49 protein-coding genes (1 of these 49 running past the window's edge) are annotated in these 57,671 nt (G+C 62.5%); 20 read left to right on the top strand and 29 right to left on the bottom strand.

The annotated features are described in order from the left end of the window. Together purE and EII26_RS05420 are read right to left on the bottom strand one after the other, a co-directional pair. Window positions 1–3, bottom strand: partial view of a 5-(carboxyamino)imidazole ribonucleotide mutase gene (gene purE / locus EII26_RS05425; RefSeq protein WP_124888132.1) — the 5' end (the start) only. It extends 498 nt beyond the left edge of the window; the window shows 3 of its 501 coding nt (coding positions 1–3); the start codon lies at window positions 1–3; the stop codon falls past the left edge of the window. A 16-nt stretch (window positions 4–19) separates the two neighbouring features. Further along, entirely contained in the window at window positions 20–742 is a 723-nt protein-coding gene (locus EII26_RS05420; protein WP_124888131.1) for a GntR family transcriptional regulator, read from the bottom strand. A 343-nt stretch (window positions 743–1,085) separates the two neighbouring features. Here EII26_RS05420 and EII26_RS05415 point away from each other — a divergent pair, with 343 nt between their 5' ends. The 6 genes from EII26_RS05415 (at window position 1,086) to EII26_RS05390 (ending at window position 7,010) form a co-directional block, all read left to right on the top strand. Continuing rightward, complete coding sequence (locus EII26_RS05415) at window positions 1,086–2,360, top strand: TMEM43 family protein (protein WP_124888130.1); 1,275 nt, start codon at window positions 1,086–1,088, stop codon at window positions 2,358–2,360. 87 nt (window positions 2,361–2,447) lie between these two features. Next, the gene (locus EII26_RS05410) at window positions 2,448–4,004 is read left to right on the top strand and encodes a hypothetical protein (RefSeq protein WP_124888129.1); all 1,557 of its coding nucleotides are present in this window, start codon (window positions 2,448–2,450) and stop codon (window positions 4,002–4,004) included. A 10-nt stretch (window positions 4,005–4,014) separates the two neighbouring features. Continuing rightward, complete coding sequence (locus EII26_RS05405) at window positions 4,015–5,022, top strand: hypothetical protein (protein ID WP_124888128.1); 1,008 nt, start codon at window positions 4,015–4,017, stop codon at window positions 5,020–5,022. A gap of 89 nt (window positions 5,023–5,111) precedes the next feature. Further along, complete coding sequence (locus EII26_RS05400; protein ID WP_124888127.1) at window positions 5,112–5,723, top strand: DUF6935 domain-containing protein; 612 nt, start codon at window positions 5,112–5,114, stop codon at window positions 5,721–5,723. A gap of 58 nt (window positions 5,724–5,781) precedes the next feature. After that, the gene (locus EII26_RS05395; RefSeq protein ID WP_124888126.1) at window positions 5,782–6,438 is read left to right on the top strand and encodes a hypothetical protein; all 657 of its coding nucleotides are present in this window, start codon (window positions 5,782–5,784) and stop codon (window positions 6,436–6,438) included. A gap of 125 nt (window positions 6,439–6,563) precedes the next feature. Further along, window positions 6,564–7,010, top strand: a complete 447-nt coding sequence (locus tag EII26_RS05390) for a hypothetical protein (RefSeq protein WP_124888125.1) — start codon at window positions 6,564–6,566, stop codon at window positions 7,008–7,010. 155 nt (window positions 7,011–7,165) lie between these two features. Here EII26_RS05390 and EII26_RS05385 read toward each other — a convergent pair whose 3' ends face one another. From EII26_RS05385 to EII26_RS05300, 18 genes are all read right to left on the bottom strand, one after another. Next, the gene (locus tag EII26_RS05385; protein ID WP_124888124.1) at window positions 7,166–7,672 is read right to left on the bottom strand and encodes a hypothetical protein; all 507 of its coding nucleotides are present in this window, start codon (window positions 7,670–7,672) and stop codon (window positions 7,166–7,168) included. A gap of 186 nt (window positions 7,673–7,858) precedes the next feature. Then, window positions 7,859–9,055: a pyridoxal phosphate-dependent aminotransferase gene (locus EII26_RS05380; protein WP_124888123.1), complete on the bottom strand. Its 1,197-nt coding sequence runs from the start codon at window positions 9,053–9,055 to the stop codon at window positions 7,859–7,861. After that, a complete protein-coding gene (locus EII26_RS05375) occupies window positions 9,052–10,527 on the bottom strand; it encodes a hypothetical protein (protein WP_124888122.1) in 1,476 nt (491 codons plus the stop codon). The genes EII26_RS05380 and EII26_RS05375 overlap by 4 nt, the downstream gene beginning before the upstream one ends. A gap of 166 nt (window positions 10,528–10,693) precedes the next feature. Then, on the bottom strand, window positions 10,694–11,995 hold the full coding sequence (locus EII26_RS05370; RefSeq protein WP_124888121.1) for an NCS2 family permease: 1,302 nt from the start codon (window positions 11,993–11,995) through the stop codon (window positions 10,694–10,696). A 145-nt stretch (window positions 11,996–12,140) separates the two neighbouring features. Then, complete coding sequence (locus EII26_RS05365) at window positions 12,141–13,787, bottom strand: nucleoside kinase (RefSeq protein WP_124888120.1); 1,647 nt, start codon at window positions 13,785–13,787, stop codon at window positions 12,141–12,143. 185 nt (window positions 13,788–13,972) lie between these two features. After that, window positions 13,973–16,060: an ATP-binding cassette domain-containing protein gene (locus tag EII26_RS05360; protein WP_158612176.1), complete on the bottom strand. Its 2,088-nt coding sequence runs from the start codon at window positions 16,058–16,060 to the stop codon at window positions 13,973–13,975. Between the two features lie 109 nt (window positions 16,061–16,169). Continuing rightward, window positions 16,170–16,733, bottom strand: a complete 564-nt coding sequence (locus EII26_RS05355) for an ECF transporter S component (RefSeq protein WP_124888118.1) — start codon at window positions 16,731–16,733, stop codon at window positions 16,170–16,172. Window positions 16,734–16,861: 128 nt separating this feature from the next. Continuing rightward, window positions 16,862–17,308, bottom strand: coding sequence for a PPC domain-containing DNA-binding protein (locus EII26_RS05350; RefSeq protein WP_124888117.1), 447 nt, complete (start codon window positions 17,306–17,308; stop codon window positions 16,862–16,864). After that, a complete protein-coding gene (locus EII26_RS05345) occupies window positions 17,309–18,169 on the bottom strand; it encodes a substrate-binding domain-containing protein (RefSeq protein ID WP_124888116.1) in 861 nt (286 codons plus the stop codon). Window positions 18,170–18,172: 3 nt separating this feature from the next. Continuing rightward, window positions 18,173–19,201, bottom strand: coding sequence for a substrate-binding domain-containing protein (locus EII26_RS05340; RefSeq protein ID WP_124888115.1), 1,029 nt, complete (start codon window positions 19,199–19,201; stop codon window positions 18,173–18,175). A 120-nt stretch (window positions 19,202–19,321) separates the two neighbouring features. Further along, window positions 19,322–20,251: an ABC transporter permease gene (locus tag EII26_RS05335; protein WP_124888114.1), complete on the bottom strand. Its 930-nt coding sequence runs from the start codon at window positions 20,249–20,251 to the stop codon at window positions 19,322–19,324. Continuing rightward, window positions 20,244–21,023, bottom strand: coding sequence for an ATP-binding cassette domain-containing protein (locus tag EII26_RS05330; RefSeq protein ID WP_233572619.1), 780 nt, complete (start codon window positions 21,021–21,023; stop codon window positions 20,244–20,246). The genes EII26_RS05335 and EII26_RS05330 overlap by 8 nt, the downstream gene beginning before the upstream one ends. Before the next feature lie 290 nt (window positions 21,024–21,313). Continuing rightward, on the bottom strand, window positions 21,314–22,333 hold the full coding sequence (locus EII26_RS05325; protein ID WP_124888112.1) for an ABC transporter substrate-binding protein: 1,020 nt from the start codon (window positions 22,331–22,333) through the stop codon (window positions 21,314–21,316). A gap of 74 nt (window positions 22,334–22,407) precedes the next feature. After that, window positions 22,408–23,166 carry an ABC transporter ATP-binding protein gene (locus tag EII26_RS05320; RefSeq protein WP_233572618.1) on the bottom strand — a complete coding sequence of 253 codons (759 nt, stop codon included), beginning with the start codon at window positions 23,164–23,166 and terminating at the stop codon, window positions 22,408–22,410. 35 nt (window positions 23,167–23,201) lie between these two features. Continuing rightward, window positions 23,202–24,257: an ABC transporter permease gene (locus EII26_RS05315; RefSeq protein ID WP_233572617.1), complete on the bottom strand. Its 1,056-nt coding sequence runs from the start codon at window positions 24,255–24,257 to the stop codon at window positions 23,202–23,204. 170 nt (window positions 24,258–24,427) lie between these two features. After that, on the bottom strand, window positions 24,428–25,090 hold the full coding sequence (locus EII26_RS05310) for an amino acid ABC transporter permease (protein ID WP_124888110.1): 663 nt from the start codon (window positions 25,088–25,090) through the stop codon (window positions 24,428–24,430). 25 nt (window positions 25,091–25,115) lie between these two features. Further along, window positions 25,116–25,889, bottom strand: coding sequence for a transporter substrate-binding domain-containing protein (locus tag EII26_RS05305; protein WP_124888109.1), 774 nt, complete (start codon window positions 25,887–25,889; stop codon window positions 25,116–25,118). 7 nt (window positions 25,890–25,896) lie between these two features. Continuing rightward, window positions 25,897–26,637 (bottom strand): amino acid ABC transporter ATP-binding protein, encoded by a 741-nt coding sequence (locus EII26_RS05300; protein WP_124888108.1) that lies wholly within the window; start codon window positions 26,635–26,637, stop codon window positions 25,897–25,899. 596 nt (window positions 26,638–27,233) lie between these two features. Here EII26_RS05300 and EII26_RS05295 point away from each other — a divergent pair. Beyond that, entirely contained in the window at window positions 27,234–28,322 is a 1,089-nt protein-coding gene (locus EII26_RS05295) for a PAS domain-containing sensor histidine kinase (RefSeq protein WP_124888143.1), read from the top strand. Then, window positions 28,319–28,969, top strand: a complete 651-nt coding sequence (locus EII26_RS05290) for a response regulator (RefSeq protein ID WP_124888107.1) — start codon at window positions 28,319–28,321, stop codon at window positions 28,967–28,969. The genes EII26_RS05295 and EII26_RS05290 overlap by 4 nt, the downstream gene beginning before the upstream one ends. A gap of 65 nt (window positions 28,970–29,034) precedes the next feature. Here EII26_RS05290 and EII26_RS05285 read toward each other — a convergent pair whose 3' ends face one another. From EII26_RS05285 to EII26_RS05250, 8 genes are all read right to left on the bottom strand, one after another. Further along, complete coding sequence (locus tag EII26_RS05285; RefSeq protein ID WP_124888106.1) at window positions 29,035–29,490, bottom strand: acetolactate synthase; 456 nt, start codon at window positions 29,488–29,490, stop codon at window positions 29,035–29,037. A gap of 20 nt (window positions 29,491–29,510) precedes the next feature. Then, entirely contained in the window at window positions 29,511–30,824 is a 1,314-nt protein-coding gene (locus EII26_RS05280; protein ID WP_233572616.1) for a phenylacetate--CoA ligase family protein, read from the bottom strand. 371 nt (window positions 30,825–31,195) lie between these two features. Further along, window positions 31,196–35,296 (bottom strand): Ig-like domain-containing protein, encoded by a 4,101-nt coding sequence (locus EII26_RS05270; protein ID WP_124888105.1) that lies wholly within the window; start codon window positions 35,294–35,296, stop codon window positions 31,196–31,198. Window positions 35,297–35,337: 41 nt separating this feature from the next. Further along, entirely contained in the window at window positions 35,338–36,540 is a 1,203-nt protein-coding gene (locus EII26_RS05265; RefSeq protein ID WP_124888104.1) for a hypothetical protein, read from the bottom strand. A gap of 58 nt (window positions 36,541–36,598) precedes the next feature. After that, window positions 36,599–37,180, bottom strand: coding sequence for a Spi family protease inhibitor (locus EII26_RS05260; protein ID WP_158612174.1), 582 nt, complete (start codon window positions 37,178–37,180; stop codon window positions 36,599–36,601). Between the two features lie 13 nt (window positions 37,181–37,193). Further along, window positions 37,194–38,951, bottom strand: coding sequence for a hypothetical protein (locus EII26_RS13105; RefSeq protein ID WP_158612173.1), 1,758 nt, complete (start codon window positions 38,949–38,951; stop codon window positions 37,194–37,196). A gap of 161 nt (window positions 38,952–39,112) precedes the next feature. Further along, on the bottom strand, window positions 39,113–39,316 hold the full coding sequence (locus EII26_RS13100) for a hypothetical protein (RefSeq protein ID WP_124888102.1): 204 nt from the start codon (window positions 39,314–39,316) through the stop codon (window positions 39,113–39,115). Between the two features lie 68 nt (window positions 39,317–39,384). Then, window positions 39,385–40,545 (bottom strand): hypothetical protein, encoded by a 1,161-nt coding sequence (locus EII26_RS05250; protein ID WP_158612172.1) that lies wholly within the window; start codon window positions 40,543–40,545, stop codon window positions 39,385–39,387. A gap of 380 nt (window positions 40,546–40,925) precedes the next feature. On the opposite strand from EII26_RS05250, the gene EII26_RS05245 reads away from it, so the two are divergent. The 8 genes from EII26_RS05245 to EII26_RS05210 all read left to right on the top strand — a co-directional run bounded on the left by EII26_RS05245 (window position 40,926) and on the right by EII26_RS05210 (window position 51,222). Beyond that, window positions 40,926–42,233 carry a glycine/sarcosine/betaine reductase component B subunit gene (locus tag EII26_RS05245; protein WP_124888100.1) on the top strand — a complete coding sequence of 436 codons (1,308 nt, stop codon included), beginning with the start codon at window positions 40,926–40,928 and terminating at the stop codon, window positions 42,231–42,233. A 17-nt stretch (window positions 42,234–42,250) separates the two neighbouring features. Beyond that, window positions 42,251–43,561, top strand: coding sequence for a glycine/betaine/sarcosine/D-proline family reductase selenoprotein B (locus EII26_RS05240; protein WP_124888099.1), 1,311 nt, complete (start codon window positions 42,251–42,253; stop codon window positions 43,559–43,561). A 116-nt stretch (window positions 43,562–43,677) separates the two neighbouring features. Next, window positions 43,678–45,261: a BCCT family transporter gene (locus EII26_RS05235; RefSeq protein WP_124888098.1), complete on the top strand. Its 1,584-nt coding sequence runs from the start codon at window positions 43,678–43,680 to the stop codon at window positions 45,259–45,261. A 90-nt stretch (window positions 45,262–45,351) separates the two neighbouring features. Beyond that, entirely contained in the window at window positions 45,352–46,353 is a 1,002-nt protein-coding gene (locus EII26_RS05230) for a hypothetical protein (RefSeq protein WP_124888097.1), read from the top strand. Between the two features lie 478 nt (window positions 46,354–46,831). Continuing rightward, window positions 46,832–47,479 carry a PHP domain-containing protein gene (locus tag EII26_RS05225; protein ID WP_124888096.1) on the top strand — a complete coding sequence of 216 codons (648 nt, stop codon included), beginning with the start codon at window positions 46,832–46,834 and terminating at the stop codon, window positions 47,477–47,479. An 84-nt stretch (window positions 47,480–47,563) separates the two neighbouring features. Next, window positions 47,564–48,559, top strand: a complete 996-nt coding sequence (locus EII26_RS05220) for an ABC transporter substrate-binding protein (RefSeq protein WP_124888095.1) — start codon at window positions 47,564–47,566, stop codon at window positions 48,557–48,559. Between the two features lie 85 nt (window positions 48,560–48,644). Further along, the gene (locus tag EII26_RS05215) at window positions 48,645–50,282 is read left to right on the top strand and encodes an ABC transporter permease (protein WP_124888094.1); all 1,638 of its coding nucleotides are present in this window, start codon (window positions 48,645–48,647) and stop codon (window positions 50,280–50,282) included. 10 nt (window positions 50,283–50,292) lie between these two features. Then, window positions 50,293–51,222 (top strand): ABC transporter ATP-binding protein, encoded by a 930-nt coding sequence (locus tag EII26_RS05210; RefSeq protein WP_124888093.1) that lies wholly within the window; start codon window positions 50,293–50,295, stop codon window positions 51,220–51,222. A 19-nt stretch (window positions 51,223–51,241) separates the two neighbouring features. On the opposite strand, the gene EII26_RS05205 is transcribed toward EII26_RS05210, so the two are convergent. Then, window positions 51,242–51,616 carry a hypothetical protein gene (locus EII26_RS05205; protein ID WP_124888092.1) on the bottom strand — a complete coding sequence of 125 codons (375 nt, stop codon included), beginning with the start codon at window positions 51,614–51,616 and terminating at the stop codon, window positions 51,242–51,244. Between the two features lie 378 nt (window positions 51,617–51,994). Here EII26_RS05205 and EII26_RS05200 point away from each other — a divergent pair, with 378 nt between their 5' ends. From EII26_RS05200 to EII26_RS13265, 4 genes are read left to right on the top strand one after another with little or no spacing between them, the layout of a single operon-like run. Further along, a complete protein-coding gene (locus tag EII26_RS05200) occupies window positions 51,995–53,089 on the top strand; it encodes a restriction endonuclease subunit S (protein WP_124888091.1) in 1,095 nt (364 codons plus the stop codon). Beyond that, window positions 53,086–53,880: a hypothetical protein gene (locus tag EII26_RS05195; protein WP_124888090.1), complete on the top strand. Its 795-nt coding sequence runs from the start codon at window positions 53,086–53,088 to the stop codon at window positions 53,878–53,880. The genes EII26_RS05200 and EII26_RS05195 overlap by 4 nt, the downstream gene beginning before the upstream one ends. Continuing rightward, window positions 53,877–57,149: a DEAD/DEAH box helicase gene (locus EII26_RS05190; protein ID WP_124888089.1), complete on the top strand. Its 3,273-nt coding sequence runs from the start codon at window positions 53,877–53,879 to the stop codon at window positions 57,147–57,149. The genes EII26_RS05195 and EII26_RS05190 overlap by 4 nt, the downstream gene beginning before the upstream one ends. Window position 57,150: 1 nt before the next feature. Continuing rightward, window positions 57,151–57,471 (top strand): hypothetical protein, encoded by a 321-nt coding sequence (locus EII26_RS13265; protein ID WP_199735080.1) that lies wholly within the window; start codon window positions 57,151–57,153, stop codon window positions 57,469–57,471. Window positions 57,472–57,671 lie beyond the last annotated feature (200 nt).

Genomic DNA, 57,671 nt, shown 5'->3' with positions numbered 1-57,671 from the left:
CATGATCGGCTCCTTACGTTCATATCTTCTTGCGCATCAGCGTGTGGCGGACGATCCCGTCGGCATGGTGCTGGCGGGCGTACAGGATCGGACGGCCCGCGACGTCGTAGTCCACCTCGTCCATGTAGAGCAGCGGCGCCCCCCGCTCCACCTTCAGCAGCTCCGCAACGCGGCCCTCCGCGACCGTCGCCCGGATCTCCGTCAGGTCCATGCAGGGCTCGACCCCGCAATACATCTTCAGAAAATGAAAGATGGGCCGTTCCAGCTCCTCCGGCCCCGGGAGCCCGCCCCGGAGCAGGTCGGCGGGGATATAGTCCTCACAATAGATCGCCGGACGCCCGTCCGCCGTCACCAGCCGCGCGTTCAGCAGGACCTCGGCGCCGGCGTCCAGCCTCAGGCGCTCCGCCACGCCGGCATCGGCCGCGCGGCGCTCCGTCGCAAGAAGCGAAACGCCCGGCCGATAGCCCGAGCGCTCGATCATCTCCAGGAACTCGACCTCCAGGTCCATGCGCACCGCCAGAGCCAAAACGTGACGGTTGATGACCGTCCCCACGCCGTGACGGCGGCTGACGAACCCCTCCCGCTCGAGCTGCGCCAGGACGTCCCGAAGCTGGGTTCGGCTGATGCCCAGCCGCTCGGCCAAAGCGTTCTCGCTGGGCAGGCGCTCCGCATGGCGAAACATCCCCTCGCGCATCTCGTGCAGCAGCTTCGATTGCAGCGTAACCTCGATCTTGCCGAACATCCTTTTCCCTCCGAACAAATAGGTAATACCTTTAAGGTAATACCTCCTGAACTATAAACGATTTCCGGAGAATTGTAAAGCGCGCGCCAAGGCCACCGTAAAGCGGATGCCGTGAAGGAAACGACGGGAAAAACCACCCTCCAAAGAGGGGCCAAGGTAGTTGCGTTGGACGGAGGCTTCTGGGATGATTGACTCAACATATTTTCTCCACAATATATAGGAGAGGGCCGGCAAAAAATTTCGCAGGTCTGCGGACGGCACGGCGGCCCTCACGGCCTGGCACTCGCGCGAAACGGCGATCACCGTTATTCTGCATTCCAACACAAGAAGGAGGATTCATTCCATGGCTTACACGGAGACGACGTACAGAAGCTGGGGGAGCCGCATGGGCGGCGCGTTCAAGGGGATACTGACGGGCCTCGTCATGATCGCGCTGGGCACGATCCTGCTCTATTGGAACGAGGGGCGCACAGTCAAGACCGGCGGGGCCATCAACGAGGCCCGCAGCGTCGCGGTCGGGGCAGGCGACATCTCGAAACCGGACCCCGCCCTGGAGGGCAAGGTGGTCTACGCGACCGGCCGGGCGGACACCCAGGACGTACTGGAGGACCCCATCTTCGGCGCGCAGGCGAAGGCCATCAACATTGCCCGCAAGGTGGAGTACTATCAGTGGACGGAGCACTCCAAACAGGAGAAGCGCAAAAAACTGGGCGGAGGCGAGGAGACCGTCACGACCTACACCTACACCAGGGAGTGGGTCAACAGCCCGGTCGACTCCAACAGCTTCAGGGATGCGGAATACCAGATGCGCAACAAGGTTCTGGCACAGTACACGAACGAGACGCTCTACGCTCCCCGAGTCACCTTCGGGGCCTACAAACTGCCGGATTTCCTGAAACGCGCCATCGGCGGGGCCGTCCCCCTGGACATCCAGCCGGACGACGAAAAGAAAAAGGAGCTCTTCGAGGGGCTCGCGACAGGCTACAAGCCGGTGGAAAGCATACCGGTTCCGGCCGAAACGCTCTCTCCGGACATGGTCTCCGCCGACACTGCGGCCAGCGTGGTTCAGGAGCGGCCTCAGGACCGGTACGTCCACGCTCAGGGCAACGTTCTCTATCTCGGGAAAAACCCCGGCTCGCCGGAGGTCGGCGATGTCCGCGTCACCTTCACTCAGGTTCCTCCCGCCGACGTCTCCATCATCGCCCAGGTGGCCGGGGACACGTTCGAGGAGTTCACGGCCTCCAACGGATACACCTTCAGCCGCCTGAACATGGGCACGGCGAGCATGGAGAAGATGTTCGCCGGGGCGGAGAGCGAGAACACCACCATGGGCTGGATCCTGCGCGTCGTGGGGACCCTGGTCGTCGTCGCCGGCCTTGGCGCCGTGCTGCGTCCTCTGTCCGTCATCGCGGACGTGATTCCCATCGTCGGGACCATCGTCGGAGCGGGTACGGGGATCGTGGCCTTTCTGCTGGGAGTGGCGTGGTCGCTGCTGGTCATCGCCGTCGCCTGGATTCGGTTCCGCCCCCTTCTGGCGGGCTCGCTGCTTGGCGCGGCCGTGGTCCTCATGGGGCTTCTGTACATGAAGGGGCGCAAGAACAGGGCGGCAAGGACGTAAAAGCACCTGGATCGGGCAAGCCTCCGTCGCTCTGCAGCGGGCCATTCCGGCCACTGCCCCAGGAACATGATGAAAGGCTGTGGGAATATGAAACGAGCTCTGTCAAGTTTTTGCATCTGTATCATCCTGCTGTTCCCGACCCAGGCATCGTCTGCGGCGGCCGTGGACCCAGGGGCGCTGAGCCGGGAGATCGCCCGCGCCGCCTATTTTGTGGATTTGTTCGAGCAGGAGGTGGCGAACCTCAGGGGCAGCACGTCGGCCCGCTACATCAACAAGACCGAGGCGGCCAACCGAGTGAGGACCCTCCACGAGCGCCATCCCGACGACCCGCGGGTGCAGGAGCTCTTCGCCCGGATGCGGGAGGCCATGATGAAGACCCAGGGGGACCACGTCACGATCACGCCCGAGATGCTGGCCTACCGGGAGCAGGAGAAGACCCTGCAGGCCAAGCTGGGCGCGCTGGCCGACAAAAGGTGGGCCGAGCTCCTCGCGGAGGCGGAGGTGAAGGCCAAGGAGGCCGTCCGTATCCGCAAGGAGGAGGACGAGCGGCTGAGGGAGCGGGTCGCCACGCTGAAGGAGGCGGGAGACAAGCAGCCCGAGTCCAGAGAAAAGGGCCCCTCCGTCTCGGAGCAGGAGGTAAAGAAATTTTTCGACGAGCTCGAGGAGCAACACTCCCGGGAAGTGGCCCGACGGCGCGACGGCGTGGCCGAGAGGCTCTACGACTCCGTCATCACAAACCCCTTCCCGATTCCCGACTGGAGCTACGTGGGCCTGCAGGAGCTGGAGGGCGCCTTCGTGGTGCTCCAGGACGTGCGCTTCCCCGAGAACCAGTTTCTGGGGGGCGCGGGCGAGTTTATCTTTGTGGGCAAGCCCTCCACGGGCTACTGGTTCGTCAGGATCGACGGACGGGAGTGGCTGGGCCCCTGGGAGGCCATGAAGCGGTGCCGCCGCGAGGCGGTCGGGGCGCTCGAGGACGTGAAGAGCTGGACGGTTCTGGGCCGGATCACCGCCATTCTGCACGAGGTTCCCCAGGCCGAGGAGAAGAAGACGATGGCCAGCCAGGTGGGCTGGGAGGTCACCCCTGTTGCCCTTCATGTCCCGGGTCTGCTCACGGCATGGTACGACCCGAACAACGAGAAGAACGGTCTTTTCGCCGGCGAGAACGACCTGAAGAGCATCCGGGAGAGCACATACAGCATCAAGGCTCTGCCCGCGAACGCCACCCCGCTCCAGGTGATGGAGACCTTCGTCGCGGCCATCAAGGAGAAGAACAGGGAGCTCTACATGGCCTGCGTCAATCCGGAGCTGTACAAGACGAACGTCGGGTACGATCTGGTGGCCAACTACCACTGGGATCTGCATCAGGGGCGTTTCCGAAGGGAGTATGTGGCCGTCACCTTCGGCGAGCCCCGGTTCGCGACCGCCAAGGGCTTCGACGCGGGAGACAAGGACATGGACTACTTCCTGAGCGACGAGCAGAAGAACACGGCCCGCCAGATAGGCGGCACGCAGGTGGAGTACGCCTACATCGAATGCAAGGCCTGGGACGAGAACGGACGTCAATACGGCTCCCCCAAGGAGTATCAGCTCATACGGGTGGGCGGAGGCCCGTGGCTGGTAGAGAGCTACAATATTCCTTTCTGAGGAGGTCCCCATGAAGATTCGCCTGATTCGTCCGATCGCGGTTCTTATCGTTTTGTTCTGCCTTGCGCAGGCCGAGGGCGCCCCGGGGAATCCGGAGCCGCAGGCCGGTTTCGATTTCTCGAAGGATGCGGAGGTCGTGTTTCAGAACAAGATAAGAACCCTATGCAACCAGCTCGACGCGTTTTCCTCGAAAGTGGCCCCCCTGTCCTCCTACGGGCTTCTGAAGTCCGATCAGATGGCGTCCCTGGCGAGCGAGCTGAACAGCCTCATGTTCGTTCCCCAGGACGACCCGAGCCTGTCCTTCCTGAACACCTCGGATTTCCGCAATCTGAGGACGAGAAGCGTGTCCTTCCTTCAGACGACACGATTCCTGTTCATGCACGCCGGGATCCTGGGCAACCTGCGCCTCATTCGCGATACGTGGCGCTCCAGCCTTCTGGGGCTCCAGAACATGTCCCAGGATCTGGAGCTGATCGACCACATCGTGAAGAAGGCCGAGGATATGATAAAAAACAACTCCCGGCTGACCACCAGGCACTGGCTGACGGACAGGACTCCGGGCAGAAGCGACGCGCGCAAGGATTTCCTGGCCGATCTGTTGAATTGCTACCCCTATGCGAAATACATGCGATACGGAGGCCGCCTCGACTATAAAGTCCTCAATCAGGCCTGCGCGATAGAGGTTTACGCGACGCGGGCGCACGAACGGAGAAAACAGATCGCCGACGTGCTTCTGCCGCAATACGCGGCATGGGTCGAGCAATACAACGCACTCCGCAGTGTGTGGACGGGTTATAAGGGCAACGACGAGGTGCTGAAGAACATCATGGGCATGATCTCCGACACCATGACGCGGCTTGAAAAAGCCGTAGAGACGGCCTTCACCGAAGAGGAGCGCCTCGTCAATCGCTTTATTCAAGACGAACTGCCCCCCGAATCGGCCGTATCGGGCCTGGGGAAAAGAGTCCACGACATCTCCGAGAAGGTCGCCGCATTCTACAAGATCACGAAAGAATGAAACTCGCGTCAAGAGATTTGAAACGAGAGGAATGCCGCCGCTTTCTTCTGCGCCGAACGGTATTTCGAGGCCTTTTTGGAGGTGACGCAATGCGAAAGGGAAATCTGCGATGGCTGTCCGCCTTCGTTCTCCATCTTCTGTTTCTGTCCTTGGCGTTTTGTCAGGAGGCCCTTGCCGCGCTTCCCCGGGACTACCGGGAATTCAAGGCGCGCTACCAGAAGGAGGGCCGGACGCCGGAGGGCGCTGTGAAACTCTATTTCGAGGCCGTGTTCTGCTACATCGACGAGGCGACGCGGGACGAGGGCTCGAAGATGCTGCGCTACGCCCTGCACTCGAGCCTGCCGATCGAACGGTCGCACACCCTGGGCACCTTCGTCGAGCGCCTGAGGGACCCGGACAAGCAGCACATCTTTCGCAGTTTCGCGGCGGGAGCTACGCCCGAGAACGACTACCGGATGTCCCCGGAGGATTTTTCGATCACGGAGACCCGGAGGACGCAGGAAAGCGGCTATCTCAAGCTTTTCCTTAAAAGCGGCGGAGCCGACAGACCGAGGCCCGTCTGGGTGAAGGAGTACGACGGCCTGTGGTACGTCATCAACAACTCGAGCACCTATTCGGGGGTGCGTCCGCCCCAGTCCGCGCTCGACCGCATGAAAAACGCGCACGACGCGGACTACGACGCACAGGGAACGCCCAAATGAACGAGCGGGAGGAAAATCCGTCGAAATCGGTCCCTAAATTACGATCGGAGGTGCTGTGATGAAAAAGCTTTCAACCCTTTGTCTGGTTGTTCTCGTGCTGGCGGCGGCGTCTTGCCTTCCGTCCACGTCGTGGGGAAAGGACGGGGGCGACGAGAGGTTCATACCGATCATCGAATGGCAGTGCTACACGTGCGACAAGCAATTTTTCACCTTCGACCCCGACGATATTTCAGGCGGCGGCAACAACGGCAACAATAAAGACATGGCTTATCAGCAGCAGAACTGGAGGCTGCTCTCCAACGTCGGGACCCCCATTCCCAAGTGCTCCAAAGTAAAGGACGGAGGCCATTTCTTCGACAAGAAGCGGACGATGAACACCTCTCCCTACGTCATCTACCAACGCAAAAACGACTACATCGTTCTGAAAAACGGCGGTCCGATAAAGGCGAAGCTGGGACAGTGGAAATGCGTACTGTGCGGTCTCGAGGGGTTCAATTTCGTGGGCGACGACCTGGATCTGATGGGGGCGAACGACTTGACGAAACCGATGAAGCTGCTCAACATGGCCGGCGGAGGCCAGATCCGCGACTGCGGATTCAAGGCGGGAAACGGCGCCCTGTACCGCTTCCACGCCGGGATCAAACAGCTGTCCACGGAAAATCCCCGATCGATCAAGGTGGCGGAGAATCTCTCCCGCCTGTGGTTTTCGGATTGACCGGCGGCAAGGACGGTTCGTGGACGAAACGTCGCCGGGCGGCCCAGCCCGATCGAGCCGCCCCGGCGCGCCTCCCGCGGAATGGTTTTCCGCATTTATTTCCTTAATCGAAAGGAGAGCGCATCGTGAAATACAGGCACAACACCCTTTTTACCGCGCTTGCCGTTCTTGCCGTTCTGGCGGTGCTGTCCGTTCCCGCGGCCGCCTCGGACCTCTCCGGGCACTGGGCCTCGGCCGGCATCACGGAACCCGGGCAGCCGGAAACGACGGAGCATCTCGACGGATTCCCGGTCAAGTTCTGCGCCCATTATCAGCTCGAGGCGGACGGGACGTTCGAGGCCGTCGTCTTCGGGGCCTGGTTCAGCGGAACCTGGATGCCGGACGGCGCGGGGGCCTCGCTGAAGGTGACCCGGAAGGCCGAGACCGACGAATATCTCCCGGAGACACTGACCCTTCGCGACGGACGCCTGCACTACAAGGACAGGGACGGACTCGCCTTCAGGCTCGAACGCGTGGAGGGAAAGCTGGACGTGGATCGTCTGCTGGAGGAGATCCAGGCCGAATTGGAGTAGGGGCGAAAGCTCGCCCTTGCCGTGAAAAACACCGGCCGCTTCGAAATGCGCAGCCCGGGGACGGCACGAAAAAAGAGGGGGGCCGATTGCGACGGCCCCCCTCTTTTCTCGTGATTTTTCAGCGCGAGTCGGTCGAACGCGTCTCCCGGCAAAGGCTAAAAGACCTTGAAGGTCTTGCCCATGTGCTTCAGGATGTCCTGGAAGACCTCATACTCGTCGTGAGGATAACGGAAGACAAAGATCGCGGCTCGCTTTCCCTTGACAACCCCGTACTGGGCGATCAGCACATCGGGATCGTTCGGATCGGTGTAGCCGATCGAGAACGAGTTCTTTCCGGAGACGGCCGAATGCTTGATGGGCGTGCTCCCGGCCTTCTCCAAGTCCGCCTTCACGGCCTTGAACAAGGACTTGGCGTTCTCCTTCTTCTTGAGATCGCGTCCCCAGACCTTCAGATGGTACTTTTTGTGGATCGACTCCATGACGACTTCCTTGCCGTTCTCCTCAAAAGTCCCATCGAAGAAGATATCCGGGTACTCCAGACTGTAGCCGAATGTTTTGTTGATGTACCCCTTGTATTCCATCGCATCGGCGGCGCCCGCCATGCCCGCCAGGCACAGCACGAACACCACGAGAACCTGCACCAATCCCGTTGTCCTCTTCATAGCCCAAACTCCCTTTCGCATCCGTATTCTATCGTCCATATGCCAACACATGAATCAAGTCAAAAACTGGAAAACATGATAAAGTTCCCCATCAAATAGCCGTAGGGATATTTCACGGAAAGCACGATAGGCAAAACTACCTGCGCCCCCCTCGGGTCCCTTGCCGGAGGCGGCCTTAAGGGCGAGTCAAAGCCCGCCCCTCGATCGGACGGCCCGCTCGATCCGTCGGGCGGCCTCGCGCAGCTCGTCCGCCGGCCGGCAGAACGCCATACGGAGGAAGTCGCCGGGGGCACGGAAGGGCTCGCCCGGGACGGAGGCCACCCCCGCCTCCTCCAGCAGCCACCCCGCCAGCTCTGCGGCCGTCAGGCCCCACGCCTTCGTGAGACGCCCCACGTGGAGGAGGACGTAAAACGCCCCCTGGGGAACATGAAGATCCACGCCCTCCACACGCCCAAGCCCATCCGCAAAGACGTCGCGCCGCTCGCGATAGCCCTCGATCATACGGCGCACGTCCCCCTCGGCGGACCTCAGGGCCTCGGCCACGCCGAACTGGGCGAAGGACGCGGCACAGGAGGTGAGGTGCTGGTGGCATTTGTTCATGTAGGGACGCACCTCGGGCGGCAGCACCAGCCACCCGACGCGCCAGCCCGTCATGGAGAAGGTCTTGGAGGCCGCGCTCACCACAACCGTTCGCCTCGCCATATCGGGCAGGGCGGAGACGGTCAGGGGCTCCCCTTCATAAAGAAACCGTTCGTAGCACTCGTCGCTGAGCACCCATAGGTCGTGGCGGCGCGCCACGTCGGCGACGGCCTCCAGCTCGGACCGGTTCAGGACCGTTCCGGAAGGGTTGTTCGGACTGTTGAGCAGCAACAATCTGGTGCGCGGCGTGACCGCCGCCTCCAACGCCGCCGCCGACGGGCGAAACCCCTCCTCGAAACGGCACGGCAATTCGCGCACCACGCCGCCCGCAAGGGCTGCCTGGAGCGAGTAGGCGGGGAAAAACGGGGTCGGGACGATCACCTCGTCGCCCGGATCCAGCAGGGTCAGGAACGCCGTTGCCAGGGCCTCGGTCGCCCCGGCGGTCACGACAATGTCGTCCCCCGTCACACCGGTCCCGTACCGGCGGTTGCGGTCCTCCGCGATGGCACGGCGCAGCTCGGGGATGCCCGCATTCTCGGTGTAATGCACCCGCCCTTCCTCCAGAGCCCGCGCCGCAGCGCGCTTGGCGCAGGGGGGGGAGTCGTAGTCGGGACGGCCGATCTCCAGATGAATGACGTGCCTGCCCGACCGCTCCAGGGCCTCTGCCCGAGCCATGATCTCCCGTATCCCCCCGACCGACAGCGCCCCGGCCATACGGGAGCCGATCGGCATCCCCTCGGTCATGGCGCCCCCCCTCCCTCGGTCCCGGGCTCCGCGGAGCCGGAGGAAAACGCCTCCATCCACTGCCGTCGGATCTCGGCGACGGCCAACTCCAGTTCCTGGGCCGCGCTTCCGAAGACAAAGGCCCTGCCGGCCGAGGGTTCCAGATTCGGAGGGAGGCCATCTTCCGGAGGCGGAGCATCGGGCGTCGTCCCACCGGGGTTGCCGTCCCCGTCCGGAGCTTCCTCCGCCGGGGCCGCCGAAACGACCAGAAAATCGGACGCGGACGCGACGGGCGGGACCGCCGCGCTCTCACGCGCCACAGCCTCCTCCACGGAGGGAGCGCCGCACGACACAAGGGAGACCACCGGCAACGGGGTTCTTGCCGGGTCGGGAACGGGAAGACGCTCGAGCCGGAGCTCCGCGGCCGTCGCGAGCTCCAGCGGGTCCTGGTGCAGCTCGAAACCGGGCTGATAGGCGCGAACGGCAGCAAGGCCTTTCCCCTCTCCGGCGGCCGCACCCGCCAGCCGGAACATGCGCATCAGTCGGACGTTCCGGCAGAGGCTCTCCCCCTGGGAAAAGGCCCGGGAAAGGCCGGGATTCTCGATGCGTACCCTGTCGCCGCATCCCGTCAACCGAACGGCGCCCTCGTCGTGCTCGGCGTGGACCAGCGCGTTGACGAAGCACTCCCGAAACGCCGCGGCACAGGCGGCCGAGAGCCCCTCGCAGAACCGGGGCAACAGATCCGCATAGGCCCTCCAGAGGTTGCGGACCTCGAAGATGTCCTCATTCCCCGAAGCGTCCCGGAACAGGGCCCGCACCCGCGTGCTTTTTTTCCCCAGCAGGAGATGGCCGGCCCGAGTGATCCCCCCGTCGCTCAGGACCAGGGTTCGGGACAGAAAGGCCTCCTCCGACAGAGCACCCCACTCCGGACGCCGGGCGACTACCGCCTCCCTAAACGAGGCGGAGCTCTCCTCGTGAAGGTCCGAAGCGGCCAGCCCCGGCACGACCCCGTCGCTGCGCAGGCGCTCCAGGGCATCCAGGGCAAGGCGAAAACGGGCCCTCAGGCCGGAGGCGACGTCCACGCCCTCGATACGGCGGTAGACCCCACGGGTGTAGTCGCCCCCCACGCAGACGGGGCGACGATGCCACTCCGCCGGCTCCACCCGGACGGCCATAAGGGTAGTTCCCGCCTCGCCGACGATGGAAAAGGCTCCCACGGTGTCCGCGCTGATCCTGCGTTCCCCGGCCAGGAGCGCCCTCAGGCGCCGCTCCATACCGACGGGATCGTCCAGCCCCAGCACCTCGGGCTCGTCCTCACCCCACGCCGCGCCCAGGAGAATCCACCCGCCAGCCCCATTGGCCATGCCGCAGCAGACCACGGGAAAGCGGCCCAGGTCCTCCTCCGGAAGAAATTCATGGTCCTCCCCCGCGGTTCGGATCAGGAAATCCGACAGCGACGAGAAACGGACGCCAGAAACTCTGTGGTCTCGCACGGGCTTTCTCCAACTCCCTTGTGTCCTCCCGGAGAGGGCGCCCTCCCCGGCAATGGTTTTCTCCTAAAGCATACAACGGGACCCGGATTAAGGGAAGCTCCGATCCTCCCGAAAAAGGAAGCCCCGTCCCGGAAGGCAGTTCCGGGACGGGGCCGTCGAGTCTCGTCTAATACAGGGCTTCCTTGAGGATGAAGATGACGGCCAGGACGGCCATGAGCCAGCTCACGTCCTTCGACTTGCCGCTCAGCAGCTTGATCAGGACGTAGGAGACGATGGCGAACTCGATTCCGATGGCGATGCTGTAGGACAGGGGCATCAGGATAAAGCCCAGGAGGGCCGGAACGAGCTCCGTCCACTCGTCGAAGTTCAGGTCGCGAATCCCCATGATCATGTAGACCCCGACGAGGATCAGGGCCGGAGCGGTCGCATAGGGGGGGACGATCCCCACGATCGGCGTGAAGAACAGCGCGACCAGGAAGAGTACGCCCGTAACCAGGGCGCTGAGCCCCGTGCGGCCGCCCTGGGCGATGCCGCTGGCGCTCTCGACATAGGAGGTGACGGTCGAAGTTCCCAGAAGGGCGCCGGCCGTCGTGCCGATCGCATCGGCCAGCAGTGCGCCCCGCGCGTTGGGCAGGTTCCCCTTCTCGTCCAGGAGCCCGCTGCGGTTGCAGACGCCCACCAGAGTCCCGACCGTATCGAAGAAGTCGACGAAGAAGAAGGTGAACACGACGATCCAGAAATTGGGCTGGCCCAGCATGGAGAAGTCGAGCTGTCCGAAGATCGGGGCGATCGACGGCGGGTGCGACACGAAGGACTCCGGAAGGGGCACGAGATCCAGCCCGACGGCTGCGGCCGTCACCGCCAGGATCCCGATCAGGAGGGCCCCCGTCACCCTGTAGGCATGGAGCACCGCCATCAGCAGCAGGCCGAGCAGGGCCAGCAGCGCGGGCAGGTTGCCCTTCAGATGGCCGAGGGAGACCAGAGTCGCATCGTTTTTGACGACGATCCCCGCCCCCTGAAGACCGATGAAGGCGATGAAGAGCCCTATGCCGCCGGAGATGCCGATCTTGAGCGACTTCGGGATGGTATTGACCACCATCTCGCGCAGCCTGGTCAGGGTCAGCAGGATGAAGATCACGCCCTCGACGAAGACCGCGGTCAGGGCCACACGCCAGTCGATCTGCATCCCCAGGACCACGGAGAAGGCGAAGAACGCGTTGAGCCCCATGCCGGGCGCAAGGCCGATCGGATAGTTGGCCAGGAACGCCATGAGGAATGTCGCCAAGGCAGCCGAGGCGCAGGTCGCCACGACCAGGGCATTGAAGTCCATACCGGTCTTGGACAGGATGCCCGGATTGACGAAGATGATGTAGGACATGGTGACGAACGTGGTTATCCCGGACAGAATCTCGGTCTTGACCGAGCTGCCCACAGCAGTGATCTTGAACTGACGTTCCAGAAACGACATGCAGGACACTCCTTTCCCTCACACTCACCCCAGGGGGAGCGTCGACCGCGCACCCCTCTCCCCCGATCCCTCAACGCATCTATGGCACGTCCTCGGAACATCCGCGGTATGACCGCCGCGGAACGGATTTCACGCCTCCGGCGCCTCACACGTCCAGACAGCTGCCGCCGATGAACTCCCGTATCACCGAGTTGTTGGGGATCCCGTCCACGTGGACGGAAGGCACGAAGCGAAGGATGTTGAGCAGCCGCAGAGCCTCGGAGAACACCTCGGAACGATCGTCCACCGTGTGCAGCAGCGGCTCGACGTAGCTCTTCAGCACCCCGAGCTCGTAGGGCAGGGAGGAGTTGAATATGACGTCCGCCCGGCTCTGGTAGGGGAAGATGTAGCGCATCGAGCCCCGCATGACCTTGGGATAGATCTCGAGGGTCACCTGTGCGGACTTGCCCCGCGTGCGGTAGTCCCGGACGATGCGGCGCAGCAGCCGATTGTCCCCCGTACTCGTACGGTTGTGGGGATCGATGCAGATGCCCGTGAGCGGCGAGACGAAGACGCCGTAGCGGGACCCCTCGGGCAGCATGGACACGATGCGGTCGTTCAGGCCGTGGATCCCCTCCATGATGAGGATGTCCGAGGGCCCCAGCCTGACGACCTTGCCCGGCTGCTTCTCGCCCTTGATGAAGTCGAAGCGCGGCGTGACGACCTCCTCGCCCGCGAGGATGTGCGTCAGGTTGTCCTCCAGCAAATCCAGGTCCAGGGCATCCAGGCGCTCGTAGTCGTACTCGCCGTTCTCGTCGCGGGGAGTCTGGGTCCGGTTCACGAAATAATTGTCCATCGGCAGGGTGACGGGGTTCTTGCCGCAGACGATGAGCTGGATTTTGAGGCGTTCGGAGAAGGTCGTCTTGCCCGATCCCGAGGGCCCCGCAATGGTGACCACCTTGAGGCCGGGGCGCGAGGCGATCTCCTCGGCAATCCGGCTCAGACGCTGAGAATAGAAGGCCTCGGAGATCAGGACCAGCTCCTGGACCTTGCCGTCCGCCACGCACCGATGGAGGCTGCTGAGGTAGTTCAGGTTCAGCACCTTCAGCCAGTGCGCGTACTCGATAAAGACGTTGCCCAGCGAGGGCTCGGCACAAAACGGCGGAATCCCGCCGGGCGAATCCGCCGTGGGGAACTGAAGCACCATCCCGTGCGCGAAGAGGACGATGTCGAAGGTTTTGAGCAGCCCCGTCGAGGGGGCCATGGTACCGCAGAAATAGCCGAAACGCTCGCCGCAGCGGTAGACCTCGACGGGGTCCATATTGGCCCTGACGAACAGCTCCGCAATCTCCGGCTCCCCCTGTTCCTCGAAGATGCGCCTGGCCTTGTCGATCGGCAGGCTCTTCCGGCAGATGGGAATGTCCTGGCGCACCATCTCGCTCATCGCCGCATGCAGCTTGTAGACGTCGGCCTGCGTGACCGCTCCGTCCTCGAACTCCCAGTAGTGCCCCTCCCCTATGGAATGCCTCAAAATGGCCTTGCGCCCGAGGACCTTGCCGCAGGCGATGACCAGGAGGAAGTCCAGGGAACGCCGATAGATCCGCAGGCCATCGGGCGAGGACACCGGGATGAAGTCCACGACGGCGTCATCCTCCACGACCCATTCCAAGGGGCGGATATAGTTGTTGACCCGCCATGCAATGACGTCTCCGCCATATTCCGGCCCCAGCTCCGCCAGAACGTTGTGTCCGTTGATCGGGGTCTCGCTGGTGACGTATTTTTTCCGGTTCCGAATGGCGACTGTAAAGGCCATGAAGGCACCCCCCTGACGATCATGCTCCGCCGACAAAAACGGTTTGACTTTTTTATTATAGCGTTACTTTTTTATTGTGGACGTATCGCCCCCCAAATATTCGTTCAAAACGAAAAAACCCGCACGAAAGGGAGGGCCCCCCAACGCGGCCCCCATCCGACCGGTGCGTTCTTCAGGCACGCACCTCATCGCAGGACGCCCTCCTCCAGCCTCCAGACGCGGTCAAAGCGATTCGCGGCCAGATCGAGGTCGTGGCTGACGGCCAGAAGGCCCGCGTCCTGCACCTCGAGCCACCCCAAAAACACGTCCAGCCATCGGTCGTCGAGCTCCCGCGTCGGCTCGTCGAGCAGAATCAGGTCCAGCTTGCGGACGGACAGGGTGGCCAGGGCCACCATCCGGCGCTCGGCGGAGTTCAGGTCGAACGGGTGACTTTTTCCCTTGCCCTTCAGCCCCGTGACGTTCAGGGCCCCCTCGATCCGGGCGTGTTTTTCGTCCGCCGAACAGCGCTCGTCCCGCAGGGCAAACAGCAATTCATCCTCGACCGTCGCCCGAAAGAGCTGGCGTTCGGGGTCCTGGAAGAGAAAACCTATCCTGGACGCCCGCTGCCGGGGATCCATGTCCGCGACCTTCCGGCCGCCCAGGCGGACATCGCCCTCCGCGGGCGTCAGCAGGCCGCCGCAGAGACGCAGCAGGGTGGACTTGCCCGCCCCGTTGGCCCCGGTCAGGGCCACCCGTTCCCCCCCGGCGATACGCTCGTTCAGCCCATCGAGCAGCAGGGTCTCCGCCCCCTCCCACCCGAAACGCACGCCCCGGATCTCCAGCACGGGGGACGCCCCCTCCCGGGACGACGCCTCCCCGACGCTCCGATCCCTCGGAGAGGCGGGGCACGCCGCCCGTTCGGCCAGGGCCCGAGCATCGGCCTCGGAGCCGCAGAGCAGAAGCCCCTCCTCCAGGCGGGCGAAAGTGTCGCAGAAGGGCACCATGGGCAGCCCCTTCCGCTCGAACAGGACGACGGAGACGCCGTGCCTGACGCCCCAGGCGCGCATCCGACCGGCGATCACGGGGATATCCCCGGCCCGGACCCGGCTGAACGCCTCGTCGAGGAGCAGGAGCCGCGGGCGCATGGCCAGGGCGGCGGCCAGGAGGACCTTTTGCGCCTCGCCCCCCGAGAGATGCACCAGCAGACGATCCTCAAGATGCGCGATCCCGGCCACGGCAAGGGCCTCCTCGACCCTCTCCCGGATCTCCGGCCGGCAAAGCGCGAGGTTCTCCGGGCCGAAGGCGACCTCCTCCCCGACGGTGAACGTGCATCCCGAAAAGCAGATCCGGGGATCCTGCTGGACGAACTGGACGCGGGGCGACCAATGGAGGGAACTTCGGGAACGGACCGGCTCGCCCGAGACGAAAAAATCCCCCTCCAGCCCGCCCGGCCGGTGTTCGGGCACGCCGCCGGACAAAATCATGGCCAGGGTCGACTTTCCGCTGCCGTTTCCTCCCTGGATCAGCGCCCAGGCCCCGGGCCCGAGACGGAATCGGGGGATCCTCAGCAGGGGCTCGCCGCCCCCCGGAGGCGAAAAGGCCCCGCCGCGGATTTCCACGGCCGGCCCGCCCGGAGCCGCGCCGCCGCTCCCCCCGTCGGACGCGGAGGGGCGGTCCCTGGGGGGCCCGTAAAGACTGCTGCGGTAGGGACGGAGCTTGAACGCCTTCATATCCAGCGCCGCGCTTCGGGCGGGAAGGTCGTTCAAAAGGCCCAGGACCAGGGGAAAGATCAGGGCGCTCAGGGAGGAGAGCCGCTCGCGCAGGCCTCCGCGAAGCGGCACGCCGCGGGCCAGCTGGGCCTCACGGATCAGGGTCAGGCGCGCCCGGATCTGTTCGGCCAGCAGAAGCGGGCTCGCCAGCAGAAAGGCGATCCCCACGGGCAACGGTCCCGAGAGGAGCTCCCGCACCAGCACGCGCACCGGCACGCACTCCATCCAGACCTGGCTGGCCGAGACGACGGAGAGGATGCGCAGCCACAGTCCGAACGCCCAAAGGGCCCTCCCCGGCACCCCCACGGCGGGGCCGCCGACCCAGGAGGCGAAGGCCCCGCCGTGAATCACCCAGAACCCCAGCCCCAGAGGCACCATCAGCCCGGCGACGGCCTTCAGGCGCCGTCTCCCTCGAGGCCACGCCAGCAGCACCGCCAAGGGGAGTGCGGCCATAAACGGCATGAAGGGGCGGGCCGGGAGCAGCATGGAGCCCCCGACCCAGGCCAGCCAAAGGAAAAAAGCCACGCGGGCGGAAAGCCCCGCGAAGGGCGAAAATCGCTTCATCCGAGATCCGGCAGGGCCCTACGCGGAACCGCGCCCGCACACCTTGCCTGCGAGGGGGAGAGGGACGGAATCAGGCCACTTTTCCCGCATCGGGGAACTGAGCCTTGATCCTCTGGGGCAGCTGCTTCACCAGGGCCCAGGCGATCACGCAGCTGACGACCTTGTCGATCAGGTTCGTCCCGGCCACCGACCAGGCGACCGACTCGAGGAGTTTCCTGCCCACCGCGTTCAGGTAGGCGACGAAGAAATCCGCCCCGGTCCCCGTGACGCCCCCGAAAAGATAGGTCCGGATCGGCGTGGCCACCAGGGTCACACAGACCGTGACGACGACGCCGGAGACGATCGCCAGGGGCAGGGAGCGGAACATGCCGCGGCGGTTCAGCCAGCCCGCGGATAGGCCGATGACCATGGAGACCGGTGCGAAGGCCGCCGCGACGGGCCCGGAGAAGAGCCCCCAGATCAAATTCGTGAAGAGCCCCGTAGCCATGCCGACCCAAGGCCCCATCAGCAGGGCCGCGAGGAGCGTCCCGATGGCGTCCAGGAAAATGGGCAGCTTCAAGGCCGAGACGACCTGCCCCAAACCGATGTTCACCGCAATACAGACCGCCATGAGGACCAACGTCTTGTTCTTCATCTCCACAAAATTCCCCTTTCATTTCGTGCTCTCATGATTTTTGACGGGCGCACGAAACGCGCGCCCCATCGGACGGGGGCAGATCCCCAATCCCAAAAACGCGGAACCGCGCCGCGGCCTTCCCCCGGCTATTCGATTCCGTCCACCCGAAGCTCCTCGTACCCCGAGAGCGGACAAGGGCTCCGCGAGAACCGAACCCCCGTCAAGTGCCCGATCACGAGCTCCATGGTCGTCCGGACGATGCACCCCTCCAGGACGTGCCCGCCCGTCATCCTGCCCTCCGGGTCGGATACGGCCATGTGGAGGTGCTCCCCCTCCGCATCCAGCGTCCCGATCAGGGAGACCACCTCGAAGCATCCCGTGAGGACGCAGCCCTCCGGCCGGCCGGCAAAGCGCAGGTTCGCCTGCGACAGGCTGCCGACCGCCCCGGCGACGTACCCCGCCCGCAGGCCCGTCTCCGCCGCGACGCGCCGCAGAGCGCGGACCAACTCCTGCCCCGGCAGGAGCCGGACGCAGACAAAACGCGCCTCCGAAGCGCGGTACCCCGCTTCGTTCAGTTCCCGATCCCCGGTCATTCAGGACCTCCTCAAAAGTACGGACCGCCCCAGGGGCCCCCCGGAGACCGGAGCTCCCGCCAGCCGCTCGGCGACGGCCCGATAAACGCCGCGCACGACCTCCTCGTGAGGGAGGCTCACCGTGCAAAACAGCCTGCCGTCCCGCAGAGCCTCCAACGCCTCGGGAATGGCGTCCACGCCGCCCACCGGCACGGAAGCGCCGGGGGACTCCGAAAGGGCGTCCAGTACGCCCAGGGCCATCAGGTCGTTGGCACAGAATACGGCCCGGACGTCCAGCCTGGGCAGGAGCGCCCTCGCGGCCCTGCGGGCCTCGCCGCGGTCGAAGTCCGCGTGGACCGTGACGATGTGCCGGGGAGCAAAGGCCTTGCGAAAGGCCCTGAGGGCGCCGCGACAGCGCATCGAGGAGTGCCTGGCATCGCAGAATCCCCCCAAAATCACCGCCCAGGACTCGCCGTCGGGCTCCGAGGCGGAGACCAAAGCCCGCCCCGCCAGATGTCCCTGCTCCTCGAAATCCGCGGCCGTGAGGGGAAAGTAGTCCGCGATCCCCGCCGTCCTTTCGGGGTCGCACTTCGGCCCCACGTCGAAGACGGGAAAGGGCAGGCCGGCCAGGGCGGGAAGCAGGTTCCGCTCCGTCAGAGGATTGAGGATGACGGCGTCGTACGCCTCGTCCCTCATCGCAGACAGCTCGCGGCACTGCCCCTCGGGATCTTTCGGGTCCTCGGCCGCCCGGAAACTGACGTCAAAGCCGTAGGAATCCGCCAACGCCCCGTAAAGTTCGATCTTCGTCCTCCAGAAGGGGTTTTCGGTATCGCAGAGCAGGACGCCGACTCTGTGTTTTCCGGACCGGTCGCGCGCCTTCATCCGTCACTTCCAGCCGTCGAAATCGGAGATGTTGTCGGGCGTCGCCAATAAAATGGGGATGTCCAGCCGATCGGGCAGGTCGGACGCCTTCGACGCCAGCTTCAGCGCGAAGACGAGCGCGCCCCGGGTCCAGGCCGCTTGAGAGAAGGTGGTCGACCCCTGGAGCTTCCTCGCGCGTATCGCCTCCCGGGCCTCCGGGATGAAGTCCGTCCCGTAGATCAGGACCCCTTCGCGCTTTCCCGCCGCCAGCAGGGCGTCGGCCGCGGCCAGCGCCATGACGTCGTTGGCGCAGTAGATCCCCCTCAGCCCGGGGTTGGCCTTGATCAGCCCCGTGGCGATGTCGAACGCCAGGTTGCGGTTCCACTTCCCCGGCTGCACGGAGACGATCGAGACTTGGGGAGCCTTTTCGAAAACCTCGCTCGCGCCCCTCTTGCGGGCCTCGCTCTGCCCCGCGCCCGGAATGCCCTCGATGATCGCGACGGAGCCGCCGGCCTCCCCGAGCTTTTCGACCATATCCTCCGCCGCAAGGCGCCCCTGGTCCAGGAACGTGGCGCTGATCCAGCCGTCCAGATGCCCGCCCGCGTCCTTCAGCGCCTTGGCGTCGACGGCAGGTCCGGAACAGACGATGGGGATCCCCTTTTCATTCGCCTTCAGAATGCCGGGGATCAGGTTGAAGGGGTCCATGGGCGTCACGACGATCGCGTCGTACCCCTTGGCCACCATCGTCTCCAGGGTGTCCAGCTGGGATTTCAGGTCCCCCTCCGTCGGGGCGGCGAGGATCTCCACCGTCACCCCCATCTGATGGGCCCACTCCTCGTAGCGCTTTTTCATCTCGGTCCAATAGGGGTTGGCCAGAGTGATGACCAGCACGCCGATCTTTTTGCCGCCGGCGATCTTCGAGAGATCCCCCAGCTGCGATTCCACGGTTTCGACGGATCTCGCCACCATCGGGTTCAGGTCCGCAGCCAGGGCCGGAAGGACCATACAGGCAAAAAGAACGGCCGACACGATTCCACCCACATACTTTTTCATGCACACCTCATCCCTTTCTCCATTCGTCGCCTTCACAGGCGAACTTCTCCAAGCATCTCCCCGGCGTCCGCAGAGGGCCGCACGGAGAAACCGCGTTTCATCGCCCACAACCGACCGCGGTCACTCCCCTCTTCTCCTCACCTCCGAGACGACGATGGCGACCAGAATGATGATCCCGGTAGCGAACTGCTGATAGTAGGAGGAGACCCCCACCAGGACCAGGCCGTTCCTCAGGACCCCCAGGATCAGCCCCGCCAGCAGCGTCCCCACCATGTTCGCGCGGCCGCCGCGGATGCCGGTTCCCCCCAAAATCACGGTCGCGATCGCGTTCATCTCCACCATCGCCCCGGCCAGCGGCTCGGCGCTGTTCAGCTTGGCGGTCAGCACGACGGAGGCCGCCGCCGCCCCGACCCCGGACAGCGCGTACAGAGCCCCTTTATAGAGGCCCGTGGGGACGCCGACACGCCGAAGCGCCTCCTCGTTGCTGCCCAGGGCCAGGGCATAGAGCCCGAGACGGGTGAAGCGCACGATGCAGAAACCGGCCAGAAAAACGCCCCCCGCGATCCAGACCGAAACGGGAACGCCCCCCGGCTTGCCCCGGCCGATCCAGGCGAACTCCGGGGAGAAGCCGTAGATCGGGATGCCCTGCGTGAGGATCAGCGTCGCCCCGGCCACCAGATTCATCATGGTGAGCGTCGCCATGAACGGGGTGACCCGGACCTTGACGATCAAAAAGGCGTTCAGGACGCCGATCAGCCCGCCGGCGAGCAGCCCCGCACCGATCGCAGCCGACGGCGCCAGGCCCTCCTTCAAGAGGGCCGCCATCAGGACGCCGACCATCGCCACGCCGGCCCCGACCGACAGATCGATGCCGGCGGAGGCGACGACCAGCGTCATGCCAACGGCGACGACGATGTTGATGCTGCTCTGGTCGAGGATGCCGAGCATGTTTTCCAGGTCGGCGAAATGGGGCGACCAGACGGAAAAGAACGTCACAAAGACGGCAAGGCTCAGGACGAGCCAGAAATTCCGCCCCCGCGACTTAAACATCGGCTCGCACCCCGGAGAGCAGGGAAAGGACTCTCTCGACGGAGGTGGCGGCTTTATCCCCCATCCAGACGACTTCCCCGGCCCTCATGACGCAGATCCGGTCGGCGAGATCAAAAATCTGAGGAATGTTGTGAGAGATGCAGAGCAGGCCGTAGCCCCGCTCCCGAAGCCCGGACAGGATGCCCAGGATTGCCGCGCTCTCGCGCACCCCCATGGCCGCGGTGGGCTCGTCGAAAAGGATCAGTCCCCGCCCGCCCGAACGGGAGCCTCGGACGACCGCCCGAGCGATGGCGATGGCCTGACGCTGACCTCCCGACAGCCGCCCGGCGTCGACGCGCACGGAGGGCAGGGCGATGCCCAGGGAGTCCAAGACCGCAACGGCCTCCCGATACATGCGCCCGCGATCGAGGATGAAGCCCAGCCGAAGGGGCTCCATCCCAAGGAAGATATTGGAGGCCGCATCGAGCTCGTCGACAAGGGCCAGATCCTGATAGACGGCGGCGATGCCGCAGGAAAGGGACTCTCTGGGGGTCAGGCCGGCAAAGCTTCTGCCGCCGATCTCGATGCGCCCTCCGTCGGGGGCGATCGTGCCCGAAAGACATTTGAGCAGGGTGGACTTCCCCGCTCCGTTGTCCCCGATCAGCCCGACGATCCCACGCGCCGGGATCTCGAGTCCGACGTCTCGCAGCGCCATGACATTGCCGTATTTTTTGGAAAGCCCCTCCACCCGCAGGAAGCAATCCCGCGAGAGGTCGTTGTTTTTGGTCGTCACCACAGTCACCCGGCCCCGGATCGGGGGAGAGGGTTCGTCCGGCCCCCAATCCGCCGGAGCCTCCCTCTCCCCACGCAGAAAATGCAGAAAATCCGACTCGAGCCCATCCGGATTGCCGGGGCAAAAGACCTCAAGCCCTCCATCGGCCCGTCAACGAGATGCTTCAGCGCATCTTAAAATACCACACGCGTCAAACGTCCGCACGACGCTGTCCGTCGCATCGCCGGCGGCGCCAGGTCATCTCCAAAGGGACGGGAACCCTGAAACGGTTCCCGTCCCTGTTCGAACAATCATTTGTCCCCGAGCACCGGGTCCCACACCTTGTTCAGAATTTCCCGGGTCTCCACGGATTTATCGAGCAAACCGTAGACCTTGTAGTCCTCGATGACCTTGACCAGAGTATCCTCGGTAGCCGCGTCGCTCATGGAGTAGTTGAAAGTATCGAAGATCTTCTGGACTAGCTCGCGCTCTCCGGAGGCCCAATTGTTTTCCTGCAAAACCCGGACGGCCTCCTCGCGGTTGTTCATGATCCATTCCTTGGCCTTTTCATGGGCACGGGTCAGCTTTTTAACCGTAATGGGGTTGTTCTCGTAGAGGTCCAGATTGACGGCGTGAATGCAGCAGCACTCGTCCTTGAAATCGGGGTCGTGCGTGATGGTCCTGACGACTCGCAGCGTTCCGTCGTCCAGGAATTTCTGGATAAACTGATCGCTCAGCAGAGCGGCGTGAATTTCCCCCTTTTGAAGGGCCAGCACCGAGGCTCCGGCATCGGCCACCTTGTACTTGACGTCCTTGACGGGGTCGATACCGTCACGGCTCAGCAGGCGCATGGTGATGTTCTGGTCGGAGGCACCGATGCCATCCGGAACCGAGATGGTCTTGCCGACAAGGTCCTTGGTGCTCTTGATCGGCCCCTCGTTCAGCACGCACAGCGATTTGCAGCCGGTGTGGATGCCCGAGGTGAACTTCATGCGGACCCCATTGACCGCCGGGATCAGCAGGGTTGCAATGTGGTCGCCCGCCACGTCGATCTTGCCCGTACCGATGGCGTCTCCCTGAGCGCTGCTGCCTCCCTGATAACGGGTGATCTCGGTCTTCAGTCCTTCGGCCTCGTAGAACCCCTTCATCTGGGCGATACCGAAGGTCCCCAGGCACAGCCCGCCGTTGTACCCGATGCGGATGGTCTTTCCGTAGGCAGGTTCCTTCTTCCAGGCGGCATCCTCCTCCTCCGGCGTCATGGCAAAAGCCGCGGCGCAGGACACAAAAAAAGCGATCGCACAAAACAGCACAACATACCCCTTCCTCTTCATCGTGACCCCTCCAACTTTCATGTTTTTGACGCAAGGTCCTCGCGTCCTCTCCATCCCGGCCCGACTGCCCGGGCTCAACCGGCCTCGGCATGCCCGAAGTCGAGCATCTCCAGAACCTCCTTCCTGTATTGCAGGAACGCGGCGCTCGTCCGGTTGCGCGGATAGGGCATCGTGTTCGAGATATCCACCCGGATACGCCCCGGCCGCGGAGCCATCACGACAACCCGGGTTCCCAGGTACAGGGCCTCGTCGATGTCGTGGGTAACCATGAGCATCATGTGCCCCGAACGCTGCCACAGCCCCAGCAATTCGTCCTGCATGTGCATACGGGTAAAGGCGTCGAGCGCCCCCAGGGGTTCGTCGAGCAGAAAGACCTTCGGATTGTTGATCATCGTCCGGATCAGGGCCAGCCTCTGGGCCATGCCGCCCGAGAGCTGATGGGGAAAATCGTTCCGAAACTCCGCCAGGCCCGCCAAATCCAGCAGTCGCTCCGCCTCCTCCTTCATCGCGTTCCCCCGCTTCAACATCCGCGGACTGAAATTCAGGTTCTGCTCCACGGTGAGCCAGGGAAAGAGGGTCGGCCTCTGAAAGACCATCCCCCGTTCGGGATCCGGCTTCGTGATGGGAACCCCGTTGAGGGTCAGCGTTCCGCTCGTCGGAACGATCAAGCCGGCGACGAGCCGCAGGATCGTGGATTTGCCGCAGCCGGACGGGCCCACAATCGACACGAATTCCCCGTCCTCCACCTTCAGATCGATGGCGCTGAGGGCATGGGTCACGTCGTTTGCATCGGTCCGTGCAAAACTTTTATAGACGTTTTGCAGCCGAAGCAAGTTTCCTCCCGAAACCGTCGCATCGAGGCCGGACATTACCGCACCACCCCTTCCTGCCAACGCAAAAGATAACCCCTGATCCGGTTCAGCCCCCAGTTGACGGACACAAAAACGATGCAGAGAACGATGATGGCGGCATACATCTTGCCGTACTGCGCCCAGCTTTTCTGCCACGTGACGTACCAGCCGAGCCCGGACTCCACCCCGACCATCTCGGCCACGATGAGGGCCATACAGGCGGAGCTCATTCCCTGGGTGAGCCCCTGAAGGATGTTGGGAAGGGCGAAGGGCAGCGCCACGTTGAGGACCAGCTGGCTGGGCCTCGCCCCAAGCGTTTTGGCCGCCTCGTAAAAGGAGCGATCGATGGTACGAATGCCCGTTATGGTCGCGATGGTCAGGGAATACCAAACCCCCAGGGCGATGATGAACACGCTCCCCGCAAAGAGCGAGGAGGCGACGACCATGACGACGGGGATCCACGTGGCGGAGGGAATGGCCCCCAGCAATTTCATGAACGGCGCGATCCAGTAGTCGATGCCGCGGTTGTAGCCGCACGCCACCCCAGTGATCAGCCCCAGAACCGCCCCGACGAAATAGCCGCTGAAGAGCAGCAGCAGGGAGTTGAGCGTGCAGTCGAACAGATAGGCCTTGTCCTGCCACGCAGCGTTGAGGATCGAGTCCACCCAGGGGAAATAGGGCAGCATCAGGATCCCTCGTTTGAGGGTCAGGATATCGTACCCCGCCAGGAGAACGAAGACGAACGCGTAGAAGGGCGCCTTGAAACGCAGGCGGTACAGGATTCGGCGGGATCGGAAGGCCGCGGCGAAGGCGGCCAGCGACATCAGGATCAGCGCCGCGAGAAACCAGGCGTAGGTGGCGGTGCTGTCGTTTCCCTTGAGGTTGGGGACAAACAGATATTCCGCCAAGGCCAGGCAGCCGGCCAAAACGGGAAGGAAACAAACGAGATAGTCGAAGAGGATACGCGCCCGTGTCCTTGGAGCGCTCTCCAGTTCAAGCAGCCGTTCACGCGTCAGATTGCGCAAGACGTCCTTGCCGTCCGGCGCATCCGCGCCACTCCAGTCTTTTTTCACAGAACGTCACTCTCCCGAAAACCGGAGGGGTCTCCCTCCGTCGTGTCCATCGACCGGTTCTTGCTCGGTCCGCGTGCCAGGGAACGACGCGCGAACGCCTCGAAAGGACGCCGCAGACGCAGACGCGCACCGGAGTTCCGACGCCCGCAGCGCAGGCGGCGTCCCGATCCTCACGCGGCAGCGGGCCTGAGACCGCTCTCGTATCTTTTCTGGAGCCGCTCCAGGACCAGGACGATGAGCCAGTACATCAGGACCATCGACATGTAGGCCTCGAAATAGCGGAAGGTGATGCCGGCCTGTATCTTGGCGACTGCGGTGATGTCCAGAATTCCTATCGTGAAGGCCAGCGAGGATCCCTTTATGGCGTCGATCAGGATATTGACGATGCCGGGCACGGCCACGGGGATCGCCTGAGGGATGACGATCAGCCTCAGCGTCTGCATGCGCCTCAGGTTGATCGACTTTGCCGCCTCGATCTGGCCTCGGTCCACGGCCAAAAAGGCCCCCCGGATGATCTCGCTCAGATAGGCGCTCGAGTTGAGCGCCATGGTCAGCATGAAGCCCTCGAACTTGTCCATGGCGGCCAGGGACTCGAACATCCTCGGCAGGCCGAAATAGATCATGAAGAGCTGACCGATGAACGGCGTGCCGCGAAAAAAGGAGACATAGAGACTGCAGAACGACCTCAGGATCGGGATCCTGTAGACGATCGGAAGGGTCACCAGCAACCCCAGGAAGAGGGCCGCGACAAACGGCACAACGGTGATGAAAAGCGTCCTGGGCAGGGCCGGCAGCATCCTCAGAAAAACCTGAACCACGAAGTCGAGATCCATGCTTCGGTCCCCTCGGGCCGGGGCCTCAGTGCTTGACGGTAAAGTCGAAGTCGAACCACTTCTCGGAAATGCTCTTGAGGGTTCCGTCCTCCTTCATGGCCGTGAGCGTCTTGTCGGTCATCTCCCTCAAGGCGTCGCCCTCGGGGGTCTTGGCGAAGGGATAGGCGCTCTCGAAATAGATCCCGCTGCCGATCAGCACCTTGATCTTGTCCGCCCCGAAGCGCTGAATGGCCTCGATGGCGATGGTCTGGGACTGAACGCAGGCGTCGACCTTCCCCATCACGACATCCTGTATGGCGGTATCGTCGAAATAGACCTTCTTGACCGTGATGTTGTTCTCCCTCTGGATCTTTTCGACGAACTCCTCGTCGACGGAGCCGGGGACCATCCCGATGCTCATCCCGTCGAGGTCCTTGAACGTCTTGGCCTGCACCGAGGGGGCCGACATCAGGTTCTGCTCGTCATAGAGGTAGGGGATGCTGAAGTTGTAGGTCTCCTTCCGCTTCTCCGTGGGGGCCAACGTGTTGGCGACCGTATCCAGGCGCCCGTCCGAGATCATCCCCAGCAGGCTCGAGAACGGCATCTGCTCGAACTTGACCTCGCAGCCGTTCCTCTTGGCGATCTCCCTCCAGACGTCGACCTCGAAGCCCTCCAGCTCTCCCTTGTCGTTCAGGACCGAAAAGCCGGACGTCGACCCGTCCATGCCCACCCTCAACGTCCTCTTCTCCGACGGGGCCCCATAAGCGCACGAAGCAAAAAATACGGCCAGAACGGATAGCACCAACGCTGTCTTCTTCATGTTCACTTCAACTCTCCCTCACCAAATCCAGAAATTCCTTGATCCTGTCGTGCCTCGGGCGCTCGAAAATGTCCTTGGGATCTCCTTCCTCCAGAATCCTCCCTCCCTCCATGAAGACCACCCGGTCCGAGACCTCCTGGGCGAACTTCATCTCGTGCGTTACGATCAGCATGGTCTGGTTGCCCTCCGCCAGCTTCCGGATGACTCCCAGGACGTATTTGACGAGCTCCGGATCCAGGGACGACGTGGGCTCGTCAAACAGCATGATCTCCGGTTCGATCGCCATCGCCCGAGCTATCGCGATGCGCTGCTGCTGCCCTCCGGACAACTGGCGCGGGTAATTGTCCCTCTTGTCCTCCAGCCCCATGGTCCGCAGGAGCCCGGCGACACGCTCCTCCACCTCGTCCCCCCTCCACTTCTTGACCTTCCGAAGGTGCAGGGCGATATTCTCCCCCGCCGTCAGATTCGCGAACAGGGAAAAATTCTGAAAGACCATGGAGCTGTGGGAACGAAGCTCATAGACGAGCTCCCCTCCGAGCTGCGAGAAGTCGAAGACCTTGCCGTCGTCGAAGACGATCGTGCCCTCCTCGGGCTCCTCGAGGTAATTGACGCATCTCAGGAACGTGGATTTTCCCGTCCCCGAAGGGCCGATGATGGAGATGACCTCTCCGGCCCCGACGTCCAGATCGATCCCCCTGAGGACCTCAAGGGAACCAAACGATTTTCTGATGTCCCGTATTTTGATCATGGCTGCCCTTATGACAAAAACCAGGAGCGCACAAGGCACCTTTCGGACGCTGTGCGCGGCCTTCACGACGCTCCACGGGCAAGGACACCCGCGGAGACTCCGGCGTTCGTCTCAGTGCGAGGAAAAAGGGAGGGCCGTCAGCGGGCCGAAAGCAAAAGGCAGGAAAAAATGGAAGGGAAAATATCTCCGCTGCGGGCGATGCGCCCAAGCGAGCCCCACCCGCGAAAGGGGGTTAGGGCAAGAGAGGGGGGAGAGTCCGGATCCTTCCATGCGCGGCCGCGCGACGACGCAATGCACCCCGTGCACCGTCCGCAACGGCTCACGTCACCGTCCCACGCATGGCAATCCTCCTCTCCGCGGGTCCCGTCGTCGGGCCCCGCATGCAATCGAACCGCGGCAACTCTAACAAAAAGTCCCGAGGTCTGTCAAGAAGGCGGTGGAGGATCCTGAGGCGGGCCGCCGCGATCCTCATGGACAAGACGGGCTGGAGGCCCTCGGACGACGGCCGGGGCCCGGGGCTGCGTCCTGAATTCGCCAGGGATGGGTGTATGATGGAAGCGATGAGACGACGGCGAAAGATCGCCTGGAGGTCCGAGATGCAGGAAGATCGTTTTTCGTACCAGATTTTTTTCGAGCGGGTGTTCGACCCCATCGCGCTTTACCGCGTCGAGGGCGAGTCCCGCGAGGTTCCGAACGCCGACAGGATCTTCTTCGTGGACGTCAACCCCGCCTACGAGCGGGTGATGAGGATCGTAAAGCGGGACATCGTGGGGCGCAACTTCCTCGACGTCTGGCCGGAGGCGGAGGCATGCTGGTCGCGGATCATCGTCGACTGCCTCCGTCTGGGACACACGATCCATTGCGAGGGCGAGAGCCGGGACGCGGGCAGATACCTCGAGGCGATCGCCTTTCCCCTGCCCCGGAGGCGGGCCGCCGTGATCTTCATGGACAAGACGGAATGGAAGGCCTCGGACGACGCGCTCAAGCGCAAGCAGGAGGAACTGCGCGCGCTGGCCGCCCAACTCACGCTCAGCGAGGAGAACACGCGCCGGGCCATCGCCTCGGACCTCCACGACCGCATCGGCTACGAGCTCGTCGTCCAGCTCAAAATGCTCCGCGACCTCGCGGGCCGCGACCTGCCGCCCGACGTCCGGAGGAAAATCGGGCTGCTGACCCTCGCCACCGAGCGCCTCATCTCCCAAAGCCGCAGCCTGATCTTCGAGCTGAGCCCGCCCGTCCTCAAGGAGGTGGGGCTCAATCCGGCGCTCGAAGCGCTGGCAAAGTCCCTGCTCGAACCGCAGGGCATCAAATGGAGCCTGCGCTCCCGGGGGACCATCGGGGAGTTCAACGCCGACGACGCCATCTGCGTCATCCTGTACCGCATGACCCGCGAGCTGCTGCTCAACGCGATCAAGCACTCCGGGGCGGCTCGGGTCACCATCATCGTCAATCGCGGCCCGGGAAAGATCATGGTCGCCGTCGAGGACGACGGACGAGGGTTCGATGCGGGCTTCAGCCTGGAGGACGCCGCCCTCGCCAGAGCCGCGAAGGGCTTCGGCCTCTTCAGCATCCGGGAACGCCTTCAGGCCATCGGCGGCAGCGTTCAGATCGTCTCCGTACCGGGCAGAGGCGCGACCGTGGCGATGTCCTGTCCGCTGAAGCTGAGGAATGGAGGGTTCAAATGAGCATCCGCGTGCTTCTCGCCGACGATCACGAGCTTTTTCTCGAGGGCCTGAAGGAACTGATCCTCAAGGTTTCCGACATCGAGCTGGTCGGACAGGCCCGGGATGGGCTGGAGGCCCTGGAGCTGACGGAGCGGATGAAACCGGACGTCGTCGTGATGGACATGACCATGCCGCGCCTCAACGGGATACACGCGACCCATCAGATCGGCGAGAACTTTCCCGAGGTCAGGGTCCTGGTCCTGTCCATGCACAGCGACCGCGAACTCATCGTCGAGAGCCTCAAGGCCGGGGCCCGGGGCTACATCCTCAAGGAATGCGCCTCCGACGAACTTTACAAGGCCATTCATGCCGTCATGACGGGGCAGTACTATCTGACCCCCTCGGTACTGCCCCCGTTGATCGAGGACTACCTGCGCCTGCTGCAGGTGGAGGAGAACTCGTCCGCCTGTCCCCTTTCCGACCGCGAGCGGGATGTTCTGAGGCTGCTCGTCAAGGGCCTGAACGCCAAGCAGATCGCCGCGCGGCTCGACATCAGCAAGAACACCGTCGACACGCACCGGCGGCGCATCATGGACAAGGTGGGATGCAACAGCATGGCCGAGCTGACCCGCTACGCGATCCGCGAGGGATACCTCGACCTGAGCTGAGGAAGCCCGTTTTTCGGCGTTTCCCCGGCGATCGCCGAAAACGCCGATGTCGCTGCCGCCTCCCCCTACAGGCCGTAAATGTCCTCCTGGGCGATCGTCCTTATCCCGTTTCGCCCCAGAAGCTCGGCGGTCTCGGGGATGCGGTCGTCGGCGACGCGGAAGACCATGTACGCGCCCTCATCTTTGCGCGTGGTGAACGCATAGCAGTACTCGAGATTGATCTCGGCGCCCTTCAGTATCTCGAGGATGTTGTAAAGAGCGCCCGGTTCGTCGGACACGGCGACCGCAAGCACCGGGGTCACCGCCGAGATGAACCCGGCCTTGGCGAGGACGCGCTGCGCCTTTTCGGGGTCGCTGACTATCGTGCGCAGGACGCCGAAGTCTGCCGCCTCCGCAACGGAGAGGGCCCGCATATCGATTCCGTGCCCCCTCAGAAGTTCCACGAACTCCGCCAGCTTGCCCGGCCTGTTCTCCAAAAAGACGGAAATCTGTTTGACCGCCATTGTCTTTTCCCCCTTCATGATGGTCTCCTCCCCGAATTTTAATATAATTTTCGCCTGTCGATCACGCGCTTCGCCTTGCCCTCGCTGCGTTCGATGCTCTTGGGCGAGACGAGGCGCACCTTCGCGTAGATCCCAAGAAAGCCCCTCAGCGCGCCCACAAGCTTCTTTTCGTGCGCCGATATCTCGCCAAGCGTGTCGCTGAACATCTCCTGATTCATTTCGACGTTGATCTCCAGCGTATCGGCGTTGTTGACCCGGTCGACCACAAGCTGGTAGTTCGGCGAGTAGCCGTTGTTGATCAGCACCGTCTCGATCTGCGACGGGAAGACGTTGACGCCCTTGATGATGAGCATGTCGTCGCTGCGCCCCATCGGCTTCTGCATGCGCACGTGGGTGCGTCCGCAGGAGCATTTCTCACGCGAAAGCACGCAGATGTCGCGCGTGCGGTACCGAATCATCGGGAACGCCTCTTTGTTGAGCGACGTGAAGACCAGCTCCCCCTTCTCGCCGTCCGGCATCGGCGAGCCCGTATCCGGGTCCACGATCTCCGCGATGAACTGATCCTCGCAGACGTGCATGCCGCGCTGCTCCTCGCATTCGTAGCTGACGCCGGGCCCCTCGAGCTCGGTCAGGCCGTAGATGTCGTAGGCCTTGATGCCGAGCTTCTCCTCGATGTCCCGCCGCATCTCCTCGCTCCAGGCCTCCGCCCCGAAGATGCCGGCCTTCAGTTTCAGGGTCCCCTTGAGGCCCCTTTCGGCGACCGTCTCGCCGAGGTACGCGGCGTACGACGGAGTGCAGCAGAGAATCGTCGTTCCCAGATCCTGCATGAACTGGATCTGGCGATCGGTCGAGCCGGAGGACATGGGCAGCGTCAGCGAGCCGAGCTTGTGCGAGCCGCCGTTGAGCCCCGCGCCGCCGGTAAAGAGCCCGTAGCCGTAGGCGACCTGCACGACGTCGTCCGCCGTTCCGCCGGCCGCGGCGATGGCGCGCGCGCAGCAGTCCTCCCATACGTCGATGTCGCGCCGGGTGTAGAACGCGATGACGCGCTTGCCGGTCGTACCGCTCGTCGAGTGGATGCGCACGCACTCGGAGAGCGGGCGGCAGAGCAGACCGTAGGGATAGGCCTCGCGCAGGTCGTCCTTCGAGACGAACGGCAGCCTGCCGATGTCCTCGATGCCGTTGATGTCGGAGGGCTTCACCCCGTGCACCCTCATCTTCTCCCGGTAGTACCCGGAGTTCTCATAGGCGTTCCTGACGCTCTTGACGAGGCCTTCGCTCTGCCATTTCGATATCTCCCCGCGCGGAGCGCATTCGACGTCCTCCCTGTAATACTTCTTCCCCATCTGCCTCATTCCCCTTCCATGGTCTATTCCGCTTCTCCAAAGGCCGAACACAAAAACAAACAAAAAAGCAGGGCCCGCTCGAAAACTGCGGACCCTGCTTCAATGGAATTTACGCGGCGCGTGAATGCTGACGGTTCAGATCATGCGTGCCCCGCGCAGATCCCCTGAAGAGGATCCGCGCCGGTAAAGGAGAACCGTCCGGCATGAAGAGCGCACGATAAAACCGTCTGAACTGCAGCCATAACGTATTCCTCCTCCACGACCGATGTGCCTCACGCTTTTTTGATTCAGCAGATTTTATTACGTTCTTTCGCGAGTGTCAAGATCGATGTCGTCGCGCAAATTCACCCACTCTGATTTTTCCGGCCATAAGCCTGCGTTTATTTGGGGGCGACGTCCTTCCAGCGCCAGGTCGTGCCGTCCGCAAAGACGATCGCGTCCGGGTGGTGGAATCCCGTGAACCAGCGCGCCTTCCGGAACGTCACGCTCCCTCCCGGCAGGTTCACCTTCACTCCGCTCCCGCGGCGCTCCAGACTCACCTCGCCCGGCACTATCCCAAGGCCCAGGCGCAGAAAGCCGCGGCGCTGGCCCGTCTTTTGCCCGAAGAAGTAGAAGTCCACCGTGTCGTGACCGTCCCCGCGGTTCCAGAGGAAGGTCTTGTGCGACCTGCCCCCCAGAAGGCTCCAGGACTGGATGAAGTCGTCGCCGGGACCCCCGACGAACACGTCGTCCCCCTTGCCGTTCTTCAGGCGGTCGTCCCCCTCCATGCCGTAGAGGACGACCGTGTCCTTCTTCCCGCTGCGCGTCTTCATACGGTCCACACCGCTGCCGCCCTTCTGCGCCACGGGCGGCTGCTCCGCACGTCTCTCCGCGTCCTCCGCACTCCAGACCGTGCCGTCCATGAAGACGATCCGGTCCAGGCGCGCCCCCGCGTCCCGATACCAGTCCTCGACGGTCGTGCTGGACGACTCCTCGCCCCTCTCGTCGGGCAGCGAGAAGACCAGGTCGCCGGCCTTACGGTGGGGACGCACCGTCTCCGGGATGATACCGGGGCCGAAGTGCAGTTCGTCCACGTCGTTCGCCCCGCCGCTCCGGTTGGAGATCGTGTCGTGCCCGCCACCCAGGTTCTGGACGTAGACGTCGTCGCCCTCCTTGCCCTCCAGCCAGTTGTCGCCGCCGTTCCCGACCAGGACGTCCGACCCGTCCGTACCGAGCAGCTCGCTGTCGCCGTCCGGCGCGATCATGACGTTGCGACCCGGATAACGCTCGCGGTACCAGGCCTGCTCCTCGGGCGTTCCGCCGCCCCCGCTCTTCTTCCTGACCGTCACGGAGCAGACGGCCCGCACCAGCGCGACGCCCTCCGACAGGGCCAGAACGTTGCCGGAGGCGTCCGCAGAGACGACCGAAGGATTGGAGACGGACCAGACCACGCGCTTGTCCGAGGCGTTCGACGGGCTCAGGACGGCCCTCAGGCTCAGCCTTTCACCCACCTTCAGGTCCGCGGACTCCGGCTCCACACGCAGGCCCGTCACCGGGACATCCGGATGTACGTCACCGCTGCCGGGCGTTCCGCCCAGATGTTTCAACCCCAGTGCAGCCGTGACCACAAAAAGGTTCCCCTCGGGGTAGCCCGACGACGCATCCAGGCGGACCAGCCACTCCCCGCCGACGTTGTCCCCGGAGACGACCGAGAAGGAAAGCACGTCTCCGCTCGTCGTCCGAACGGCGTGCACACGGCCGTCGGGAGCCGACAGAGAGGCCGTCCATCGGCGCGACGCGGCGTCCGAAGAGACGGACCCCGCGCCCTTCATCCCCAGCCGAGACATCTGCGCGGCCACCGTCACGTCCTCGCTGGCCGGAAGCTCCACAAGAACGCCAAGGGACTTTGCGCGCGACACCGTGCCGTCCGAACGCCCCACGATCTTCGCGTTGGGGATGCCCGCGCTCCGCATGGCCGACATGCGCTCCGCGTTCGCCAGAGGCTTGGACAGGAACCACTCCGCCACAGCTCCTGCCGGGGAGGGAGCGCGGTTGTTCCGCCTCAGAGCCGCGGATGCGGCCGACGGGATGTCCGGAACGGGAAAACCGGTGTAATAGACCATGCCCTGACCGTAGGGGAAGGACACCGCGGCGGGATAGATCCTTGTGTAGGCGTCCTGGCCGGTGAAAAGCGTCACCTCCACGGTGGAGAGCAGCCTCGTCCCGTCCAGGGTCTTGATGAGGGGGCCGCCGGAACCCACCTCGTAGGGCTTGTAGGGAATGGAAACCCAGTCCTTGCCCACGGCGGACCTCAGATCCCCCTTGGGGAATATCTTTCTGATGTCTCCGCCGTAATAGAGGGGGAGCTCCGAGGCGTCGTAGAACGTGAGGTTCACGCCCGCACGTCTGGCGATGAGCGCGGCGGCCATCCAGGAGTCGGCCTCGATATAGGCGGTCCCCCCGTTGTGGACGAACTCGGCGAGCTTGTTGAAGAACTGTCCGAACCAGGCCTGATAGGCCAGGTGCGAGTAGGGGAAGGCGGAGACGTAGACCGCCGAGAGCCCGCGGAAGTCCCAATTCAACGCCTGCTTGGGGAAGGCCGACGGCATCGGGACGTTGAAGCGGGACACACCTTTCTTCATGGTGTCCGTCACGCCGGACACCAGCGCCTGCTCCAGAACGATGTCCCCCCACCAGCGGTTGCCGACCTGTGCACGAACCCCTGTCCCCTTGAGAACATCCAAACTATCAATTGTGGTCTCGCACTCAAGCTCCTGCTCTTTGACGTTTTTCTGAATCAGGGGCAGGATGTCTGCGTTGTCCAGTTTCATCGTCATCGTATTGGAAGTGAGCTTGACGGACGCAGCCTTCAGCCCTGGGGAGATCGGCAGGACGAACGTCCCCTTTTCCCCTGTGATCGAGGAGAATATCTGAGGCGTTCCGGAGGCATTGCCACCGTCCTTCATCTCGATGTCGACGCTGACCCCGGCAAAGGGAGTCTCTCCTACCCATATCCGCCCCCCCAGCAATTCCCGGAGGGGAGACAGGTGGTGTTGGGGTGCGATATTAGCCGTCAGAATGATATTGCGGAGGGGGCCGAACAATAATTTGACCGTATCCCTGGACAGGTCGAACCAGAGCCCGCGCATATCCCAAAAGCTTTTTATATAATCCAGATCCCACTTTGCGTGGTAATAAGCGATCTTTCCCCCATAAAAGGGCTTATAGGAGTCGTACCCATAACCGTCAACGATAAAGCTATGCCCTGCCCAAACGGGATCCTGGCTGCCCACAAGAGCACTGATATCCATCTCTCCAAGAAGGATAAAGGGCATGTCGAAATTTAAATTGGTCTTTGCCAAGGCGCCAAAGGCATCGAAGTCCGAGGATGCGAAATGAGCCAGCCTGTCGTATGTGAAGCTGTCCACTCTGTACCCTATCCCAACCAGCATGGGGTCGAGCCTCTCTCCCTGAATTGTCGTTTCCAACGGAGCGTCTAGTGCATTGTTCCACTGGTAGTGGGAACCCAACAAAACCCCGCAATCGTACAGAAGCCGCGCAATCTCGTCTCGGGCCGCCAAGGCCTCAGGATTCTGGCTCTCCAGCAGTGGCTTCCAAACGTCGTAGTCCGGGGAGGTGACCATGATGTCCCAGCGATAAGAACCGTCCGGTCTCGTTCCCCCCATGGGTGTCGCTTCGAGGGGTTGACCGTCGACCTGTATTTCGACGGCAGTTCCCGTGTCCGGCTGCCCGAACCGGAAATGATGCAGCAGTTTCCCCGCGCACAGCGCAGTGCAGCCCACGAGGTAATGGCGTCCGCCCCATTCTGTATGGGCATCGTAAAAAGAGATTTGTTTTCCCGTAAAGCCGTTATCCTTGTATTGTTTTAGAGTCCCCTGTTCCCATCGGTTGCCGTCCAGAAGGGGGGGGATGACGGTGTCCGCGAAAGAATCCTTTTGGTAGTGATCTTGCCGGACTCCGCCCTCCCTGAGAAGAAATACCAACCGTCCGCCACTGATGGCGGTTCGGGCCAGATAGTTCCAACGATCTTCTCGCTCCAGGCGCTTTGCCTCGGGGATATCCTCCCCTCCTATAGGCCTGGAGGTTGCCGTCGCTCTTTGATGGAGCCTTGGGGCGTCGACCCGCACCAGGCGGAACAGCGGGGATTGCTCGTAGGCTTCCCGCGTCATAAGGTCGTTTCCAAAGGCCAAGATGGGCTCGAAGGCATCGTCGGCCGGGATGATCATCCAGCCGGCGGGCTCCATAAGGGCGACATAGTAGCCGGGGTTCCCATGAATGCCTCCGCTGTAGACAAGTACCTCTCTTACCTTGTGCCCCATCCCGTTTTTCATCGGGTTGGAGTCCTTGAGTATCCAGCTGGTGGCGACATTCCTCGCCTGACGTATGTTCACAAACGCCCCCCAGGCCTTATCGTCTCCTCCAGGGATCAACAGAATGCAGACAAAAGCCACGGCACACAAACCTCTCAGAATCTTCCTCATCACTCCATCCCCCTTCTTCTTTCTTCTTCCTCGTTATTCATTCAAAAATCAACCCGAGATCGAATCTTAACTGTTTTATCGAATATCTCATCAAAGACTTTGCTGGGTTTGACAAAAGCACCGAGACGGCTTGCAGGGGAAGAAGCGCCCTTCTTCCATCTCCGAACGGACCGTGCATAGTCTTCACGAAGGCCGGAACGGCGCAGAATCTCCACGATACGGGCCGAAAGCTCACGGTGCGCCTGGCACTGACGCACCCAGGCCACGCTCATGCACCGATACGCCTCCTCCGGTGCGAAGGATCGAAGGAGCGTCCCGGTCTCGACGAGAAATAGCAGATGCGTCGGGCTGCTCAAGGCCTCCCCCTCCATGGACCGCATTTTCCGCTCCTTCTCCCAAACGTACTGCGGCCAGACGTCCCACGAAGCTCCTTCGGGAATGTCCCAGTAATTTGCAGCGACCCGTACGATCTCCTTGGAGCTGTTCGCCATCCGTTTATCGCGTTCCGTCAATTTCAGTGGAACAGGAGAATCAAGGGCACGAACGCTCAAGGCATATTCTCGACCGGGCCAATGACGCCTCATCTCCCTCAGTTCCTGTAAGGCCTCCCCCTTTTCGTCGTAGTAGCCCTTTGCATCCGCTTCACCCAGCCGATACAGGGGATCCCGCTCCGGGCTTTCCTCTCCCTGTTCCATCTCCACCCCCAGCTCCGCCATGAGGCGGCGCTCCTCCATGCGGCGCAGGTACTCCAGGCGCAGCGCGTCGAGCCGGCGGGCGCGGGAGAAATGGTCGAAGAAGTCGGGCAGATGAGCGCACGCCCAAAGCTTTACAGTATGCCAAAGCTTCGGGTCCTTTTCGGGGCTCGCTATTCTCGCTATTATCTTATCCTCCGGATCTTTACCATGGCAAAGGGACAGAAGCCCCGTGGGGGTGAAAAGCGTGTCGAAACGCCTGGCGTCGAAGTAATCCCGGATGGCGGCATCCAAAGAACCGCCCTGCCTGCGGAGGCCGTCGAGGACGTAGGCCGGAATGTCCCGGGACACGCCCTCGAACAGGACCACCCGCGTCTCGTCCGTCTCCTCCGCCTCGTCCTCCACGTAGGGGTTGAAGACCGGCGGCATCTCTCCGTCGTTCCAGCCCGTGCCGTCCTTCGCCTCCCCGCCCCCGGCACGGCGGTCGAAGGGGAAAAGCCAAAACACCAGCAACAGGCATGCAGCCAAAACACAACGAGCTCCCCGCATCATCGATACACCTCCTATGGGATGAAAGGCCTCACGGCCCCAAGCCCACTTTCGCGCTGCCCTACAGCGTAGGTTTCTCCTCGAGGCCATGGAGGTTGCCGTTTCCATCACGTCCCCCGTCCGACGATTTGGAGGCCGGAACGGCGCAGTGCGTCGAGCTGGCTATGACGTTTTCTCCGCCTAAGGCCTGCCATCTTCTGTCCCTCATGGGTTCCGTTTCAATGCTTTTAGCGGCTCGATCAATTCGTTCTGAAGTGGAAAGTACTGTTTTCTGAGTTGGAGATTCTATCCGCAGAAGAAAGTACAGGGGGCTGCGCTCGTAACGATCCGGGGGCAGAAAGTCTGCCCCAAAAGCAAGGACAGGCTCAAAAGTGTCATCCCCGGGGATGATCAACCAGCCCTTGGGGTCCAAAAAAGCCACATAGTACCCCGGATCACCGTGTTGCTTCCCAGAGTAACGGGTCAGCTCACGAATCCGCGTCCCCAAGAGCTCTCCCATGGGCGCGGGGCTTTCCTTCAGCCACCTTGCCGCAACGCTGCGTGCCTTCCCCTCCGAGACCCATGCTGCGCGGGCCAGCGTCGGGAACCCCGCGATCAAAAGAAATACGGATAACATCACCATAAATCTGCGAATCCAATTCATAACAAACCCTCCTTCACCAGAGTTTGTTGAAAAAATAGGAATACTCATCGCTACAAAGGGGAGGGAGAACCCGAGAATCAGAGGACGGATATTTGAAAACGGGTTTTTCGAGCGTGATGACCTCGCTGAACCAGGCTTTGTCCTTAGCGCGATAGGGAGTGATACGTTTATATTTGTCATGGATGATCTTCTTGCAGGCCTCGCTCAGATCCTCGTTCACCTCCGGAAAGGATTTCCAGTCTCTGTAGAAATACATCCTCTTGATCGCAAGGGCAAGGTAATGGAGGCGCAACAACCCTTCATTGTAAAAATGATCCAGCACGTCCTGTTCCAGCTCCCCGATCAGCTCTTTCTGTCCGGCCTTCCGAAGCTCGTCGAAGTAATAGACCAGCCAGTCCCTCCTCTTTTTGCATTCGAGAGGCAGGTAGGAAAACTCTCTGAGATGATAGGGCGTGAGGAAAACCTCCCTCACCGAGCGGCGGGGATCCTGGAAAAATCTGTAGGGCTCCCTGTAGCGCCCCGACGCGACGAGCGTCCTCGTGAGCTCCCAGGCTCGAAGGGTTCCTATGGATCCCAGGAAGGTACGCCAGGGCGTGTCCAATGTAGGGCCTATCGGTTGCATTTGGAGGTTCAGGTCGGAATAATCGTTCAGTTCTCCCGGAAGAATGCCCCATTGGCGATGCAGATCCCCACAGAGGGGTTCCATGACCTCCTCGGCCAGGAACTTAAGGAGTGGACGGGGCGTCACCACCCGCAGCGTTCCCAACGTGCGCGACACCCAGAGAAGCAGTTCCTCCTTCGTCTTGGGCGGCTGTGCCAGAAGTTCCTTGCGCAGGGCCTCCATGTCACGTTTTTCTTCCTCGAAATGCTCCAGGCGGCTTCGTTTCACCTCGTCCGTCAGGGGGCGTTTCTGGGCTTCCAGGATGCCCTCCTTTTCCGCCGCCCTCTGATCCGCCTCGAAGGAGTCCAGGGTCAGCCGGTCGTAAAAAGACAGCAGGTTCTTTAGAATTGGAGAATCCATGAGAGGAGAAGGGGGCTTCTTCTGAACTTTCTGCTTTTCCCGCTCCTCATCCCGCAGGCGCTGGGCATTGTACACTTCCCCGTACTTTCCGCCGAAGACAATTTTTTTCTCCAAAAGGCTGGGGTCGGCGTCCTGATCCAGATCCGAGAAATGCATCACCGTCTCCGGCAGGACGCCATAGGCTTGATAAAAATCCGCACTGACAGGCCCCATGACGTCCTCGGCAAAGAGCTTCAGCAACGGGCGTGGGGTCACGACGCGAAGTTCATAAAGGGACAGCATCAGGAAAAAGTGCAAGGCATAGTCCGAAAGATCTCCCTGAGCTATCGCACCATCTTTGAAATCACGCATCCGAAGGAGTTGCACTTCAAAAATTTCTCTTCGTCTGCGCCGTTCCTCATCCGAAAGTTTTCGGTTCGTGCTCTCAAAGGCTCTTTGATCCGCCTCGAAGGCTTCCAGGGTCAGCCGGTCGTAAAAGGAGAAGAGCGCCCTTATAACCTGCGCCTCTTCGATGGAGCGCACCCTTACTCCCGTATCATCCTCAAGAGCTTCCAATATGGCCCATTTATCCTGTGTGGGGCGAGATGGACCTTGCGGTTGCTCCGCCCGAAGCGTCTCTTTCGGTTTGTCGTCGGGAGCGGCTCCAACGGTGGATATGCCCCCCAGAATATAGCCCAGGACAAACCCCGCCGCCATGCCCAGAAACAAAAAACCTTCCCGTCCCCATCGTGATTCCTGCGCTGGCGCCATAGCAATACCTCCTTACTGCCTTCTCATCAAAGCCGTGGAAGTTGCCTTTTCTGCAAGAACAAGAATACAAATACAGAATAGAAATTTTGACTCACAAAACTCCCTGACAGCCTTATTCTTATAACACAACGTTTGTCAATAAGCCCTGAGGCTCAATTTACCTATGAATTCCGTTTTCCTCTGTGCCTGTGCCTATTGGGGGCGACGTCCTTCCATCGCCAGGTCGTGCCGTCCGCAAAGACGATCGCGTCCGGGTGGTGGAAGCCCGTGAACCAGCGCGCCTTCCTGAACGTCACGCTCCCTCCCGGCAGAACCACCTTCACGCCGCCCCTATGACACTCCAGGGGCGAACAGGACGCAGGCAAAAGCCATGGCCCACAAACCTCTTAGAATCTTCCTCATCACTCCATCCGCCTTTCTCTTCTTTTGTTGTTCAAAAATCGACCTGAGATCGAAACTTAACTATTTCGCCGAGGATCTCTTGAAAGTCTTCGCTTGGGTTGACAAAAACACCAAGACGGCTTGCAGGATGGGGGGAGGTATGGATTCCCATACCTCCCCATTTTCTGACGGCCCGGGCGTACTCCTTTCGGAGGCCGGAACGGCGCAGGATCTCCACGATGCGGGCGGAAAGCTCCCGGTGCGCCTGGCACTGGCGCACCCAGGCCAAGCTCATGCAGCGATACGCCTCCTCCGGCGCGAAGGGCCGAAGGAGCGCCCCGGTCTCGACGAGAAACAGCAGGTGCGTCGGGCTGCTCAAGGCCTCTCCCTCCATCGATCGCATCCTCCGCTCCTTCTCCCAAACGTACTGCGGCCAGACGTCCCACGAAGCCCCTTCGGGAATACCCCAGTAGTCCGCGACAAACCGGACGATCTCCTCAGGGCTGTTCGCCACCCGTTTATCGCGTTCCGTCGGGCCTCGATCGATAATATCGTCAAGATGAATTATCAAGTACTTGACCCTTCCGTCTCTCATCCGCTTCAACTCCCGCAGCGTTTCTCCCCTCTCATCATAGTAGCCCTTTATTTCTACCTTCCCTTGCCGGATGAGAAGCTCATTGTAACGAGGGTCTCGCTCCCAGCTTTCCTCGTCCTCCACACCCGCACCCAGCTCCGCCATGAGGCGGCGCTCCTCCATGCGGCGCAGGTACTCCAGGCGCAGCGCGTCGAGCTGACGGGCACGGGAGAAATGCTCGAAGAAGTCGGGCAGATCGTTGCATACCCAGGCTATTGCCTCCCGGTCGGGTTTCGCCATCTTATCTCCCGTTTCTTTCCCGTAGTAAAGGGACAGAAGCCCCGTGGGGGTGAAAAGCGTCTCGAAGCTTTTGTTCTTGAAGTAATCCCGGATGCCGACCTCCAAGGAACCGTCCTGCCTGCGGAGGCCGTCGAGGACGTAGGCCGGAATGTCCCGGGACACGCCCTCGAACAGGACCACCCGCATCTCGTCCGTCTCCTCCGCCTCGTCCTCCACGTAAGGGCTGAATACCGGCGGCATCTCTCCGTCGTTCCAGCCCGTCCCGCTCCTCGCCCCCCTGCCCCCGGCCCGGCTGTCGAAGGGAAAGACCCAAAACGCCAGTAACAGACACGCTGCCAAAACACAACGAGCTCCCCGCACCATCGGAATACCTCCTTTTAACGTCATAGAAGTTTTTGGACCCCCCAAAAAGCACAATAACGCAACACGATTTTTGAGTCACAAAACCCCTCCGGATGAAACAAGTCTATTTCCGTAATGCGACATTTTGCTATGGGCATTGAGGCTCAATTTACGGCGGCGGAACGTGGCGACGCGCAAAAGGGCGGGGAGGGTCCGGGAACCTCAGCCTTGCCCCAATGAACGCCCGATATCGTATTCTTTTCTGTCACGTTTTTTACTAACGGGCCCTAACGTTTTTCGTTATGGCAGTCCGCCCCTTTCTTTTTCTACAATGGCCCCGCTGGCTTCATATCCTAATTTTAAGGAGTGATCATGACATGCGACTCGAGATTGGGGCCTTTCACGTCAAGGACATCAAGTTCGGAGACAGGACGGGCTACGACAAGGGGGTCCTCACCGTCAACAAGGAGGAGCTCCTGAAGGTCGTCCGCGAGGACGAGCACATCACGGCCGCGGACCTCCGCATCGTCCGTCCCGGAGACGAGGTCATCCTCTGTCCGGTCAAGGAGGCGCTCGAGATGCGCTGCAAGGTCTCCGGCGGGCACGGGATCTTCCCGGGGGTGCTTTCCGAGATGGAGATAGCCGGTTCCGGGCGCACCCACTGCCTCCAGGGCTGTTCGCTGCTTGTGGTAGGCGCTCATGCCGGCGGCTTCCAGGACGGCCTGATCGCGATGGGCGGGGAATATCAGCACCATACGATCTTCGGCGACATGCCGAACCTCGTCCTGGTCGCGGACACGGACGAGGAGTTCGAGCGCCGGGAGCAGCAGAAGAAAAACCGCGCGCTCCGCTGGGCCGGCATGAGGCTGGCCGAGTACGTGGGCCAGTGCGTCAGGGACCTCCAGCCGGAGAATATCGAGGTATACGACCTGCCCGCGATTCCCGACCGCAGCGACGCCGTCAAGGCCCTGCCCGGCGTGCTTTACGTTCTGCAGCCTCAGACCCAGATGGAGGCCATGGGCTACAACACTCTGATCTACGGCTGGGACGGCAACCACATTCTCCCCACCCTGATGCACCCCAACGAGCTGCTGGACGGCTGCATGGTGTCCGGCAGCTTCATGCCCTCCTCCTCGAAGATCTCGACCTACGAGTTCGCGGTCAATCCGATGCTCAAGAGGCTCTACGCCGAGCACGGCAGGACGATCAATTTCCTGGGCGTCCTGATGTCCACGCTGAACGTCAAGATGGACGAGAAGGTGCGCTGCGTCAAGATGGCCGGCCAGATCGCGGTCAGCCTGGGCGCGAAGGGCGCGGTGGTCGTCGAGGAGGGCTACGGCAACCCCGACGTCGACTACACCGCCATGCTGGTCGAGCTCGAGAGGCTGGGCATCAAGACGGTCGGCCTCTCCGACGAGTGCACAGGCCGGGACGGCGCCTCGCAGCCGCTGGTCTCCATGAACCCCGCCACCGACGCCCTGGTCACCACCGGAAACGTGTCCCAGATGTACGAGTTCCCCAAGATGGAGGTCATCGGCGAGCTGGAGGCTCTGGCCCGGGACGGCAACAGCGGCGGCTGGGAGGGCTGCATCAATCCCGACGGCTCCTTCGTGATGGAGAACAACGGAATGTTCTGCGCCAACCACATCAGCGGCTACTCCAGGAGAACCTGCGCCGACTTTTAACTGAGGAGGGATAGAAAATGAAGGCGATTCACTACATCAACCAGTTCTTCGGTCAGGTCGGCGGCGAGGATGCCGCGGACGCCAAGCCGGTCTTTCACGGGGAGCCCATCGGCTGTTCCGTGATGCTGAACGGCATGATGCCGGACATCGAGGTCACCAACACCATCGTCTGCGGCGACAACTACATCACCAACCACACCGACGAGGCCCTGAAGGAGATCCTGGCCTGGCTCGACACCAAGGAGTTCGACATCTTCTTCGCCGGCCCCGCGTTCATGGCCGGGCGCTACGGCGTCGGCTGCGGACTGGTCCTCAAGGCGGTGGCCGAAAAATACGGCGTACCGGTCGTCACCTCGATGAACGAGGAGAACCCCGGCGTCGAGGAGTACAAGGCCGTCGCCTACATCTTCAAGGGCGGTCGCAAGGCCACCTTCATGAAGGACGACCTCACCCTCATGGCCAACTTCGCCCAGAAGATCGCCAGGGGCGAGCCGCTGCTGCCGGCAGCCCAGGAGGGCTACTTCCCGCGCGGCATCCGCGCCGAGATCCCGCAGCCCGACGGGCGCATGGCCGCCGACCGCGTCATCGACATGCTGCTCAAGAAGCTGAACGGAGAGCCCTTCCAGACGGAGCTCGTCATCCCCAAAATGGAGAAGATCCCGCCCGCGGCGCCCCTCTTCGACCTGAGCAAGGCCACCATCGCGCTGGTCTCGACCAGCGGCGTCGTGCCGGTGGACAACCCCGACCGCATCCAGAGCGCCTCCGCCCAGAAGTGGGGCAAGTACGACATCTCGAAGCTCGACAAACTGCCCGAGGGCGCGTTCAAGACCATCCACGCCGGATTCGACCCTGCGGCCATGTGCGCGGTGCCCGACCGCGGCATCCCCGTCGACGCCATGCGCTGGTTCGAGAAGCAGGGCAAGTTCGGCAAGCTCCACGACCACTTCTACGTCACCGTCGGCACGGGCACCACCCAGGCCTTCGCCGCCAAGTTCGGCAGGGAGATAGCCCAGGAGCTGCACGACGCCAAGGTCGATGCCGTAGTCCTCACCGCGACCTGAGGCACCTGCACGCGTTGCGGTGCAACGATGGCAAAGGAAATCGAGCGCACGGGCATGCCGGTGGTCGTGATGTGCAACCTCCTCGACGTCGCCAAGACGGTCGGCGCGAACCGCATGGTCCAGACCGTCTCCGTTCCGTATCCCCTCGGCGATCCGGAGCTGAGCGAGGAGGCGGAGTGGCAGCTGCGCACCAGCCGCGTCGGAGCCGCCCTCGACGCCCTGGCGACGCCGGTCGATGCGCCCACGGTCTTCCCCTCCAAGTTCTAGGACGGGATGGGCAAAAGGACGCCTCGGAAGAACGAACGGATGAGGGGCTGGAGCGATGTTTCTGCAAGACTTCGCCTCCGGCCCCTTTTTTGTCATGGGAAGGGAGCTGGCTTGCGATGACGGACAACAAGGACAACAGAAACGGCGAACGGAGCCGCCATTCTCCGTCGCCCGGCCCGGACGCCCCCGTCGGCGGGTCCGGCGGGCCGGTCAACTTCGTCTACCTGATCTCCATCGCCATCACCCTGGCGGTCGTGGCCTGGGGCTATCTGGCCCCGGAGAACTTCGGCGGCTTCGCCAACGCGCTGTTCGGCGGGCTGACGAAGTACTTCGGCTGGGGCTATCTGCTGACGATGAACATCTTCGTCGTGTTTTGCATCGCCATGGCGTTCAGCCGTTTTCGCGGCGTGCGGCTCGGCAATCCGGAGGATCGGCCCGAGTACAGCAACGCCTCGTGGTTTGCCATGCTGTTCTCGGCCGGCATGGGGGTCGGCCTGGTGTTCTACGGCGCGGCCGAGCCCCTGATCCACTTCGGAAACGTGCCCTTCGGGGCGGAACCCGGATCGATCCAGGCGGCGCGCGACGCCATGCAGATCTCGTTCTTTCACTGGGGGCTGCACCCCTGGGCGGGCTACGCGGTCATCGCCATGCCGATGGCCTACTATCAGTTCCGCCGCAATTCCCCGGGACTCATCAGCTCCCTGTTCATCCCCCTCGTCGGGCAGAGGGCCGTCGACGGGGCCTTCGGCAAGATCGTCGACGTCCTGGCCATCTTCGCGACCCTGGCCGGCATCACCACCTCTCTGGGGCTCGGGACGCTGCAGCTCAGCAGCGGCATGAACGAGATCGTAGGGGTCGCCAAGACTCCCGGGATCCAGGTCGGCATCATCGTCGTCCTCGCCGTCCTGTACACGGGCTCGGCGGTGATGGGGATCGACAAGGGCATCAAGTGGGTCGCCAACTTCAACCTCCTCGTGTGCACGGTGCTGATGGTCACCCTGTTTGCGGTGGGGCCGACCCTGTCCATCGTCGGCTCGCTCATGACCGGCGTCGGCGACTTCGTGAGCGGCCTGGTCAAGGAGAGCTTCTCCATGGCCCCCTACGGTGGGGCCTACGAATCGCACCTGAAGAACTGGACCCTGTACTACTGGGCCTGGTGGATCGCGTGGGCGCCCTTCGTGGGGTCCTTCGTCGCCCGCATCTCCCGCGGCCGCACGATAGCCGAGTTCGTCGCCGGCGTCCTCATCGTCCCGGCGCTCGGCAGCTTCACGTGGTTCGCCATCTTCGGGACGTCCGCGCTGCACCTTCAGATCGTCCAGGGCATCGACATCGCGGCGCAGGTCACGAAGGACATCTCTGTGGGCGTATTCGCGCTCTACAAGTACTATCCGCTGGGGTTCATCATGTCGGTCCTCATGCTGGTTCTCATCACGACCTTCTTCGTCACCTCCGCAAACTCGGCCACGTTCGTGCTGTCGATGTACTCCAACCACGGCGACCTCAACCCCTCCAAGTCCAAGATGGGCGTCTGGGGCGTCCTGATGGCCGCACTGGCCATCGTCCTGCTGATGACCGGCGGGCTCCAGAACCTTCAGACCATCTCCCTGACCGCCGCGCCACCCTTTGCGATCATCATGGTCTGCGCCTGCATCTCTCTGTGGCGGTCGCTCGTCAGGGACGAGAAGGAGGGCAGACTGTAGCGCTTTCAGAATCTCCACGACCGGCAAAAGAGGGCATCCCGCGCGGTGCCCTCGCCGCTTTTTTTCGCGTCTTGTGGGAGGTACCCAACGATGGAAAGCTGCCTGTTGCTTTTTTCACACGAGCGTCCCTGCTGGGACGAGGAGACCCTGGCGCTTGCGGGGGAGGACCCCGACGCGCTGAGGAGGCTGGAGGACTTGGGAGAACTGGTGCGGATCGCCTCCGGCTACGGGCTCACGCCGCAGGGCGTCCGAACGCGGGAACGGGTCTCCCGGGACCTCTGCGTTCCCGTGGATTCGGTGGGCGAGGTCCCGATCGACGAGGGACGGGCCCGTGAGCTGCTGGAGCGGAACCGAGTGGAGCAGTTGCTGGACCGATCGTTCGTGACCGACTGGGGCATCAAGGAGCTGTCGGTTGAGGAGACGTTTCCCGTCGTTCCCTGCCTTCCGGACGATCGGTACTTTGTCCTGGAGGGCGGCCGTGCCCGCGCCCTGTGGCCCGACGCGCAGCTCGTGAGGTCCTTTCTCGAGGCCTTTCCCCATTGGGGCGTCGCGGCGCGCCCCCTCTCCGCGCCGGGACAGGAGGGCCTGGACCGATGGGCCGCGGAGAACGGTGCGGAGGCGGGATCGCTGACGTTCGACCTCGTGCTTCGGAGCCGCTACGACTTCGACCATTATAGGGGCTTCAAGCCCATGCCCTCCGACCGATTCGGATTTCTCAATGCCGACCGCCTCTTCGTCCAGAGGGTAGGGAACCGGCCGGAGGACCTTCTGCCCTGGATCGGCCGTCTCCATATTTTTCTGATGGAACAGCGCCGCATCTACCTGCCCGGGTGGTTCGACATCGACATGGAACAGCAGGAGAACTGGGTTCTTCTGGCACTCGTCACGGACACCGAGGGACAGTTGGAGGCGCTCACGCAGACGCTGCGTGCCTGGGGGCACGACCTGATCGACCCCGCCAACCCGCTCTGGATCCTCGGCACGAGCATCGAACGGATGAGGAACCGGAAAGAACCGAAGCGCACGCTCTACGACTGGTTTCAGGAGGAGACGGTGCGCATCCTGCGCCCCGACGCCCCGGACGGGGAGTAGACGATTTCCGTCGGCCGACGGAAAAGTTCAGCAAACATCCGAATCGGAAATTCCCGGTTCCCGATCGCCCCTCGAGGCCGTCCCTGCACGCCGGTCCGGCGCGGCCTTCCGATGCTATAATTTGGACGCATGACGTTCATGATGAAGGAGGGGTTCTCGATGGCCGGTTTTGCATGACGAAGCGGCGATGCCGAAAATGCACGGGATGCATGTTTGAGCTTTCGGCGTTCGTCCAGGCCGGCGTCGACCTCCCTCTTCCCCCGTCCTCTCCCCCACCGACTCGACACCTGAGCGAACGGATCCCGCTTCCTGCAATCCGCAACAGGGCGCTTCCCCCGGTCGGCATGACCCGTCACGCCGTACTTTGGGAACGAGCCCTCTTTTGCATGCCCTTACGCCTAGGCTCCGCGCTCCGGAGCGCTGAAAACGGACATTCGGGAGTTGATCGTTTTATGAGAACTTCGGTGGTGGCCGGACCATGATCCTGGACACGCATCTGCACACCCGGGAGCACTCGCCGGACAGCTCCATGCCCGTGAGGGACGCCGTGCTCCGGGCCCGCGAGATGGGAATGGACGGCCTTTGCATCACGGACCACGACTCGATGGGGATCGCCGCGGAGGTCGAGGCCCTGAGGAGGGAGTGCGACTTCCCGCTCTTCGTCGGCATCGAGGTGCTGACGACGGGAGGGGACTTCGTCGTCTTCGGGCTGGACCGCGCGCCGGAGAGGATCCCCTCGTCCGACGAGCTGATGGACTGGGTGGCCCGATGCGGCGGCGTCGCGGTGGCGGCCCACCCCTTCCGCGACAACGGGCGCGGGGCGGGCTGGATCGTCCGCGACCTTCCCACCCTGGGGGGGATCGAATGCTTCAACGGCAGTGCGAGCCCCGAGGCCAACCTGGAGGCGCTGAGGGCCGCGCGCCTTCTGGGCCTCGCCGAGCTGGGGGGCAGCGACGCCCACAGGGCGGATCGTCTGGGGCGGTTCGCCACGAGGTTCGACGGGGCCGTCCGCGACGAGCGCGATCTCATCCGCATGATCCGCGCACGGGCCTGCGAGTCCGTGGCCTGGAACGGTGCGGCGTTCGTCCCCGCCGAGGGGTGGGTCCGGGCCCGGATCGCCCCATGAGGCCGTAACGCTTCGGTTCAAGAGCGTTTTCCGTCAGGCGCCGCGCGCGACGGCGCGCCAAAAATCCATCGAGGAGGTTTTGCCATGTTCCGCAAAAGTGTTGCCGCTCTCGTCCTCTCCCTCTGTCTCGTCCAGCCCGTTTGGGCCGCCGAAGCCGGCAAGGGGATCAGCATCTTCATCGCCTACACGGGCATCAAGCCCATCCTGGAGGCCTTCACCCGGGACACGGGGATCGCGGTGAACCACCTGGAGATGTCCTCGGGCGAGGTGCTGACCCGCATCCGCGCCGCCAAGGGCAAGGCCCAGGCGGACGCCTGGTTCGGCGGCGGGCTGGACAGCTACGTCTCCGCCGCGGCCGAGGGGTTCCTGGAGCCCTACGTCTCCCCCGAGCGCTCCGCCTACGACCCCATGTTCTACGACGCCGACGGGCTCTGGAGCGGAATTTCCCTGGGGTCGGTCGTCCTGATGGGCAACTCGGAGGTCCTGGCCGCGAAGAAGCTGCCGATGCCCCAGAGCTGGGAGGACCTGGCCAAGCCGGTCTACAAGGGCGAGGTCCTCATGGCGACGCCCGCCGTGAGCGGCACCTTCTACTCCATGGTGTCGAGCGTCCTTCAGACGATGGGGGCGGAGGCCGGCTGGAAGCTGCTGGAGGCGATCGACGCCAACGTCCCCTACTACTCCAAGCGCGGCGCGGAGCCCGCGAACAAGGTGAGCCTGGGGGAGGCGGCGGTGGCCGTGGCCCCGTTCGACACGGTCGAGCGCCTGAAGCAGGAGGGCTACAAGGTGGAGATGGCCTTCCCCAAGGACGGCGTGCCGTGGTACATCGCCCCGGTGGCGGTGTTCAAGGGGGCTCAGAACCCCGAGGGCGCCAAGGCCCTGATCGACTGGGTGCTCTCGGCGAAGGGGCAGGAGGTGCTCGCACGCCACAACACCCAGGCCCCCATACGGCCCGGCGTCGCCCTGGCCCCTCAGGTCCAGGCCATGCGGGACTCCAACCTGATGAAGATCGACGTGATCCGGGCGGGACAGGAGCGCAAGGAGATCCTCGGGGCCTGGCAGGAGCGGTTCGGAAACAAGTAGCGGCGTCCCCGGTGAAGTTCGTTCGAGGTCTCGGGGGCTTCCTCGGCCGAAGCCCCCGATCGGTCCATTCGTGGAGGAAGGGGCCATGACCGCATCCCCGGGGAAAACGCGCGGGGGCGCGGGCTTGTCGGGCGCCGAGCTCGCGCTCTGGCTCCTGGTGGGCGCGCTGCTCTCGGCCTTCGTGCTCTGGCCCGTGGGCTCCGTGCTGTTCGAGAGCCTGGTGCAGGACGGGCGGTTCTCCCTGAGCGCCTATGCGGGGCTCTTTTCCAAAAACGCCGCGCTGGTCCGGGACAGCTTCGTCCTCGCCGGCGGGGTGACCCTGTGCACCCTGCTCATCGGCTCCGCCGTCGCCATGAGGCTGGTCTACGGAAGTCGACGCGCCCGCGGCGCGGTGGTGGCCGCCCTGGTGCTCTCGACCATATCGCCGCCCTTCCTCTGTTCGATGGCCTACCTGATGCTCTTCGGGCGCCGGGGGCTCGTGACGTGGCGCCTGCTGGGCGTGGAGTGGAATCCCTACGGCTTCCACGGGGTCCTGATGATGGAGACGGCCTCCCTGACCGGCCTGGCGGCCCTGCTGATCGCGGCCTCGCTGCAGCGGGTGGACGGCGCGCTCGAACGGGCGTCGCTGGACCTCGGGGGCGGTCCGCTGAGGACCCTGGGCTTCGTCAGCCTGCCCCTGGCCCTGCCGGGGATCGCCGCGGCGGGGCTGAGCGTCTTTGTCCGCGCCCTCTCGGATTTCGGCACGCCGCTCTTCGTCGGCGGCCGTTTTCAGGTGCTGGCCTCCCGGGCCTACAACACCCTGATCGGCGTGGGGGACTTTCCCCTGGCCTGTGCGATGAACGTCCTGCTGATCGTCCCCGCACTGGGGATCCTCTGCCTGAGGGAGGGCAGGACGTCCGGGCTCGCACTGGGGCTGGCGGAGGCGCGGTCCCTCCGGCTCCCCCGGTGGCTCCTCGCCGTGCTGGAGCTCCCGACCTGGACGTTCGTGGCGGTGCAGGTCATGGTCTACGGACTGATCCTTCTGGGGAGCGTCACCCAGACCTGGGGAGCGGACTTCGCCCTCACCGCCCGGCATCTCTCGGGCATCCTCCGCTTCAGGACGGACAGCATCGTCCGGAGCCTGCTCTGTTCCCTCGCCGCAGGGCTCGGAGGCTGTCTCCTCGCCGCGGTTCTGGCCCCGCTCCTGGAGCGGGCGGGGCCGGGCCTGCGCCGCACGGTCCAGGCCGTGGCGGACCTGCCCTACCTGATGCCGGGCACCTTCTTCGGGGTGGGCTACCTCCTGGTCTCCTCACGGCTGCCCTTCGAGGTCGGCGCCAGCTTCCTGATCGCCATGAGCTGTCTCTTCCGCCAACTGTCCCCCTCGCTGCGCGCCGCCCGGGCGGGATTCGCCCAGGTCGACCCGGCCCTCGTCCAGGCGGTGCGGGACCTGGGGGGCGGTCCGGTGCGCGTCCTGACGGACCTGCTGCTGCCCCGCCTGCGCCCTTTCATGCGGCTGGGCTTTCTGAACGCCTTCAGCGCCGCCATGACCACGACCGGCCCGATCATCTTTCTGGTGAGCCCCTACGCCCGCGTGGCGGCGATCGAGCTCTTCGAGTCCATCAACGAGGGGGACTTCGGCGCGGCCTCGGCGATGGGGACGTTCCTGATCCTCACGGTCGCGGCCGTCAACGCCCTGGCCTGGCGGCTCGGCCGACGCCGTCAGCCCGACGCCCCCGCCCGCTAAGGAGGTTCCGATGCTGTCCTTCGAAAACGTTACAGTCCTTTACGGAGAGGTTCCCGCCCTGCGAGGGCTCGACCTGGAGCTGAGGCGCGGCGAGCTGATGACCCTGCTGGGCCCCTCCGGGTGCGGAAAGAGCACCACGCTCAAGGTGGCCGGGGGCTTCATCGCCCCCGGCGAGGGGCGCGTGCGGCTGGAGGGAAGGGACATCACCCACCTCCCCCCGGAGCGACGGCCGACCTCGACCGTATTCCAGAACCACGCGCTGTTTCCCCACATGACGGCGGGGCAGAACGTGGCCTACGGACTGCGCGTCCGCGGCGTCGGCCGGCGGGAGCGCGGCCGGGCCGCAGAGGAGGCGCTGGAGCGGGTTGGGCTTCCCGGGTGCGCGGGCGTCCGGGTCCAGGAGCTGTCGGGCGGCCAGCAGCAGCGCGTGGCCCTGGCGCGCTCCCTGATCCTGAACCCCGCGGTCCTGCTCCTGGACGAGCCGCTGTCGAGCCTGGACGCCCGGCTCCGGGTGCGGATGCGGGCGGAGATCCGGGAACTCCAGCGCTCCATCGGCATCACGACCCTTTACGTGACCCACGATCAGGAGGAGGCGCTCTCGATCTCCGACCGCGTCTCCGTCATGAACGCGGGGCGGCTGATCCAGACGGGCACGCCCGAGGAGGTCTACTTCGCCCCCGCGGACGATTTTATCGGCGACTTCATCGGCGACGCGTTTCCCGTACGGCTGGAGGGCCGGCGGCGCCTGCTGCGCCCGGACCAGGTCAGACCCAACCCGCAGGGAGCCCTCGTCGGAAGGCTCGTGGAGCGGGAGTTCCTGGGCGCCGCCGTGGAATGGCGCATCGACTGGGAGGGGCAGAGGCTGAGGGCGGTCTTCCCCAGCCACGACGAGGGGACCGGCCGTCCGGGGGATCCGGTGCGGTTCGACCTGGTCCTCTGACCGCCGGACCCCGCCCGCCCTAAGCCGACAGCGCGTTCAGGACGAGCCGGACCTCCTCGGCGAGGGTCGGGATGCCCTCGATGCGAAGGGGACGATAGCCGGGGACCCCATCGAGCAGGCCGGGGTCGGTCCCGGGCCCCACGTCCAGAACCGTGCGGTGCACCGCGGCCCCCCGGATCCGGCCGGCCAGGTTGGTCCCGTTCTCGGGGTAGACGACGACCGCGTCGTAGTCGAGCTGGAGCATCCTGTAGCACAGCGCCGCCTGGAGCAGCGGGTCGCCGGCCCGTTCGGGGCAAACCGTGTGGACCTCCATCCCAAGCTCCGGGGCCAGCTTTTCGTACGCCGCGCCCCGCGCCGCGCCGCCCTCCCCGCGAAGAAGAACGCCGATTCTCATGTGCCCACCCTCTCTCTCGTTTTCCCCTCGGACGGCCCGAACCGACTCCCGAGCCCGCCTCCAACCCTGCCGGCAGGCCCTTGGGGCCTTGCCCCAGGATTTTATTGGCCCGTGCTCCAGGGTTTCGGGTTCCGCTTGACATCCGCAACCGATGGATGATATATCAAATAATCATTCGGATATCAAGAGCCCCGTCGGGTGTGAGATCACCCGTGCCCGCAAGGCCGCGACGATCAGGAAGAAATTCGAGGAGCTGGGGATATGAGCTGGCCGATGACACGAATTGGACGGTTCACGCATGTGGTGACAAAAGGCACGACGCCAACAAAAAAGCAGGGGTTTGCTGATTCCGGGATCCACTATAATTAGGCTGAGTCCTTGAACGGCGACAGCTCTTTGGATCTTTCCGGTGGGTTTTGCATTTCTGAAGATGTGCACCAATCGCTGAGACGATCAATTCTTGAGGAAGGTGATGTGTTGCTCACCATTGCTGGCGCTGATATTGGGAAGCGCGGAATCGTTGAAGAACGATACCTCCCTGTCAATACGAACCAAGCCGTTGGAATTATGAGGGTCGATCAACGACAGGTCGCCCCACGATTCCTATATTACTGGTTCAAGCAACCTCAAACGTTCAGATACATTCAGCGCCTCAACGCACAGGCCGCGCAGTCAAACATCTATCTTTCGATGTTGCGGAATATCGAAGTCGCTGTGCCGTCCATGTCTGAGCGACAGCAAATCGTCTCCATCCTCTCAGCCTACGACGACCTGATCGAGAACAACCGGCGGCGGATTCAGTTGCTGGAGCAGGCGGCACGGCTGCTCTACAAGGAATGGTTCGTCCGCCTCCGCTTCCCCGGCCACGAGCACACAAAAATCGTCAACGGCATCCCGGAGGGGTGGGAGAAGAAAAAGCTGGGGGATGTTGCAGATACAAAAGCCGAAAACCACAAAGCTAGCACTCTGCCCAATGAGATCAATTATATAGACATCTCATCGGTGAAACAGGGGCGAGTACTTTGGAAGAATAAAATGCCATCTTCAGAAGCTCTGGAGCAGGCACGTCGCAAGGGAACCGATGGAGACGTTTTTGGGTCAAATGTACGCCCCAATTTACGAGCATACGCACTAGTTCTTGATCCAGATGAAAATAATGCGTTTTCTACAGGCTTCACGATTTTGTCGCCTGTGGCCGTTCCTTTTTCTTATCTTTATTTGTTTGTAACAACAGATGACTTTGTAGGCCATTTGGTCAACCATACAACCGGCGCAAGTTACCCAGCGGTGAGATCGGTTGACTTCGAAAGAGCGAAGATTCTTTTGCCGACTCAGAACGTGCTCAAAATTTTCCATAAGAAGACGAAGCCCGTATTTCGAATGATGCAAGTCCTTGAAAAAGAGATCAACGCGCTCGCCCACGCCCGTGATCTTCTTCTGCCAAAACGGATGAGTGGGGAGGTGGCGGTATGATCGCTGTTGGGGCTGAGTGTTATAGCCATGGAACCTTGCCGTGCACCGGAATGGGCCGGTTGTGGAACGAGAAAGAACTGGACGCAGCAATCAACGGCCCGGTTTCGGCGTTGGTCTTTGATAACCGGGGCAAGGCTGACATTCAAGAACTGTTGGCCGAAGTCGTGGGAACCGCTTTCGAGCAAGAGCAGCTGGCGCAGGTATTGGCCGCTCCCGATGATGTCGAGGACTGGCGAATTGGCGAGGCCATTGCAGAAGCCTACCTGACCGAACATCGAGACTGTCTGTTTCCTTGGCCGGACGGCCGCGACGAGCGCAAGAGCGGTTCTAGCCTGCCAGGGGCCGATTTGGTGGGTATTCAACAAGATGAACAGGGCGACCGCTTTGTTTTCGGAGAGGTCAAGACGTCCGGTGAAGCCAAGTATCCGCCCGGTGCTGTTTATGGGCGGACCGGTCTGAAGCAGCAGTTGGAAGACCTCCGGGACAAGCGCGGTATTCGTGATGACCTGTTCAAATACCTGGGCCATCGCGCCAAGAATGCGATTTGGCGGGACCGTTTCAAAGCTGCCAGCAAGCGTTATCTCAACAATCCATCGGACGTTCAGCTTTTTGGCGTGCTCGTGCGCGATGTCGAGCCGAACATTGACGACCTGCGCGTGCGAGTTGAGAAACTTGGCAATGGCTGCCCGATGGGCACGCAGGTCGAGCTGCTGGCCCTGTATTTGCCAACCGGTACAATTGGCAACTTGGCGGCACAGGCTCTTGCGACACAGGCAGGAGGTAGCGCATGACCATTACCTCTACAGCACTACAAAACCTTCAGTCCCATTGGGCGCTGAGCGCGATTCCCGAAGCTGATCGTATTCGTGCGACTGAAGTGGTCAATGAGCGGCTAGTTCGGCAGGCTGTTGGCCGTCAGATCACTTTTTCCTTTGCCGAAGATGAAGCTGACGAAGGACTTTTAGGGCGTGTTGCTCTGGCCTATGAAATGGCCGCGATTGAGGGTTTGGACGCCCTGAGTCGCCCCGATGGCGGTGACAATGGTCTACGGGGTCAAGCTGCCGCTGCCTCGCATCACGCCTTCGATATTCGTCGTCTGGCTCCCATACCGGAAAATACGGAAGGGCGTATCTTCCATGTGCTGCAACTGGCTGCCCTTGCCTATTGCGGTGACCGCTGGTCGGACCTACGGCGCTGGTTCACGGAAAACAGAGCCGCAATCACGGTGCCGTCAGTGGTAGATGCGCCTTGGGATCGACGGTTGCTCTACCGTTTGTTCGAGTGCTGGGTACGTCTGTTCCGCAAGGATGGCTGGGATGATCTTGACCGAATCCGTGAAATCATAGCCGGGCTGCGGGAAGACCAGAGAACGCACGAGAAAGTACAGTTGAATAATGGTTCTGCAGTTGGAGATCGGGCCATCGCCCTGCGGCTGATTGGCCTCTATCACTGGGCGAAAGCGACGGAAATTCTTGCTGAATACATGCTGCAAGGGCAATCCCATACCGTTTTCGGCGATCTCGACAAGCATTTTGAATCCGGCATCAAGGCCGCAACCGCATCGGGCGACGCTCGGCATGAAATGATTTTGCGCTGGCTTCAAGCTGCTGGCAGGATTATGGTCACCAACTCCCTGTGGTGGGGAACCCGAACTGTTAACTCTCGTGTATCGGCATTCGTCAAGGCGCTGACCAAACGCGAACATCAAGCGATGTTCGAGTTACTGCCACCACAACGCGCCGCTCTGCTGGAAGAGGGGCTTCTCGACCAAGCCAAGACTGCGATCGTGATTGATATGCCGACCTCCGGAGGCAAGACATTGCTAGCGCAGTTCCGGATTCTTCAGGCGCTCAATCAGTTCGATGCGGACAACGGCTGGGTCGCCTATGTTGCGCCAACCAGAGCCTTGACCGCTCAGATTACACGACGGCTACGCCGTGACTTCGAGCCGATCGGACTGCGGGTTGAACAACTCAGTGGAGCTATAGAGGTCGATACGTTCGAGGAGGAACTTCTTACCGATCAGGAAAGGCCTTTTGATGTGTTGGTTGCGACACCGGAAAAGCTTTCGCTGGTCATCCGTAACAAGGGTGTGCCGCGCCCGCTTGCGCTTGTCGTGATGGACGAAGCGCACAATCTCGAAACGGAGGCTAGAGGACTACGGATCGAATTTCTTCTTGCCACGATCAAACGTGATTGCCCTCAAGCTAATTTTCTGCTGTTGATGCCCTATGTCGAGAGCAGTGATACGGTGGCGCGTTGGCTTGCGCAAGACGTCAACGCCGGGAAGACAATCAGTTTCAGCACCACCGCCTGGAAACCGAACGAACGGATTGTCGGGCTCTACCGTGCAATCGAGGATGATAGAGAACGTGCCGGGTGGCGGCTTGAATATGAAACCCTGACCGTCACCGAAAGAGCCATGAAGTTGCGCGGCACGCATCGTGCGGGCGATTGCAGGCCAATAGCGGTGCCGAAGAGCAAGGTGTTGGCGAGCGGGCAGCAAACAGGATTCGGCTTACAGACGGCTGCCATGGCCTCCATCATGTCTGCCCGGGGCACCAGTATTGCCGTCGCCAACAACATTAGCACTGTCTGGACCATGGCACGCCACGCGGCTGAAAGCATCCAGAAGTTTGATGTCGTCCCCGATGACGTTCGACTTGTTCAGGACTTTCTCAAGACCGAGGTCAGCCAAAGTTTTGAGTTGATAAAAATGCTCGATCATGGTGTCGGCGTCCACCATGCGGGTTTGTCTGATGAAATCCGGACGCTTATGGAGTGGCTCACGGAATCCGGCTATCTGCGCGTTTTGTGCGCGACATCGACCATCGCCCAGGGTATCAATTTCCCGGTATCTTCAATCTTCCTGGCCTCCCGCTTTGTCCCGCAGGGGCGGCAGTCGGTCGAAATGTCTCCCCGGGAATTCTGGAACCTCGCCGGCCGAGCCGGACGAATCGGGCATGATAGCGTTGGCGTTGTCGGACTTGCGGAGGGCAAGGACAGAGACGCGATAATCGATTTCGTTCGCCGCAATACCGGCGCTCTCGCCTCCCGCTTGGTTGCACTCCTTGATGATCTGGCCGCCCAAGGCCAGCTCAACAATCTCGATGCCGTTCTTTGGCAAGATCAATGGGAAGATTTCCGCTGCTATGTCGCCCATCTCTGGGCGGAAAAGAAGAATCTCGACTCAGTGCTGGCTGAATCCGAACAACTTCTTCGGCAGACCTATGGCTATACGACCCTGCGCAATGACCCTGCCCAGCGTGACAAGGCCGATGCTTTACTGAATGCCACGAAGAGCTATGCTCGCAAGCTGGCTGACATGCCGGGGGCGGCGGAGCTGGCCGACTTGACCGGTTTTTCGCCTGAAGGGGTGCAAAAAGCAATGAGCGGCATGCGGAATCTCGAAGAGCAACTAAGACCCGATGACTGGGCACCGGAAAGCCTGTTTGGAGATGCAGGCCGCATGGCAGATTTGTTCGGGGTTATGCTCAAGGTCCCCCAGCTGAAACAGCAGCTCGAAGAAATCGGTGGTGATGGATTCGACCACGCCCATTTGTCCAATATCACCCGCGACTGGGTGAATGGCGTTCGGCTGGAAGACATAGCGAAAACGTATTTTGCACAAAATAACGAGCGCTCGGATACCGAGGCGTTTACCGATGCCTGCAAGGCGATTTATCGCGCCATTGTCAATAACGGCACCTGGGGAGTATCGGCTTTGAGCCATGTTTCAGGGATGGATTTTGAAAGGATGACCGAGGCAGAGCGTCGCCGAATCAACGCTCTGCCTGCCATGATTTATCACGGTGTCCGTACGGAAGATGCTGTGCTTATGCGGATGAACTCCGCTCCTCGAAGTGTGGCCGAAAAGCTTGGTTTGCTTTATCGTGATGCCTTTGACGGTGACGACGGACGATATTCTGTTGGGAAGGCCCGTATTTTCCTAAAAAACATGTCCTCCAGAGATTGGGACCACGCAAGGCCGGAGCAGGCACCCTTAAGCGGAAGCGGCTACAAGAAAATATGGAATATTCTTTCTGGCGAGAATTCTTAATGTGGCGGCTAAAATTTACTATACCGAGGACCCACTCGTCCAACAGACGACCGCCGAGTACCTGGAACGGGAGCTTGGCTGGGAATCGGTGTACGCCTACAAAAAGGAGGATTTCGGTCCAGACGGCCTGCTGGGCCGGGCATCGGACCGCGAGGTGGTGCTGACGCGCATCCTGCGGGCCAAGATTGAGGAGCTCAATCCCGGGCTGCCGACAACCTATTCCGACGAGGACATACGCGATAAGGCCGAGGCGGTCTTCGTGCATGTGTTCCGGGCGTACCCAACGGTGCCGTCGCCCTACTACACCGGCATGGCATCTTAGATGCATGGCGGGCAGGCGCCGACTTCGAAGGCTCCGCACAGGCCCCTCCCAAATCCGCCGGCCAAAAAAGAGCACCCCGCAGTCACTGTTTGAGAGAACAGTGTGGTTCCTCGTTATTCTGTGTGGGTAAGGAACTATTCAGTCAAATTCAAATGTCCTGCGACGAGGTAAATCATATCGATGAAGGTCTGTTTGTTTCG

This window comes from Fretibacterium sp. OH1220_COT-178 (genome assembly GCF_003860125.1).
GTDB lineage: Bacteria > Synergistota > Synergistia > Synergistales > Aminobacteriaceae > CAJPSE01.
Note: the sequence above shows the minus strand (reverse complement) of the source record. Positions and strands in the feature narration are given on the sequence as shown.

Excerpts from the sequence above, each read along its gene's own strand:
- EII26_RS05420 (WP_124888131.1), bottom strand. The coding sequence starts at position 742 with ATGTTCGGCAAGATCGAGGTTACGCTGCAATCGAAGCTGCTGCACGAG.
- EII26_RS05415 (WP_124888130.1), top strand. The coding sequence starts at position 1,086 with ATGGCTTACACGGAGACGACGTACAGAAGCTGGGGGAGCCGCATGGGC.
- EII26_RS05410 (WP_124888129.1), top strand. The coding sequence starts at position 2,448 with ATGAAACGAGCTCTGTCAAGTTTTTGCATCTGTATCATCCTGCTGTTC.
- EII26_RS05405 (WP_124888128.1), top strand. The coding sequence starts at position 4,015 with ATGAAGATTCGCCTGATTCGTCCGATCGCGGTTCTTATCGTTTTGTTC.
- EII26_RS05400 (WP_124888127.1), top strand. The coding sequence starts at position 5,112 with ATGCGAAAGGGAAATCTGCGATGGCTGTCCGCCTTCGTTCTCCATCTT.
- EII26_RS05395 (WP_124888126.1), top strand. The coding sequence starts at position 5,782 with ATGAAAAAGCTTTCAACCCTTTGTCTGGTTGTTCTCGTGCTGGCGGCG.
- EII26_RS05385 (WP_124888124.1), bottom strand. The coding sequence starts at position 7,672 with ATGAAGAGGACAACGGGATTGGTGCAGGTTCTCGTGGTGTTCGTGCTG.
- EII26_RS05380 (WP_124888123.1), bottom strand. The coding sequence starts at position 9,055 with ATGACCGAGGGGATGCCGATCGGCTCCCGTATGGCCGGGGCGCTGTCG.
- EII26_RS05370 (WP_124888121.1), bottom strand. The coding sequence starts at position 11,995 with ATGTCGTTTCTGGAACGTCAGTTCAAGATCACTGCTGTGGGCAGCTCG.
- EII26_RS05365 (WP_124888120.1), bottom strand. The coding sequence starts at position 13,787 with ATGGCCTTTACAGTCGCCATTCGGAACCGGAAAAAATACGTCACCAGC.
- EII26_RS05355 (WP_124888118.1), bottom strand. The coding sequence starts at position 16,733 with ATGAAGAACAAGACGTTGGTCCTCATGGCGGTCTGTATTGCGGTGAAC.
- EII26_RS05350 (WP_124888117.1), bottom strand. The coding sequence starts at position 17,308 with ATGACCGGGGATCGGGAACTGAACGAAGCGGGGTACCGCGCTTCGGAG.
- EII26_RS05345 (WP_124888116.1), bottom strand. The coding sequence starts at position 18,169 with ATGAAGGCGCGCGACCGGTCCGGAAAACACAGAGTCGGCGTCCTGCTC.
- EII26_RS05340 (WP_124888115.1), bottom strand. The coding sequence starts at position 19,201 with ATGAAAAAGTATGTGGGTGGAATCGTGTCGGCCGTTCTTTTTGCCTGT.
- EII26_RS05335 (WP_124888114.1), bottom strand. The coding sequence starts at position 20,251 with ATGTTTAAGTCGCGGGGGCGGAATTTCTGGCTCGTCCTGAGCCTTGCC.
- EII26_RS05325 (WP_124888112.1), bottom strand. The coding sequence starts at position 22,333 with ATGAAGAGGAAGGGGTATGTTGTGCTGTTTTGTGCGATCGCTTTTTTT.
- EII26_RS05310 (WP_124888110.1), bottom strand. The coding sequence starts at position 25,090 with ATGGATCTCGACTTCGTGGTTCAGGTTTTTCTGAGGATGCTGCCGGCC.
- EII26_RS05305 (WP_124888109.1), bottom strand. The coding sequence starts at position 25,889 with ATGAAGAAGACAGCGTTGGTGCTATCCGTTCTGGCCGTATTTTTTGCT.
- EII26_RS05300 (WP_124888108.1), bottom strand. The coding sequence starts at position 26,637 with ATGATCAAAATACGGGACATCAGAAAATCGTTTGGTTCCCTTGAGGTC.
- EII26_RS05295 (WP_124888143.1), top strand. The coding sequence starts at position 27,234 with ATGCAGGAAGATCGTTTTTCGTACCAGATTTTTTTCGAGCGGGTGTTC.
- EII26_RS05290 (WP_124888107.1), top strand. The coding sequence starts at position 28,319 with ATGAGCATCCGCGTGCTTCTCGCCGACGATCACGAGCTTTTTCTCGAG.
- EII26_RS05285 (WP_124888106.1), bottom strand. The coding sequence starts at position 29,490 with ATGAAGGGGGAAAAGACAATGGCGGTCAAACAGATTTCCGTCTTTTTG.
- EII26_RS05280 (WP_233572616.1), bottom strand. The coding sequence starts at position 30,824 with ATGAGGCAGATGGGGAAGAAGTATTACAGGGAGGACGTCGAATGCGCT.
- EII26_RS05270 (WP_124888105.1), bottom strand. The coding sequence starts at position 35,296 with ATGAGGAAGATTCTGAGAGGTTTGTGTGCCGTGGCTTTTGTCTGCATT.
- EII26_RS05265 (WP_124888104.1), bottom strand. The coding sequence starts at position 36,540 with ATGATGCGGGGAGCTCGTTGTGTTTTGGCTGCATGCCTGTTGCTGGTG.
- EII26_RS05260 (WP_158612174.1), bottom strand. The coding sequence starts at position 37,180 with ATGAATTGGATTCGCAGATTTATGGTGATGTTATCCGTATTTCTTTTG.
- EII26_RS13105 (WP_158612173.1), bottom strand. The coding sequence starts at position 38,951 with ATGGCGCCAGCGCAGGAATCACGATGGGGACGGGAAGGTTTTTTGTTT.
- EII26_RS05245 (WP_124888100.1), top strand. The coding sequence starts at position 40,926 with ATGCGACTCGAGATTGGGGCCTTTCACGTCAAGGACATCAAGTTCGGA.
- EII26_RS05235 (WP_124888098.1), top strand. The coding sequence starts at position 43,678 with ATGACGGACAACAAGGACAACAGAAACGGCGAACGGAGCCGCCATTCT.
- EII26_RS05230 (WP_124888097.1), top strand. The coding sequence starts at position 45,352 with ATGGAAAGCTGCCTGTTGCTTTTTTCACACGAGCGTCCCTGCTGGGAC.
- EII26_RS05225 (WP_124888096.1), top strand. The coding sequence starts at position 46,832 with ATGATCCTGGACACGCATCTGCACACCCGGGAGCACTCGCCGGACAGC.
- EII26_RS05220 (WP_124888095.1), top strand. The coding sequence starts at position 47,564 with ATGTTCCGCAAAAGTGTTGCCGCTCTCGTCCTCTCCCTCTGTCTCGTC.
- EII26_RS05215 (WP_124888094.1), top strand. The coding sequence starts at position 48,645 with ATGACCGCATCCCCGGGGAAAACGCGCGGGGGCGCGGGCTTGTCGGGC.
- EII26_RS05210 (WP_124888093.1), top strand. The coding sequence starts at position 50,293 with ATGCTGTCCTTCGAAAACGTTACAGTCCTTTACGGAGAGGTTCCCGCC.
- EII26_RS05205 (WP_124888092.1), bottom strand. The coding sequence starts at position 51,616 with ATGAGAATCGGCGTTCTTCTTCGCGGGGAGGGCGGCGCGGCGCGGGGC.
- EII26_RS05195 (WP_124888090.1), top strand. The coding sequence starts at position 53,086 with ATGATCGCTGTTGGGGCTGAGTGTTATAGCCATGGAACCTTGCCGTGC.
- EII26_RS05190 (WP_124888089.1), top strand. The coding sequence starts at position 53,877 with ATGACCATTACCTCTACAGCACTACAAAACCTTCAGTCCCATTGGGCG.